The sequence below is a fragment of the Bacillus sp. V26 genome (assembly GCF_034296245.1).
Lineage (GTDB): Bacteria > Bacillota > Bacilli > Bacillales > Bacillaceae > Bacillus > Bacillus halotolerans.
In genome coordinates this window covers 1-56,394 of sequence record NZ_JAXKQF010000001.1, presented here as the reverse complement: position 1 = coordinate 56,394, position 56,394 = coordinate 1, and the positions used below count along the sequence as shown (strand labels likewise).

At 44.6% G+C, this 56,394-nt stretch carries 55 protein-coding genes, 21 tRNA genes, 2 rRNA genes and 1 riboswitch (1 of these 79 only partly in view); of the genes, 14 read left to right on the top strand and 64 right to left on the bottom strand.

The window, feature by feature from the left end; all coding sequences use genetic code 11:
* The 12 genes from UJ203_RS00390 to UJ203_RS00335 all read right to left on the bottom strand — a co-directional run.
* Positions 1-1,877, bottom strand: partial view of an FtsX-like permease family protein gene (locus UJ203_RS00390; RefSeq protein WP_322008365.1) — the 5' portion only. It extends 64 nt beyond the left edge of the window; the window shows 1,877 of its 1,941 coding nt (coding positions 1-1,877); the start codon lies at positions 1,875-1,877; its stop codon lies off the left edge, out of view.
* Positions 1,867-2,628, bottom strand: coding sequence for a bacitracin ABC transporter ATP-binding protein BceA (bceA, locus tag UJ203_RS00385; protein WP_024122567.1), 762 nt, complete (start codon positions 2,626-2,628; stop codon positions 1,867-1,869). Before bceA ends, UJ203_RS00390 begins: the two co-directional genes overlap by 11 nt.
* Before the next feature lie 101 nt (positions 2,629-2,729).
* Complete coding sequence (locus tag UJ203_RS00380) at positions 2,730-3,734, bottom strand: sensor histidine kinase (protein ID WP_322008364.1); 1,005 nt, start codon at positions 3,732-3,734, stop codon at positions 2,730-2,732.
* Positions 3,727-4,422, bottom strand: a complete 696-nt coding sequence (locus UJ203_RS00375; RefSeq protein WP_322009430.1) for a response regulator transcription factor — start codon at positions 4,420-4,422, stop codon at positions 3,727-3,729. The genes UJ203_RS00380 and UJ203_RS00375 overlap by 8 nt, the downstream gene beginning before the upstream one ends.
* Positions 4,423-4,521: 99 nt before the next feature.
* A complete protein-coding gene (gene ytrF, locus UJ203_RS00370; RefSeq protein WP_322008363.1) occupies positions 4,522-5,832 on the bottom strand; it encodes an ABC transporter permease YtrF in 1,311 nt (436 codons plus the stop codon).
* Positions 5,822-6,517, bottom strand: a complete 696-nt coding sequence (gene ytrE / locus UJ203_RS00365) for an ABC transporter ATP-binding protein YtrE (protein WP_322008362.1) — start codon at positions 6,515-6,517, stop codon at positions 5,822-5,824. Before ytrE ends, ytrF begins: the two co-directional genes overlap by 11 nt.
* Positions 6,518-6,531: 14 nt before the next feature.
* Positions 6,532-7,509 carry an ABC transporter permease gene (locus UJ203_RS00360; RefSeq protein ID WP_322008361.1) on the bottom strand — a complete coding sequence of 326 codons (978 nt, stop codon included), beginning with the start codon at positions 7,507-7,509 and terminating at the stop codon, positions 6,532-6,534.
* A 30-nt stretch (positions 7,510-7,539) separates the two neighbouring features.
* Positions 7,540-8,523 carry an ABC transporter permease YtrC gene (gene ytrC / locus UJ203_RS00355; protein WP_322008360.1) on the bottom strand — a complete coding sequence of 328 codons (984 nt, stop codon included), beginning with the start codon at positions 8,521-8,523 and terminating at the stop codon, positions 7,540-7,542.
* Entirely contained in the window at positions 8,517-9,395 is an 879-nt protein-coding gene (gene ytrB / locus UJ203_RS00350) for an ABC transporter ATP-binding protein YtrB (RefSeq protein WP_044153718.1), read from the bottom strand. The genes ytrC and ytrB overlap by 7 nt, the downstream gene beginning before the upstream one ends.
* Positions 9,388-9,780 (bottom strand): GntR family transcriptional regulator YtrA, encoded by a 393-nt coding sequence (gene ytrA, locus UJ203_RS00345; RefSeq protein ID WP_105953342.1) that lies wholly within the window; start codon positions 9,778-9,780, stop codon positions 9,388-9,390. Before ytrA ends, ytrB begins: the two co-directional genes overlap by 8 nt.
* A 33-nt stretch (positions 9,781-9,813) precedes the next feature.
* The gene (locus tag UJ203_RS00340) at positions 9,814-9,951 is read right to left on the bottom strand and encodes a hypothetical protein (protein ID WP_141243802.1); all 138 of its coding nucleotides are present in this window, start codon (positions 9,949-9,951) and stop codon (positions 9,814-9,816) included.
* A 156-nt stretch (positions 9,952-10,107) separates the two neighbouring features.
* Positions 10,108-10,380, bottom strand: coding sequence for a YtzC family protein (locus UJ203_RS00335; RefSeq protein WP_322008359.1), 273 nt, complete (start codon positions 10,378-10,380; stop codon positions 10,108-10,110).
* Between the two features lie 161 nt (positions 10,381-10,541).
* On the opposite strand from UJ203_RS00335, the gene UJ203_RS00330 reads away from it, so the two are divergent.
* Both UJ203_RS00330 and UJ203_RS00325 read left to right on the top strand, forming a co-directional pair.
* Entirely contained in the window at positions 10,542-11,510 is a 969-nt protein-coding gene (locus UJ203_RS00330; protein WP_322008358.1) for a TIGR01212 family radical SAM protein, read from the top strand.
* Positions 11,507-12,091 carry a class I SAM-dependent methyltransferase gene (locus tag UJ203_RS00325; RefSeq protein ID WP_322008357.1) on the top strand — a complete coding sequence of 195 codons (585 nt, stop codon included), beginning with the start codon at positions 11,507-11,509 and terminating at the stop codon, positions 12,089-12,091. Before UJ203_RS00330 ends, UJ203_RS00325 begins: the two co-directional genes overlap by 4 nt.
* Here UJ203_RS00325 and tbcS read toward each other — a convergent pair.
* On the bottom strand, positions 12,081-13,184 hold the full coding sequence (gene tbcS / locus UJ203_RS00320; protein ID WP_322009428.1) for a tetraprenyl-beta-curcumene synthase: 1,104 nt from the start codon (positions 13,182-13,184) through the stop codon (positions 12,081-12,083). The two genes, UJ203_RS00325 and tbcS, sit on opposite strands and share 11 nt — an antisense overlap.
* Before the next feature lie 18 nt (positions 13,185-13,202).
* Entirely contained in the window at positions 13,203-13,982 is a 780-nt protein-coding gene (locus tag UJ203_RS00315) for an alpha/beta hydrolase (protein WP_322008356.1), read from the bottom strand.
* A gap of 50 nt (positions 13,983-14,032) precedes the next feature.
* Between UJ203_RS00315 and UJ203_RS00310 the strand changes: the two genes are divergently transcribed.
* Positions 14,033-14,548, top strand: coding sequence for a gamma carbonic anhydrase family protein (locus UJ203_RS00310; RefSeq protein ID WP_322008355.1), 516 nt, complete (start codon positions 14,033-14,035; stop codon positions 14,546-14,548).
* Positions 14,549-14,803: 255 nt separating this feature from the next.
* Here the strand turns inward: UJ203_RS00310 and alaP are convergent, their stop codons facing one another.
* From alaP to metK, 3 genes are all read right to left on the bottom strand, one after another.
* Positions 14,804-16,195, bottom strand: coding sequence for an alanine permease AlaP (gene alaP, locus UJ203_RS00305; protein ID WP_024122582.1), 1,392 nt, complete (start codon positions 16,193-16,195; stop codon positions 14,804-14,806).
* 136 nt (positions 16,196-16,331) lie between these two features.
* On the bottom strand, positions 16,332-18,230 hold the full coding sequence (gene asnB / locus UJ203_RS00300) for an asparagine synthase (glutamine-hydrolyzing) (RefSeq protein ID WP_322008354.1): 1,899 nt from the start codon (positions 18,228-18,230) through the stop codon (positions 16,332-16,334).
* A 149-nt stretch (positions 18,231-18,379) separates the two neighbouring features.
* Positions 18,380-19,582, bottom strand: coding sequence for a methionine adenosyltransferase (metK, locus tag UJ203_RS00295; RefSeq protein ID WP_010331578.1), 1,203 nt, complete (start codon positions 19,580-19,582; stop codon positions 18,380-18,382).
* A gap of 168 nt (positions 19,583-19,750) precedes the next feature.
* A riboswitch (SAM riboswitch) is annotated at positions 19,751-19,890 on the bottom strand.
* A gap of 199 nt (positions 19,891-20,089) precedes the next feature.
* Here metK and pckA point away from each other — a divergent pair.
* Positions 20,090-21,673, top strand: a complete 1,584-nt coding sequence (pckA, locus tag UJ203_RS00290; RefSeq protein WP_322008353.1) for a phosphoenolpyruvate carboxykinase (ATP) — start codon at positions 20,090-20,092, stop codon at positions 21,671-21,673.
* A 39-nt stretch (positions 21,674-21,712) separates the two neighbouring features.
* Here pckA and UJ203_RS00285 read toward each other — a convergent pair whose 3' ends face one another.
* Both UJ203_RS00285 and UJ203_RS00280 read right to left on the bottom strand, forming a co-directional pair.
* Complete coding sequence (locus UJ203_RS00285; protein ID WP_024122585.1) at positions 21,713-21,955, bottom strand: DUF2584 domain-containing protein; 243 nt, start codon at positions 21,953-21,955, stop codon at positions 21,713-21,715.
* Between the two features lie 51 nt (positions 21,956-22,006).
* Positions 22,007-22,780, bottom strand: a complete 774-nt coding sequence (locus UJ203_RS00280; protein WP_322008352.1) for an alpha/beta hydrolase family protein — start codon at positions 22,778-22,780, stop codon at positions 22,007-22,009.
* Between the two features lie 149 nt (positions 22,781-22,929).
* On the opposite strand from UJ203_RS00280, the gene UJ203_RS00275 reads away from it, so the two are divergent.
* The 3 genes from UJ203_RS00275 to UJ203_RS00265 are packed head-to-tail and all read left to right on the top strand — an operon-like array spanning position 22,930 to position 25,516.
* Positions 22,930-23,934, top strand: coding sequence for an ABC transporter substrate-binding protein (locus UJ203_RS00275; protein WP_105990163.1), 1,005 nt, complete (start codon positions 22,930-22,932; stop codon positions 23,932-23,934).
* Positions 23,935-23,946: 12 nt separating this feature from the next.
* Complete coding sequence (locus UJ203_RS00270; RefSeq protein ID WP_024122588.1) at positions 23,947-24,729, top strand: ABC transporter ATP-binding protein; 783 nt, start codon at positions 23,947-23,949, stop codon at positions 24,727-24,729.
* A complete protein-coding gene (locus UJ203_RS00265; RefSeq protein WP_198097398.1) occupies positions 24,704-25,516 on the top strand; it encodes an ABC transporter permease in 813 nt (270 codons plus the stop codon). The genes UJ203_RS00270 and UJ203_RS00265 overlap by 26 nt, the downstream gene beginning before the upstream one ends.
* A 23-nt stretch (positions 25,517-25,539) precedes the next feature.
* Here UJ203_RS00265 and ytkD read toward each other — a convergent pair whose 3' ends face one another.
* From ytkD to UJ203_RS00250, 3 genes are all read right to left on the bottom strand, one after another.
* On the bottom strand, positions 25,540-26,016 hold the full coding sequence (gene ytkD / locus UJ203_RS00260) for an RNA deprotection pyrophosphohydrolase (protein WP_105990161.1): 477 nt from the start codon (positions 26,014-26,016) through the stop codon (positions 25,540-25,542).
* Positions 26,017-26,228: 212 nt separating this feature from the next.
* Positions 26,229-26,633 (bottom strand): holin family protein, encoded by a 405-nt coding sequence (locus UJ203_RS00255; protein WP_024122591.1) that lies wholly within the window; start codon positions 26,631-26,633, stop codon positions 26,229-26,231.
* A 158-nt stretch (positions 26,634-26,791) separates the two neighbouring features.
* Entirely contained in the window at positions 26,792-27,229 is a 438-nt protein-coding gene (locus UJ203_RS00250) for a Dps family protein (protein ID WP_010331587.1), read from the bottom strand.
* Positions 27,230-27,352: 123 nt separating this feature from the next.
* Here UJ203_RS00250 and ytzI point away from each other — a divergent pair, with 123 nt between their 5' ends.
* Positions 27,353-27,502, top strand: coding sequence for a YtzI protein (gene ytzI, locus UJ203_RS00245; protein WP_044153683.1), 150 nt, complete (start codon positions 27,353-27,355; stop codon positions 27,500-27,502).
* Here the strand turns inward: ytzI and UJ203_RS00240 are convergent.
* The gene (locus tag UJ203_RS00240) at positions 27,496-27,939 is read right to left on the bottom strand and encodes a FixH family protein (RefSeq protein ID WP_105953334.1); all 444 of its coding nucleotides are present in this window, start codon (positions 27,937-27,939) and stop codon (positions 27,496-27,498) included. The genes ytzI and UJ203_RS00240 overlap by 7 nt on opposite strands.
* A gap of 121 nt (positions 27,940-28,060) precedes the next feature.
* Positions 28,061-28,534, bottom strand: coding sequence for an S-ribosylhomocysteine lyase (locus UJ203_RS00235; protein ID WP_322008351.1), 474 nt, complete (start codon positions 28,532-28,534; stop codon positions 28,061-28,063).
* 127 nt (positions 28,535-28,661) lie between these two features.
* Between UJ203_RS00235 and yidD the strand changes: the two genes are divergently transcribed.
* Complete coding sequence (yidD, locus tag UJ203_RS00230; protein WP_010331591.1) at positions 28,662-28,889, top strand: membrane protein insertion efficiency factor YidD; 228 nt, start codon at positions 28,662-28,664, stop codon at positions 28,887-28,889.
* On the opposite strand, the gene UJ203_RS00225 is transcribed toward yidD, so the two are convergent.
* Together UJ203_RS00225 and UJ203_RS00220 are read right to left on the bottom strand one after the other, a co-directional pair.
* Complete coding sequence (locus tag UJ203_RS00225) at positions 28,886-29,449, bottom strand: beta-class carbonic anhydrase (protein ID WP_024122594.1); 564 nt, start codon at positions 29,447-29,449, stop codon at positions 28,886-28,888. The two genes, yidD and UJ203_RS00225, sit on opposite strands and share 4 nt — an antisense overlap.
* A gap of 110 nt (positions 29,450-29,559) precedes the next feature.
* Positions 29,560-29,808 (bottom strand): type B 50S ribosomal protein L31, encoded by a 249-nt coding sequence (locus tag UJ203_RS00220; RefSeq protein WP_010331593.1) that lies wholly within the window; start codon positions 29,806-29,808, stop codon positions 29,560-29,562.
* Positions 29,809-30,009: 201 nt separating this feature from the next.
* Here UJ203_RS00220 and UJ203_RS00215 point away from each other — a divergent pair, with 201 nt between their 5' ends.
* From UJ203_RS00215 to UJ203_RS00205, 3 genes are read left to right on the top strand one after another with little or no spacing between them, the layout of a single operon-like run.
* Positions 30,010-31,341, top strand: coding sequence for a cytochrome ubiquinol oxidase subunit I (locus tag UJ203_RS00215; RefSeq protein WP_044153676.1), 1,332 nt, complete (start codon positions 30,010-30,012; stop codon positions 31,339-31,341).
* A gap of 42 nt (positions 31,342-31,383) precedes the next feature.
* Complete coding sequence (locus UJ203_RS00210; RefSeq protein WP_024122596.1) at positions 31,384-32,427, top strand: cytochrome d ubiquinol oxidase subunit II; 1,044 nt, start codon at positions 31,384-31,386, stop codon at positions 32,425-32,427.
* 53 nt (positions 32,428-32,480) lie between these two features.
* Positions 32,481-32,639 carry a DUF1540 domain-containing protein gene (locus UJ203_RS00205; protein WP_010331596.1) on the top strand — a complete coding sequence of 53 codons (159 nt, stop codon included), beginning with the start codon at positions 32,481-32,483 and terminating at the stop codon, positions 32,637-32,639.
* A gap of 22 nt (positions 32,640-32,661) precedes the next feature.
* Here the strand turns inward: UJ203_RS00205 and UJ203_RS00200 are convergent, their stop codons facing one another.
* The 10 genes from UJ203_RS00200 to UJ203_RS00155 all read right to left on the bottom strand — a co-directional run bounded on the left by UJ203_RS00200 (position 32,662) and on the right by UJ203_RS00155 (position 44,306).
* Positions 32,662-33,549: a metal ABC transporter permease gene (locus UJ203_RS00200; protein WP_105953333.1), complete on the bottom strand. Its 888-nt coding sequence runs from the start codon at positions 33,547-33,549 to the stop codon at positions 32,662-32,664.
* Complete coding sequence (locus tag UJ203_RS00195; RefSeq protein WP_322008350.1) at positions 33,539-34,846, bottom strand: metal ABC transporter permease; 1,308 nt, start codon at positions 34,844-34,846, stop codon at positions 33,539-33,541. Before UJ203_RS00195 ends, UJ203_RS00200 begins: the two co-directional genes overlap by 11 nt.
* Positions 34,847-34,851: 5 nt before the next feature.
* On the bottom strand, positions 34,852-35,604 hold the full coding sequence (locus UJ203_RS00190) for a metal ABC transporter ATP-binding protein (RefSeq protein ID WP_322009426.1): 753 nt from the start codon (positions 35,602-35,604) through the stop codon (positions 34,852-34,854).
* Between the two features lie 18 nt (positions 35,605-35,622).
* The gene (locus UJ203_RS00185) at positions 35,623-36,546 is read right to left on the bottom strand and encodes a metal ABC transporter solute-binding protein, Zn/Mn family (RefSeq protein WP_322008349.1); all 924 of its coding nucleotides are present in this window, start codon (positions 36,544-36,546) and stop codon (positions 35,623-35,625) included.
* 276 nt (positions 36,547-36,822) lie between these two features.
* Positions 36,823-37,938, bottom strand: coding sequence for an o-succinylbenzoate synthase (gene menC / locus UJ203_RS00180; protein ID WP_322008348.1), 1,116 nt, complete (start codon positions 37,936-37,938; stop codon positions 36,823-36,825).
* The gene (locus tag UJ203_RS00175) at positions 37,935-39,395 is read right to left on the bottom strand and encodes an o-succinylbenzoate--CoA ligase (RefSeq protein WP_105953329.1); all 1,461 of its coding nucleotides are present in this window, start codon (positions 39,393-39,395) and stop codon (positions 37,935-37,937) included. The genes menC and UJ203_RS00175 overlap by 4 nt, the downstream gene beginning before the upstream one ends.
* Positions 39,396-39,486: 91 nt before the next feature.
* Entirely contained in the window at positions 39,487-40,305 is an 819-nt protein-coding gene (gene menB / locus UJ203_RS00170; protein ID WP_010331603.1) for a 1,4-dihydroxy-2-naphthoyl-CoA synthase, read from the bottom strand.
* Positions 40,306-40,339: 34 nt separating this feature from the next.
* Complete coding sequence (menH, locus tag UJ203_RS00165) at positions 40,340-41,164, bottom strand: 2-succinyl-6-hydroxy-2,4-cyclohexadiene-1-carboxylate synthase (protein ID WP_322008347.1); 825 nt, start codon at positions 41,162-41,164, stop codon at positions 40,340-40,342.
* Positions 41,152-42,894 carry a 2-succinyl-5-enolpyruvyl-6-hydroxy-3-cyclohexene-1-carboxylic-acid synthase gene (gene menD, locus UJ203_RS00160; RefSeq protein WP_227598100.1) on the bottom strand — a complete coding sequence of 581 codons (1,743 nt, stop codon included), beginning with the start codon at positions 42,892-42,894 and terminating at the stop codon, positions 41,152-41,154. The genes menH and menD overlap by 13 nt, the downstream gene beginning before the upstream one ends.
* Positions 42,891-44,306, bottom strand: coding sequence for an isochorismate synthase MenF (locus UJ203_RS00155; RefSeq protein ID WP_322008346.1), 1,416 nt, complete (start codon positions 44,304-44,306; stop codon positions 42,891-42,893). The genes menD and UJ203_RS00155 overlap by 4 nt, the downstream gene beginning before the upstream one ends.
* A gap of 291 nt (positions 44,307-44,597) precedes the next feature.
* Between UJ203_RS00155 and UJ203_RS00150 the strand changes: the two genes are divergently transcribed.
* Both UJ203_RS00150 and UJ203_RS00145 read left to right on the top strand, forming a co-directional pair.
* Positions 44,598-45,317: a yteA family sporulation protein gene (locus tag UJ203_RS00150; RefSeq protein WP_024122606.1), complete on the top strand. Its 720-nt coding sequence runs from the start codon at positions 44,598-44,600 to the stop codon at positions 45,315-45,317.
* Positions 45,318-45,470: 153 nt separating this feature from the next.
* The gene (locus tag UJ203_RS00145; protein WP_105953325.1) at positions 45,471-45,938 is read left to right on the top strand and encodes a TspO/MBR family protein; all 468 of its coding nucleotides are present in this window, start codon (positions 45,471-45,473) and stop codon (positions 45,936-45,938) included.
* A 28-nt stretch (positions 45,939-45,966) separates the two neighbouring features.
* On the opposite strand, the gene glgP is transcribed toward UJ203_RS00145, so the two are convergent.
* The 28 genes from glgP to UJ203_RS00005 form a co-directional block, all read right to left on the bottom strand.
* Positions 45,967-48,363 (bottom strand): glycogen phosphorylase GlgP, encoded by a 2,397-nt coding sequence (glgP, locus tag UJ203_RS00140; protein ID WP_322008345.1) that lies wholly within the window; start codon positions 48,361-48,363, stop codon positions 45,967-45,969.
* Positions 48,350-49,804: a glycogen synthase GlgA gene (gene glgA / locus UJ203_RS00135; protein WP_322008344.1), complete on the bottom strand. Its 1,455-nt coding sequence runs from the start codon at positions 49,802-49,804 to the stop codon at positions 48,350-48,352. The genes glgP and glgA overlap by 14 nt, the downstream gene beginning before the upstream one ends.
* Positions 49,801-50,832 carry a glucose-1-phosphate adenylyltransferase subunit GlgD gene (gene glgD, locus UJ203_RS00130; protein WP_322008343.1) on the bottom strand — a complete coding sequence of 344 codons (1,032 nt, stop codon included), beginning with the start codon at positions 50,830-50,832 and terminating at the stop codon, positions 49,801-49,803. The genes glgA and glgD overlap by 4 nt, the downstream gene beginning before the upstream one ends.
* Before the next feature lie 24 nt (positions 50,833-50,856).
* Positions 50,857-51,999, bottom strand: coding sequence for a glucose-1-phosphate adenylyltransferase (locus UJ203_RS00125; protein WP_322008342.1), 1,143 nt, complete (start codon positions 51,997-51,999; stop codon positions 50,857-50,859).
* Positions 51,996-53,879: a 1,4-alpha-glucan branching enzyme gene (gene glgB, locus UJ203_RS00120; protein ID WP_322008341.1), complete on the bottom strand. Its 1,884-nt coding sequence runs from the start codon at positions 53,877-53,879 to the stop codon at positions 51,996-51,998. The genes UJ203_RS00125 and glgB overlap by 4 nt, the downstream gene beginning before the upstream one ends.
* Before the next feature lie 237 nt (positions 53,880-54,116).
* A tRNA-Glu gene (locus tag UJ203_RS00115) sits at positions 54,117-54,188 on the bottom strand.
* Between the two features lie 4 nt (positions 54,189-54,192).
* Positions 54,193-54,283, bottom strand: a tRNA-Ser gene (locus tag UJ203_RS00110).
* Between the two features lie 3 nt (positions 54,284-54,286).
* Positions 54,287-54,361: transfer RNA gene (locus tag UJ203_RS00105), tRNA-Asn, on the bottom strand.
* A 17-nt stretch (positions 54,362-54,378) separates the two neighbouring features.
* Positions 54,379-54,455: transfer RNA gene (locus UJ203_RS00100), tRNA-Ile, on the bottom strand.
* A gap of 15 nt (positions 54,456-54,470) precedes the next feature.
* Positions 54,471-54,544, bottom strand: a tRNA-Gly gene (locus tag UJ203_RS00095).
* A 9-nt stretch (positions 54,545-54,553) separates the two neighbouring features.
* A tRNA-His gene (locus UJ203_RS00090) sits at positions 54,554-54,629 on the bottom strand.
* Positions 54,630-54,650: 21 nt separating this feature from the next.
* Positions 54,651-54,726: transfer RNA gene (locus UJ203_RS00085), tRNA-Phe, on the bottom strand.
* Between the two features lie 12 nt (positions 54,727-54,738).
* Positions 54,739-54,815 (bottom strand) — tRNA-Asp (locus tag UJ203_RS00080).
* Between the two features lie 54 nt (positions 54,816-54,869).
* A tRNA-Met gene (locus UJ203_RS00075) sits at positions 54,870-54,946 on the bottom strand.
* A gap of 23 nt (positions 54,947-54,969) precedes the next feature.
* A tRNA-Ser gene (locus UJ203_RS00070) sits at positions 54,970-55,062 on the bottom strand.
* A gap of 6 nt (positions 55,063-55,068) precedes the next feature.
* Positions 55,069-55,145 (bottom strand) — tRNA-Ile (locus UJ203_RS00065).
* A gap of 2 nt (positions 55,146-55,147) precedes the next feature.
* Positions 55,148-55,224: transfer RNA gene (locus UJ203_RS00060), tRNA-Met, on the bottom strand.
* Between the two features lie 21 nt (positions 55,225-55,245).
* Positions 55,246-55,318: transfer RNA gene (locus UJ203_RS00055), tRNA-Ala, on the bottom strand.
* 5 nt (positions 55,319-55,323) lie between these two features.
* A tRNA-Pro gene (locus tag UJ203_RS00050) sits at positions 55,324-55,400 on the bottom strand.
* Between the two features lie 15 nt (positions 55,401-55,415).
* Positions 55,416-55,492: transfer RNA gene (locus tag UJ203_RS00045), tRNA-Arg, on the bottom strand.
* A gap of 9 nt (positions 55,493-55,501) precedes the next feature.
* Positions 55,502-55,587 (bottom strand) — tRNA-Leu (locus UJ203_RS00040).
* Positions 55,588-55,601: 14 nt separating this feature from the next.
* Positions 55,602-55,676: transfer RNA gene (locus tag UJ203_RS00035), tRNA-Gly, on the bottom strand.
* A gap of 5 nt (positions 55,677-55,681) precedes the next feature.
* Positions 55,682-55,768: transfer RNA gene (locus tag UJ203_RS00030), tRNA-Leu, on the bottom strand.
* Between the two features lie 10 nt (positions 55,769-55,778).
* Positions 55,779-55,854 (bottom strand) — tRNA-Lys (locus UJ203_RS00025).
* A 37-nt stretch (positions 55,855-55,891) separates the two neighbouring features.
* Positions 55,892-55,967 (bottom strand) — tRNA-Thr (locus UJ203_RS00020).
* 31 nt (positions 55,968-55,998) lie between these two features.
* A tRNA-Val gene (locus tag UJ203_RS00015) sits at positions 55,999-56,074 on the bottom strand.
* A 22-nt stretch (positions 56,075-56,096) separates the two neighbouring features.
* A 5S ribosomal RNA gene (gene rrf, locus UJ203_RS00010) occupies positions 56,097-56,212 on the bottom strand.
* A gap of 53 nt (positions 56,213-56,265) precedes the next feature.
* A 23S ribosomal RNA gene (locus UJ203_RS00005) occupies positions 56,266-56,394 on the bottom strand; the annotation flags it as partial.

Sequence of the window (56,394 nt, the reverse complement as noted above, 5' to 3'; positions counted from 1 at the left end):
AGTGCAGTATATAACACCATCACCATAATCATCGGCGACCATACCTCTGATCCGAATAAGAACCAGCCGGATTGAACGGCAAAATAACTGTGAAAGAGGCCGATCACCAATGGAATGCCGAAGTTATACATTTGTTTGATGCGTATCCCCTTCAGCAGGTCTCCCTGTGTAAAACCGAGTTTTCTTAGAATGGTATAATTCGGTTTTTCTTCTTCACTTTCACCCATTTGTTTAAAGTAAAGAATACACCCCGAGGTGATGAGAAATGTTAATCCTAAGAAACCAACGATGAACATGACCATACCAAAAAGAGATTTTTGCGCAATACTTGTATCCAGCCTTGATAAATGTAGATCTTTCTTGTTCACCTTTTGAAAAAGCTCATTTGCTTTTTCAAGCTGATCTCCATGTTTCATATAAATGCCGATAAATTCAGATTGCGCCAGCTGAATGCGAGGGTCTTTATCTTTATTCAGCTGTTTAAACAGGTTGTCATCCACTATGACTGCGGGCATTCCCCCGCTTGTAAACGTGTAGGATACAAGAAACTCTTCTCTTAATCCTTTATAGTGTAATGATTGTGTCTCATTCTTGCTTTTGACTTTAATGCTGCCGGAGTCTTTTAAAACCATTATCTTTTGCAGCAAGTCAGTATATCCTGAGAAAACCGCTTCCCCAGCCGCCACATCGACTCCTTTTACATCTTTATCGCTAACAACAGCGAGCTGTGTGTTTGCGGGATCGCTCTGCATCTCTTTCGGGGTTCCATCCATGATATTTGTGATATCAAAAGACGATTGCAGGACAGGCATTTCTTTTTTGACGTATGAAATGTCATTTTCATTCAAACTGCTTTCAAACCGTTTGGCATCTTTCTCATTCATGAATGAAAAATCCGCCGCTACATTTTGTTCAGCAGTCTTTTCTGCCGAGTAATACGAAATATAAGCAAGGGATAACAGCCCGATGGCGAGCGCTGAAACGGTTGTGATAATTGTCAGCAGCAAAGCGTTCGATTTCATTCTGAACATAATCGATGACAGTGACAGAACCTCTGAGATATTCAAGTACCCGCCCTTGCTTTTCCGAATGATGTTCGAGATAAACGTAACCGATCCTTTATAAAAAAGAAACGTCCCGATAATGACGGACCCTAAGATCAAACTCATTGCGAAAAACAGTTCATTTATGGTCTTGAATTTTCCGCTAAACAGCTCGGAAGACACGTAGTATCCCGTTAAAATCAACACGATGCCCAGCGCCCCGATCAGCATCTGGAAAAAAGAGATTCTCTTCACTTTATCCTCAGTGGAAGATGTTACTTTAAACAAAGATAAAATGCTTTGTTTTTTGATAAACGTATAATTCATGATCATAATCAAAAGGTAAATGCCGCAGAACACAATGATTGTTTGAACCAAGGCTTGCTCAGAAAAATGCAGTTTCGCATCAGCTTTGACATCGACGATTTTGAACAGGATCATGAGCACAAGCTTTGAGATTGAAAATCCGGCAAAAACCCCGATGGCTAACGAGCCGAAATACAGCATGATATTTTCCGCACTTAAGATACGAAAGATTTTGTGCTTTGTCATTCCGATTAATTGAAACAGCCCGATCTCTTTACTCCGCCTTTTAATAAAAATGGTATTGGCGTATAAAATAAAGATTGATACAACAGCCACAAGCAAAATTGAAGCGGTTTTAATAGCCGCGGCGCCTTTTATGGAAGCTTTTACTTCATTAATGGCCGGGTCATATTGGAGTGTGACAAATGCGAAATAAAGCGCCACACTAAAGATTAAAGCAAACACATAGAGGTAATAATTCCTGATATTCTTTTTCAGATTTCGCAGAATGAGCTGATTAATGTTCATGCTGCACCCCGCCTAACACGCCTTGTGTTTTCATGATATCCTGGAAAAACGTCTGCCTGTCTTGGCCCCCTTTATTCAGCTGCGTATACATCAGGCCATCCTTAATAAAAATGACTCTGCCGCAGTAGCTCGCTGCAACGGGATCATGGGTAACCATAATAATGGTGGCGCTGCGTTTTTGATTGAGCTGGCTCAGCTTGTTTAATAGGTCAGAGGCCGATTTCGAATCAAGCGCGCCGGTCGGTTCATCAGCGAAAATAATGCTCGGGTCATGAATAAACGCTCTCCCGGCGGATGTTCTCTGCTTCTGGCCGCCGGAAATTTCATTCGGGTACTTATCCCGCAATTCATAAATACCCAATTCCTTCGCCACTTCCTCAAACTTGCGGTTTGCTTCCTTTTTTGATATTTTCGTGATCGATAACGGCAGAAGGATATTTTCTTTCACTGTTAATGTGTCTAACAAATTGTAATCTTGAAAGATAAAGCCTAAGTGCTGTTTTCTAAATTCAGCCAGCTGCTTTTCCTTCAAGGACGTCATTTCGTTTCCGTTAATATTGATCGTTCCGTGGCTGACCTTATCAATCGAGGACAGAACGTTAAGCAAAGTCGTTTTGCCCGAACCGGAAGCACCCATAATACTGACGAATTCGCCCTTTTCAATGTGAATATCGATGCCCTTCAGCACTTCCTGTTTATTTAGCTTGTTACCATAGCTTTTTCGAATTTTATTCGCTTCTAAAATCATCATTTCCGTAGTCTCCTTTATATTGGATACTGTTATTATAAAAAGGATTGACGGGCTTTTCCTTCGATTAGGCGAACAAAAAAGAAAAGCATGTGACATTTTCGTCACACGCTAATGACACGTTCGAATTGATTTCGTTTCGGAAAGGTTAAAGTAAAGGTTGTTCCATCCCCAAGCTCTGAATGCACATCGATATCGATCAGCAACGGTCCTGCGGCTCTCTTCGCCAGATACAGCCCCATGCCCGTAGAAGACTGATTATGATGATCGGTTGTGGATGTAAACCCTTTATCAAAAATTCGTGAGACATCTTTCCTGTCAATGCCCCGTCCAAAATCTTTCACCTCAAGAACCTTCCGTTCGTCTTTTTCATAGCTGTTGATCACAATATCAGCGGCTTCACTGTATTTTACGGCGTTGGTCAGCAGCTGCCTGATGATAAAGGCCAGCCATTTCGCATCGCTCAAGACTTCCTCTGCCTCCAGCTGAATGTCAAACCCGATTCCTTTCTGTATACACCACGATTGCAAGTCTCTGATCTCTTTGATAATCAAGGGCTTAAGCTTGATCATCTCTAAAGACAGATCATTTTCGATAAAGGACATGCGCTTTTGATGAAGCTGCTGATCAAGAAGCAGATGGATGCGCAGCCACTCATACGATAGCTGGGATTTTAATGATGGGTCTGCCATCCGATCGATGATTAAATGCAGCGCTGTTAATGGCGTTTTGACCTCATGTATCCACGCCATCAGTTCATCTTTTTCATTTTCTAATGCCAAGCGATTCTGCAATGCAGATTGCTTCAATTGTTCCGTTTGTCCGGTGATGCTTTTTTCAATCATCTCTTCAAACGGCGTCTCCGGTTCACTTATGGCTGTGACATCAAGATTATTTTCCCATTCTTCGAGGCTTTTATAGAATGCGGTTTCTTTCCGAAAACGGATGATAACAAACACACCAAAGATCAGAACACACAAATAAACAATATAAAGAACATTTTTAAATGGAATAGACGGATCGACAAAGGCAATCAGCAAAATCAGAATTTGCTGCAGCAAAAATGCGGCAATCCAGCTTCGTCTTTCGATGAGGAATGCTTTAATCATAGAAATGATCCTCTTCCTTCGCCATGTAGCCTTGGCCGACCTTCGTCTCGATATATGTTCCAAGCTGCAGTTCGTCCAGTTTTTTCCGCAGGCGGTTGACATTGACGGTCAGTGTATTATCGCTGACAAAACGCTCATCATTCCACAATCTTCTGATCAGCTCCTCACGGCTGACAATCTTGTTTTTTTGTTCTATTAGCTGTTTTAGAATGAACATTTCATTTTTAGTCAGTTCAACAGAGCCTTCGTCATTGCTGACGAGGTTCTGCTCTGCGTCTATGGCAGCCCCGCACCATGTTTTGATCGTGCTCGGCTCCGTATTATAATGATGCACGCGCCGGAAAATCGCTTGGATTTTCGCAATCAGCACATCAAAATGAAACGGCTTTTGAATAAAGTCATCTGCTCCCAGCTGCATCGACATAACCATATCAGCAGGGTGGTCACGAGAGGATAAAAAGAGAATCGGAACATTTGACCGGGAACGGATCAGCCGGCACCAATGAAACCCGTCAAATTTAGGGAGCTGAACATCAATAATGACGCAATCAGGTTTGATTGACGCAAATTCCTGCATTACTTGGCTGAAATCCTGTATACCGTATACATCATAGGACCATCCCGTTAAACGCTCCTTGATTTCATGAAACAGCGATTTATCATCTTCTATCAGCAAAAGTTTAAACAATGGACTCACCGCACTTTTTCCTTTTTTATGTCAAGTGTATAGCAAATCTTGTTGATGCGCTATACAGAAAAGCCGGCTGGTTCAGCCGGCTTTTTCTGATTACAACTCTCTTCTTAATGCTGTCAGCACGTTGGTTTTTGTTGCCTTTCGAGCCGGGTTCATACCCGAGATCACAGCGACACCGCCGCAAATCACAACCGCAATGATGACAAGGCTGAGCGGAATATAAGAAAACGTATAATTCAGATCGCCCGCTTCGCCTCCGCTTGTCGCCGCGAGAATCATCGGAACGGCAAGGTTGACAAGGTAGCTCACGCCGTAAGAAATGATAATCCCAATCACACAGCCTAAAATTCCGATATACGCGCTTTCCATCAAGAACATTCGGCGAATGATTGACGGACTCGCCCCAATCGCTTTCATAATGCCGATCTCCTGCGTTCTTTCTGTCACCGCCATCGTCATCGTGTTAAATATCCCAATGGCTGAAATGATAACCGCGATACACCCGACAAAGATCAGGCCGATTTTGAAGACCATGAAGAAGGTGTTGGCTCCTTCAAGCTCGGTAGTAACTGATGTGACATAGTATCCGTCATCTGTTAGATCATTTGTCAGCTGTTCCACATTCTCAAATTTATCAGCAAAAACGCCAACATTTTTTTCAACATTCCCGCCCTTGAAGTCCAAAAATTCCGAAAAGTCCTTCTTGAATTGATCACTAATGAAGATGTTTGAATCCTCCATCCAATCTTGAGATGGTTTTTTTGTAATACCGACAATTTTAAAGTCATATGTTTTTGTTTTCGTAACATCCCCTGTTTTAGGATCTGTTTTTGATACACTTAATTCAATCGTTTTGTTCAGGATGTCTTTCGTATAACCCTTTGGTTCTTCTATATCCTCGGGGTTTCCATTTGCTTCCTCGATTTTTTTGTTATATGCTTCAGATTCTTTTTTCGTCAATAATCTCTTTGCAAAGTCGTATCCTACTACGATTTCATTTTCCGACTTTGCGACTCTTCCTTTTTCTAATTCCATATTGGCTTTTAATTCATCACCCATATTGGTAAAGATAAGATTAGAGCTTTCATTTGTGCGATTGCCTAAAGTTGCTTTGTTTGGCTCATACACTTGCGTTCTTTCTACAACTGACCTTACATGATCATACTTCTCTAAATCAGCTTTTTTAATAGGCTTATCCCCTTCCTTGCCCATTACACTGACTTTAGTCACAATTTGCTGGCTCATCGTCATATCTGTGATTGTCTTTTGAATCCCGAATCCAACCGACGACAGCACAACCAAAAACGCACACGCCATTGTTGTCGCAAGAATTGTCATAAAGACACGGAGCCTGTTTTTCTTCATATTTCTTCTGATAAAATGAACCTGATCCTTAAATCTCAACGGTAATACCTCCTTTTAACACACCGTCATGCAGCTGGAATTTTGAGTGTCCGATTGAAGCTACTTCATCATCATGGGTAATAATCACAAATGTAATGCCCCGCTCACGGTTCAGCTGCTGAATCAATTCAAGCACTTCCTGTTCCGTTTCTGAATCAAGGCTTCCCGTCGGCTCATCCGCTAAAATAATCGACGGATTTAAAATCAGCGCTCTCGCAATGCTGACACGCTGCTGCTGCCCGCCTGACAATTCATTAGGATAGTGTGCAGCATGGTTTTCAAGACCGACGCGTTTCAGCATATCCTGTACCTTTTGCTTGCGCTCTGACGGCTTGATCCCTTTTAACGCCAGCGGCATTTCCACATTTTCATACGTCGTTAAGCCCGGGATGAGCTGAAAGCTTTGAAAAATAAACCCAAAGTGTTCAAGGCGGAACTGAGCCCATTCCTTCTCATTAAAGCCCGTGACATCAGTTCCGTTAATCACAATACGCCCTTTTGTCGGTGAGATGTAGCCTGAAATCAAATTCAGAAGCGTTGACTTCCCCGACCCGCTTCGTCCGATGATACAGGCGATTTCTCCTTTCGCAACAGTCAACGAGACATCTTTTAAGACAGGCACTTCATTCTCACGGCCCTTTTTTCCGATCGTGAAGGAATGGTTAATATGCTGAACATCAATCATCTTTTCTCTCTCCCTTATAAATGTTTTGTTTTTTTATAAATCGCAAAATAGCTGATAAGAAAACCAATCACGGCGCCAGCAGCCATACCGAATATGTAGCCGACGAAGCTCTCCGTTGCGGCAAATCCAAAATACCCGAAGCCCATGATCCCAATGATAATGACAATGACCTGTACCGGGCGGTCTAGCGGTTTCCACAAAAAGAAATATCCGTTCCGTTCATTAGACAGTTTGACAAAACCGATGTGGCCGATGATGTAAAAGATGATCGTCATGATGGCCGGAATCACTAAATAATACGGAGAATCCTCAACCCAGTTCGGCACAACGTAAGTAACCGGGAATAGATACTGCACCCATTCGGGCACAGGACCATGTATAAACTCTACTGTTCCGCCAAGAAGGATTTCCAAGTTGATAGCAGGAAGAGTCATGAGCAAAAAAGGCAAAATCGTAACAGTAGCTGAAACCAAAAGCTGGGCAAAAGTATGGCCTGTCAAAGCTCCCCCCGCCATGACCAGAGAATAAGCCAGCAAACTGACGATGATCATTCCAAGGCTGTAGTGATGAAAATAAACGGCTTGCTCGGGTTTCAAAAGCACTAGGAGCAAAACAGATAATACATATCCAAAGATTTGCGGTGCCACAATCACAATCCCGCCGAGCACAAACTTTGCGTTAAATATCTGCCCGCGTGTATATGGAAGGCTTAAAGTAAAATCAAACAAGCCCTTGCTTCGTTCAATCCCCAGCTGGCTGACCGCCAAAACGACTCCCCACATCCAAAACAGTGAGATAAATGTGCCGTTTAAATAGTTAATCGTAAATACGCAGGTTCCGACCCACTCGTTCTGATTAGCCACGCAGCCTTGGTATGAGATGTACGTATTTAATACGGTAAAAGGATTGCTAAGCATAAATACCAAAAAAATCATGGTTAACAGAGCTTTATTTTGCTTCCACTCTTTATAAAACAGCCCGGAATCCGGCACATCACTTCCCTCCCAACTGAAAGCACTTCTTTAATGTTTTGTTTTCTTATAAATTGCAAAGTAGCTTACAAAAAAGCCGACAACCGCACCAATGATCATTCCAAAAATATAACCAATCATGGAATGTCCGGCAGAATATCCAAACAAACCAAATCCGAGAATGCCAAAAGCCATAACCAAAATTTGTACCGGACGATCTAAGCTGTTCCAAAGGAAAAAGTATCCGTTTCGTTCACTTGGATGCTTTTTAAAGCTTATATAGCCAATCAAGTAAAACAGAATGCTCATGACAGCCGGAATGAGTAGAATATATTTACTGTCGGTTAGCCAGTCATTTGCAACATATCCCATAGGCACAAGATAGTATAACTTACGAACCAATGCAAAATAATCCTCAACAGAAGGAAAATAATCCCATATATTTACATCAAAAATAAATTCTATGTTTAGAATCGGCAAAGCAACAATTAAATACGGCAGTACCGTAGCAGCAAATGCCGTTAATAGCTGGGCAAAAGCATTTCCAGTTAACGCTCCGGCGGCCATCACCAGTGAGTAAGCCATAAAGCTAATCACGATTACTCCAACACTGCTGTGCTCAAAATAGTAGACATGCTCAGGTTGATAAACAAGAATCAGCAGCCATGCAAGTAAAAAGCCAATCAGTTGCGACAGTACAATCACAAAACCGCCTAACCAAAATTTCGTCTGGAAAATTTGGCTTCTGTTATATGGGAGGCTTAATATAAAATCCATCGTGCCTTTCGAACGTTCCATTCCCAGGAAGCAGACCGCCAAAATGACACCCGGCACCCAGTTGATATCTATCAAGTTGCTCGTGTAATTCACGATAAAATCACAATATTGCGGGTCTTGGCGATCAAGACATCCTTGATAAGACAAATACGTATTCACAATAGAGAGGGGATTTGCCAGCACCAAAAACACAATACTTAACAAAATCACCACTTGATTCTGCTTCCACTCTCGATAGAGGAGACCTCGGTCTACCATCTCCGCTTCCCTCCAAACTTCGCAATGAACACTTCTTCCAGGTTGACAGGAAGCTCATTCCACACTTTTGGCTTCAGCTCTCTCAAAAAGCTCTTGTTCTTCTCATCGCTTTTCGGAATCAGCACCGTGTAAAACACACCGGCCTGATCGAGCATCGGAATGTTTTGCTCTCTGATGGCCAAATTGACATCTGTATCGAAGGCCATTTGAATTTTAATGTATTCTTCTTTTAACTCATCAAGATCCATGACGTTGGTCAGTCTGTTATCTTCGAGAAACCCAATTCGGTTGCACATCCGTTCAATGTCCTCAAGTCTGTGAGAGGTGATCAGAATGCTCGTATCACGCTCCGCCACTTCATCAACCATCAGCTGCAGCACATCATGTCTTGTCACCGCGTCAATGCCGTCCGTCGGTTCATCAAGGAGAATCAGTGCCGGTCTCGCTGCAAACGACAGAACGAGCGACAGCTGTTTTTTCAAACCTGTCGACAGCTCGCGGTATTTTTTCGTTTCTGGAATTTCATATCTGTTCATCAGCTCATTCGCGTACGTGACATCAAATTTCGGATAAATTCTTCTTAGGATATCGACTAGCTGCTTGTATGTATACTTGTCGTAAAAAGGATTTTGAACGGGCATGTAGATGATATTCTGTTTGACCTTCGGATGCTTTTTGATTTCTACGCCATCAAACAAAATCGTCCCGCTGTCGGCGAAAATGATTTGCTGGATTAAGCGGAGCATTGTCGTTTTGCCTGACCCATTGCGGCCGAGCAGCCCGAAGATTTCTCCTTTTTCAATTGTTAATGAAACATCTTTTAATACTTGATTTCCGTCAATCGTTTTTGACAGCTGTCTTAATTCAATCATCGCTCTTGCCCCCTTTCACATCAGCGCTGATTTCCTTTATCCATTCTTGCAGTTTATCCAGCTCAACCCCCGCATAATGTGCATCGATGATGAGCTGTTTGAGTTGCTCTTTAATCATCGTCATCTTCCCTTCAATCAGTGTCGTTTTTGCATTTTCCGATATATAGGTCCCTCTGCCACGCAGCGTTTCAATAATACCCTCTCGCTCAAGCTCTTTGTACGCTTTGCTGACAGTATTCGGATTCGCAATAATGATCGTCGCCAATTCTCTGACAGAAGGAAGCTTATCACCAGGCTTCATGATCCCTTTCAAACAAAGCTCTTTCATTTGCTGAATAATTTGTTCGTAAATGGGCGTTGAGCTTCTTGGATCGATTTGAATCATTTACTTCCCTACTTTCTATACGATCTGAACCTTTCATAAATAAAACGGATCAATTATACTTTTTTGCCATTCAAAACCGATCATCACGAGTACAAGAAAAAAAGAACAAGCGATCACAGATGCCGCGATCAGCATTGGCACGTTACGTTTGTTTTGTTTTTTATGTTTCATAACTGCCTCCCTTAATTTCAATATATAAATGACTTTTTCATTAGTGTCTATAGTGTATTACTTTAATTAGTACACTTAATACAATAAATACTTTACTGTGCAAAGTCAATCCTTTTTTTACAAAAAAAATGGACCCTTATCAAAAGGGTCCGTTTCTTACACATCAAGAGGGTGCTGCAAGATCATATTATTTTGCAAAGCTTGAAGCTGAAGTCTCATTCTGTACAGCTGTTCTCTCTGCTGATCATTTGATGACAGCCATAGTTTATTCAAGGCATTTACCGCATTTTCAATCTGCATTTGCGCATCACTGTATTCTTGGTCGTTATAATGCTCTTGTTTAGAAGCGATTTTCAGCTGTTCTTCAGCATAATCACACGCCTGCATACATTGTTGGAGATGTTCATCTACTGATTGTCTTGTTGCCACAGTAACCCCTCCTCTTGGTAATGGAAACAATCCATCATCCATAGTGTAGCCTCATCAGACACGATTCAATAAAGAAATTTATGGTCGATATTCATTTGTTCTCATATGAAATGCGTGCTACAATTTTAGGATGCAATTGTACGCAAGGAGGCACATTAATCGTGATTCAGAATAATCCTTTTCCTTATTCAAATACGGAAAAACGCTATCATACATTAAATTATCATCTCAGAGATCATTTCGGGCATAAGGTATTTAAAGTAGCGCTTGACGGCGGCTTCGACTGCCCGAACCGGGACGGCACTGTCGCACACGGCGGCTGTACCTTTTGCAGCGCTGCGGGCTCCGGTGACTTTGCAGGAAACCGGGCCGATGATTTAATGACACAATTCCACGACATTAAAAACCGCATGCACGAAAAATGGAAGGACGGGAAATATATCGCTTATTTCCAAGCGTTCACCAATACGCATGCTCCGGTTGACGTGCTGCGAGAGAAATTCGAGTCTGTTCTCGCGCTCGACGATGTGGTCGGTCTTTCAATCGCCACACGTCCGGACTGCCTGCCGGATGAAGTTGTTGAGTATTTGGCAGAACTGAATGAACGCACGTATCTTTGGGTGGAGCTTGGGCTTCAGACAGTTCACGAACGCACAGCTCTTCTGATCAACCGGGCACATGACTTTGACTGCTACGTTGAAGGTGTGAATAAGCTAAGAAAACACGGCATACGCGTCTGCTCGCATATAATCAACGGACTTCCTCTGGAAGACCGCGATATGATGATGGAAACGGCAAAAGCAGTGGCAGATTTGGACGTCCAGGGTATTAAAATCCATTTGCTTCACCTGCTAAAGGGCACGCCGATGGTGAAACAATACGAAAAAGGAAAGCTAGAATTTCTCTCTCAAGACGATTATGTGCAGCTCGTCTGTGACCAGCTTGAAATCATCCCGCCAGAAATGATCGTACACCGTATCACAGGTGACGGGCCGATTGAATTGATGATTGGGCCGATGTGGAGTGTGAACAAATGGGAAGTGCTTGGCGCTATCAATAAAGAACTTGAAAACCGCGGCAGCTACCAAGGTAAGTTCTTTCAGCGTCTTCAGGAGGAATCGGCCTTATGATTCTGAAAAAAATTCTTCCCTACAGTAAAGAGCTGCTGAAAATGGCCGCAGGGGATGGAGACATCGTTGTTGACGCCACAATGGGGAACGGGCACGACACCCTGTTTTTAGCTGAGCTTGTCGGTGAAAACGGCCATGTATACGCATTTGATATACAAGAATCAGCAGTGGCCAATACGAAGGAGCGGCTCGGTGACACCTATCAAAACCGGACAACTTTATTTCATAAAAGCCATGGCAAAATTGCTGAATCACTTCCGCAGGAAACACACGGCAAAGTGGCGGCCGCTGTGTTTAACCTCGGCTATCTGCCAGGCGGGGACAAATCGATTACGACAAACGGCAATTCAACGATCCAAGCAATTGAACAGCTTCTCAGCATCATGAAAGATGAAGGCCTGATTGTTTTGGTCGTCTATCACGGCCACCCGGAAGGCAAAGCTGAAAAAAACGACGTGGTCGACTTTTGCCGGGACTTGGATCAGCAAACAGCCCGTGTCTTAACATACGGATTTATCAATCAGCAAAATGACCCGCCGTTTATTATTGCTATCGAAAAAAAAGCTCAAATCAGCAAATGATTTGAGCTTTTTTCTTTGAGTTTTTCATCCAGGCCATTTTTTGAAACTTTCTGTAGGCTCTGCCGTTGATATAAAAGAAAAAGGAGGTTTTTCCGCTTGCTTTGATCAGCTTTTTCGCGAGCCGGCCCATTTCCTTTTGGCCCGCCACTTTGTCATCAGACAAATAGACACCCAGCAAGCCGCGGTTGATTAAGCGGTGGAAGTTTTCGTGCGGAATGCCGTGCAGATGTTCATCGGCTTTCTGAATAAAGTGCTGCAGCCGATTCATCATTTCTTCATGCGACTGATAATACGAGCAGAAATTCAAGTCCCCTTCAAGCAAGTCCTCCTCCTGGTCAATCAAATAATCAAGCAGAATATGAAGACCTTGTATGTAAGGAAAATAACTGTTGCGGATTTTTTTTGCGGTGCTTTCAGTAAAATCGGGCTGAAACGAATATGCGACAAGACAGAAAATGCCTAGCGTGGAGCCTGCACAAGCTGAGAATTCATACCATTCCATCTCGGGAAGCTCTGATTCATATTGGGTAAACCACTTTTCAAGGCGCGGGACACGCTCATGCTCAACAACGTGCTTATGCACCTGCAAATCGCAATAATAGCCGCACAACTCAAGCAGATAAGGTTTAATCATTTCGTAGTGTTCAATAGATCCGAGGACACGCTGGCACGTTTTCACCAATTCCTGCAAATATCCGCTGTCATCCTGCTCGTCCCTGAATTGATAATAATGTTGCGGATCAGCTCCCACTGTCAATGCGTCCTGCATAGAGGTGTGAAGCATTCGAAAATCTTCCGGGTCAAGTGATGTGCTGCGGTCACACAAATTGTCCAGGTAATCGCTGATCGTTTGGTATGCGATGATGAACTCAACACATTTCTGCTTATGATTTCCTGACAATAAGGCCAATATGCCGCCGCCTTCGCAATGAAACGTTTTATCTCGAATACTTGCGGTTGCCTGTGCTTTTAATTCACTGTTTTTAATTGCTTCTGATTTTTGCTTCCATATGTTCAGCTCTTGATGAACGAGCGGAAAAATATCACGATATACTTTTGCCATCAGTCCAAAAGGATGTTCCGGTACTGTCAACACATGCACCCCCCTAGTTCAAATATATTGATCAGTAAATGCTCTTGCGGCTTTAAAAACGTCTTCTCTTTCCGGTTCATTAAATATTTCATGATAAAGCCCTTCCCATTCCCTATATGACTTATTGTGGGAAGCAACCCCTGAAAACCACTTGATGACCTTCGTTTTATCGACCAGCTTGTCATCTCCGGCCTGCATGACCAAAAGCGGCACCCTCAGAAAAGCCTCTGTCGGCACCATGGCAGACTCGAGAGTTTTTAACAGCTCTCTGTACCATCTGACAGAAACCTTCTTCACAAAGAGGGGATCGTTCTGGCCTGCTTCGATGACATCTTTATTGCGTGTCGCCATATCAATCGATAATCCCGAATCAACTTTAAGCGACGGAGCAATGACATTCAGCCCCTTTGATGCAAGATCAAGCACTTTATTGACTTTAATTTGCAGCCCGAGACACGGTGATGATAAAATAATTCCCGTAATGCGGGGGTTTCTCTGCTGTTTAAACCATTCAATCGCAATCAGGCCGCCCATACTGTGGCCGAGAAGAAAAACAGGCAGCTCAAAGGTTCGCGCTTTATCTATCCAAGTATCTACTTCATCAATGTATTCTTGAAATGAGCGAATATGACCTCTGGCCCGGGTGGTTGTCCCTTGTCCCGGCAGATCACCCATTACAACGTGATAACCCGAAGATCTCCACATTTCACTCAGCCATTTATATCGTCCATGATGTTCACTTGCCCCGTGGATCATAACAATCACTGCCACAGGTCTGTCTGCTTTCCAGGTCCACATGCGGTTCACCTCATACAAAAATTAAATAGAGAAAGAAGGATGAAAGATATATGATTTACCCTTATAAAGAATACACGCCAGAAATCCACCCAACTGCTTTTGTAGCCGATAATGCAACAATTACCGGTGATGTGGTCATCGGGGAACAATCCAGCATTTGGTTCTCAGTTGTCATAAGAGGAGATGTAGCCCCGACCAGAATTGGTAACAGAGTCAATATCCAGGATTTAAGCTGCCTCCATCAAAGCCCGAACCGGACGCTTCTCATTGAAGATGACGCCACGATAGGCCACCAGGTTACACTCCATAGCGCCGTGATCCGCAAGAACGCCTTAATCGGCATGGGTTCAATCATTTTAGACGGAGCCGAAATCGGAGAAGGCGCATTTATCGGTGCCGGCAGCCTTGTTCCGCCGGGGAAAATCATTCCGCCAGGCCATCTAGCCTTCGGCCGCCCGGCAAAAGTCATCCGTCCTTTGACGGATGAAGACCGAAAAGACATGCAGAGAATACAGTCTGAATATGTAGCAAAGGGTCAATATTATAAATCACTTCAGCAAATGTAAGACCAGCTTCGTTTTACTTTACCATTTTTCAAAATATTATTTAAGCGATAACCATCGCTGACCCGAACCAAATGCAGTTCGGGTTTTTAATTTTCCATAAAACGTTCACATGTAAAAATAAACATGTGACTTTTATCTTATCATAAAAAACAAGACGCCACTGTAAGCAGTCTCTGCAAAAAACATATTCCTATTCTCTGCTCTCTATGAGCAGCTTTACTTAAACAAAAAAGAGCCCTCCGGGAGCTCTTTTTGTCAGCTGATCTGTTGCTCAGTTGACACAGCTGCGTTTTTCTTATGAAAGCCTTTGCCATAATAAACGGCTATCAAAATCAGAAACCAAATCGGACCGACAATTACGGCGACTCTTGTTTCAGGGCTATATGCCATCAGGATAATGACAAATGCTAAAAAGGCCAAAGATAAATATGACGTGAACGGGTAAAAAGGCATTTTGTATTTTAATTGCTTTTGATCCTTTGGCTGCATGCCTTTACGATATTTGATCTGAGAAAGCAAGATGATCGCCCACGTCCAAATCGCTCCGAACGTCGCAATGCTTGTGACCCAAGTAAATACCTTCGCAGGCACAACATAGTTTAACAGCACGCCGACTAATAACGCACCCGCAGAAGCCAGTACGGCTTTCCCCGGAATGCCGCCTTTGGTCAGCTTACCGTATGCTTTTGGCGCCTCGCTCTGCTCCGCTAAGTTAAAGAGCATACGTCCAGTGCTGAATATGCCGCTGTTGCAAGAAGACAGCGCTGCCGTCAGAACGACAAAGTTAATGATGCCTGCCGCATATGGAATCCCCACTTTTTCAAACGTGAGTACAAAAGGGCTTCCTTGCGATCCGATTTCCTGCCACGGATAAATGGACATGATAACAAATAAAGCACCGACGTAAAAAATCAGGATACGCCAAAATACCGTATCAATCGCTTTCGCTAATGATTTTTGCGGATTTTTGACTTCGCCGGCCGTCACCCCTATCATCTCAATGCCTAAATACGCGAACATCACCATTTGAAGTGACAATAAAACCCCTTTTATTCCATGAGGAAAAAATCCGCCGTTGCTCCACAAGTTGCTGATGCCAGTTGCAATGCCTCCATTGCCGACTCCTGCAATGATCATTAATAAACCGACAGCAATCATAGAAAGGATCGCGACAATTTTAATCAATGCGAACCAAAACTCCAGCTCTCCATACGCCTTTACGGCCAGGAAATTGACACCAGTCATAATCACCAGCGCCGACAATGCCCAAATCCAATTGGGCACATCCGGAAACCAGTATCCCATATAAATTCCGACAGCGGTGATTTCCGCCATACAGGTTACAACCCATAAGAACCAGTAATTCCACCCGGTTAAGTAGCCTGCGAGCGGACCTAAGTAGTCACGCGCATACCTGCTGAAGGAGCCCGCGACCGGCTTTTGAATCGCCATTTCCCCAAGCGCCCTCATAATAAAAAACATAACCAGACCGCTGCAGGCATATGCCACCAAAATACCCGGTCCTGCTAATTGAATAGCTGATGCAGAGCCAAGGAAAAGTCCCACTCCTATGGCAGCCCCTAAAGACATCAAAGAAATATGCCTTTCTTCCAGACCGCGATGCAATTCTTGTTTTTGTTTTTGCATGTTCCCTTCTCCCCTAGAAAAAAATATCATTACATCATTTTTCTGAATATTTCACACGAATGTGCAGGGTAATCAATGATGATGGAGAAATACTGGTATAATAACAAGGCTTTCGACGAATCGAAAGCCTTATCTGTTAGACAAAGATGACTTCTTTAGGCTGATGGCTCAGCTCTTCAGGCATATACCGTTTTTCAATATTGATGCTGTGCCAGATCATAAAGATGAGCACTGTCCAAATTTTACGGCTATTATCAGCCTTATCGGCACAATGGTCTTCAAGAAGCTGAAGAACGTAATCCTTATGGATATAAGCGTCCGTTTGGCTTTCCTGAATAATGCTGCGCACCCATTCGTTCATTTCGTTTTTCAGCCAATGACGGATCGGTACAGGGAAACCGAGCTTTTTGCGGTTCAATACATGATCCGGCACAATGCCTTCAGCAGCTTTGCGAAGGAGATACTTTGTCGTACCGTTCTTTGTTTTCAATTCATCAGGAATTTTACAAGCAACGTCAAATACGACTTTATCAAGGAACGGCACACGCAATTCCAAAGAATTCGCCATCGTCATTTTATCCGCTTTTAGCAAAATGTCGCCTCGCATCCAAGTGTGGATATCGACATACTGCATTTTGTTAATATCGCTGTATGAGCTGCTTTCTGTAAAGTAAGGCTTCGTCACATCGCGATACGAAAGGCTCGGATCATAGTGCTTCAGCAGCTGTTTCTTCACGGATTCTTCAAAGATCTTCGCGTTGCCGATATAACGCTCCGGAAGCGGAGTGCAGCCGCGCTCAAGCAGGCTCTTTCCTCTCATTCCCTCAGGCATAACGGCCGCTACGTGCAGAAGCATCTTTTTCAAGCCGGACGGAATGCGTTCAAACGGTTTAAGAGAAAGCGGTTCACGGTAGATGTTGTATCCGCCGAACAGCTCGTCCGCACCTTCGCCAGATAACGCAACCGTTACGTGTTTTTTCGCTTCTTTCGCCACGAAATACAATGGAATCGCAGCCGGGTCTGCAAGCGGATCATCAAAGTGCCATACGATTTTAGGAAGCTCGTTCATGTATTCTTCAGGTGAAATGACTTTGCTGATATTTTCAATGCCCAGTGCAGCGGCAGTTTCTTTCGCTACATCAACTTCACTGAAGCCCTGCTGTTCAAATCCGACAGAAAATGTTTTCAGGTTTGGATGAAATTCTTTCGCAACGGATACAATAAACGAAGAATCGATTCCGCCTGATAGGAATGAACCGACAGGCACATCACTTCTCATATGAACGTTTACAGAGTCATAGATAGCGTCTCTGACTTCTTTGACAAGTTTATCTTCTTCCGTCTGAACAGGCTGGAAGCGCGCCTTGAAATACGTTTTGAATGTGATATCACCGTCAGGGCGGATTGTAAACTGAGAACCCGGCTCTACTTTTTTCACATCAATATCAAGCGTACTTGGCTCAGGAACGAATTGGAAAGACATATACTGCTGTAATGCTTCTTTATCTATTTCAATATCATTTTGGGCTGCCATTAAACTTTTTCTCTCTGAGGCAAAATAAACCTGATCATTGATCGTTGTGTAATACAACGGCTTAATGCCGAATGGATCTCTTGCTCCATAAAGAACATGATCGTTTTTATTCCAAATCAGAAAGGCAAACATGCCGCGCAGCTTGGAAGCCGCTTCTTCTTTATAGTGACGGTAAGTCGCAAGAAGAACCTCTGTGTCAGAATCTGTGTTGAAAGTATATCCCTTTGCTTCAAGCTCTTCTCTCAGTTCGATATAGTTATAGATTTCCCCGTTAAAAATAATCCAATATTTTTCATCTTCATATGATAAAGGCTGTCCGCCATTCTCCACATCAATAATGCTGAGCCGTCTGAATCCGAATCCAACGTGCTCATCATGGTAATATCCATCACTGTCAGGACCGCGGTGAACGATCATTTGGTTCATTTGTTTGATTAGTTCTTCTTGATCAGCGGTTTGAGTTAACGGATGCTTGTTAAAAACCCCGACAAATCCACACATAGTATTGCCTCCATATTTAAAATTGTCATCATTGAACCCCTATTTATAGACGCTGTGAACAGTGTTTGGTTTCACAGTTATGTAAAAAAATAAACATGGATACATCGATAAAAAAGGGAAAGCCGCTTAACCAGTAAGCGGCTATAAAATTATTCTCCTAACGCTTCTTTACGCAGCTGTTCCGCTTTGTCTGTACGCTCCCACGGAAGGTCAACATCGTGGCGTCCAAAGTGGCCGTACGCGGCAGTCTGTTTGTAGATCGGACGGCGTAAATCAAGCATTTTGATAATTCCGGCAGGTCGTAAATCAAAGTTATTGCGCACAACTTCAATCAGTTTTTCCTCCGAAGCTTTTCCGGAACCGAATGTGTTGATTGAGATAGACACAGGCTGTGCAACACCGATCGCGTAAGCAAGCTGCACTTCGCAAGAATCTGCAAGCTCAGCCGCAACGATGTTTTTCGCAACGTATCTTGCAGCATAAGCAGCTGAACGGTCTACTTTCGTCGCATCTTTACCAGAGAACGCTCCGCCGCCGTGACGTGCGTAGCCGCCGTACGTATCAACGATGATTTTACGTCCTGTGAGCCCCGCATCCCCTTGAGGTCCTCCGATGACGAAACGGCCTGTAGGGTTAATGAAGTATTTTGTTTCTTCATCAATTAATTCTTCAGGAACAACCGGATTGATGACATGTTCTTTAATGTTGCGCTGAATTTGCTCAAGCGTAATTTCAGGGTGGTGCTGAGTTGAAATAACAATCGCGTCAATGCGGACAGGTTTGTTATTTTCATCATACTCAACCGTTACCTGTGTTTTGCCGTCAGGGCGAAGGTAAGGAAGAACATCTTCTTTACGCACTTCACTCAAGCGGCGGGCTAATTTATGAGCAAGTGAAATCGGAAGAGGCATGAGCTCTTTCGTTTCGTTGCACGCATAACCGAACATTAAACCTTGGTCACCCGCTCCGATTGCTTCAATTTCTTCGTCGCTCATTGTGCCTTCACGGGCTTCAAGCGCTTGGTCTACACCCATCGCAATATCAGCAGACTGCTCGTCAATTGATGTTAAAACTGCACAAGTTTCCGCATCAAATCCGTATTTTGCACGTGTGTATCCGATTTCTTTAATCGTTTCACGAACCGTTTTTGGAATGTCAACATACGTAGAAGTTGTGATTTCTCCGCTGACAAGAACCAAACCAGTTGTCACAGACGTTTCACAAGCAACACGCGCGTTAGGGTCTTTCTTTAAAATTTCATCTAAAATGCTGTCAGAAATCTGGTCACAGATTTTATCCGGATGCCCCTCCGTAACAGATTCTGATGTAAATAAACGACGATTTTTACTCATGATTTGCTTCCTCCTGCACAAGGCCTCCCGAAAGACCTTATATATATGATACGGAACTCGCTCCCTCTTATACAATGTTACGTTTATATTAGAGATGTTAATTGGCATATTTATGAAATAAAAAAACCTTTTCCGTTCGAGGAAAGGGTTTGGTCTTTGTGCCTTTCACTCTTATCGCTCAAGGAATCATTCAACCTTGCATCAGGTTAGCACCTTGGTTGTCTCACACAATTTGAACATAATGAATAATAGAGAAACCGGTTGCTGGGCTTCATAGGGCCTGTCCCTCCGCCAGCTCGGGATAAGAGTATCCGCTCAATGAAATATCTTATCGTAAAAGGGTTTGCAATGTCAATATGAATCAGGAGAAATAGACGCCTTTATTGCGGAAAACAATGGAAGTGCACACACAAAAAACGATAAATAGTATAGACTATTTGAAAATATATGTTATACTAATTCACACAATTAGCAAAACACAAATAAAATGATAAAGGAAGGTTTCTTATGAACTCAGTTGATTTAACCGCTGATTTGCAAGCCTTATTAACAAGTCCTAATGTGCAGCATAATTTATCTGCAGCTCAGCTTACAGAAAAAGTACTTTCCCGCAGCGAAGGCATTTTGACATCCACGGGTGCCGTCCGGGCGACCACAGGCGCTTACACGGGACGTTCGCCGAAGGATAAATTCATTGTAGAAGAAGCAAGCACAAAGAGTAAGATTGATTGGGGTCCGGTGAATCAGCCTATTTCCGAGGAAGCGTTTGACCGGCTGTACACGAAGGTTGTCAGCTATATGAAACAACGAGATGAGCTGTTTGTTTTCGAAGGATTTGCCGGTGCCGATGAAAAATACAGACTTCCGATCACCGTCGTTAATGAATTTGCATGGCACAATTTATTTGCCAGACAGCTGTTTATCCGTCCTGAAGACAATGATAAAAAAACAGTCGAACAGCCGTTTACCATTCTTTCCGCTCCGCATTTCAAAGCGGACCCAAAAACAGACGGCACACATTCAGAAACCTTTATTATTGTTTCTTTCGAAAAGCGCACGATTTTAATCGGCGGAACGGAGTATGCCGGAGAAATGAAAAAATCGATTTTCTCCATCATGAATTTCCTGCTGCCTGAGCGAGATATTTTATCCATGCATTGCTCCGCTAATGTCGGTGAAAAAGGCGATGTCGCGCTTTTCTTCGGCCTGTCGGGAACAGGAAAGACCACCCTTTCGGCGGATGCTGACCGGAAACTGATCGGTGATGATGAACACGGCTGGTCGGATACCGGTGTCTTCAATATCGAAGGCGGGTGCTATGCCAAGTGCATTCATTTAAGCGAAGAAAAGGAACCGCAGATTTTTAAAGCGATTCGGTTTGGATCCGTTCTCGAAAATGTTGTTGTAGATGAAGATACGCGTGAAGCCAATTACGATGATTCCTTCTATACAGAAAACACACGTGCCGCTTACCCGATTCATATGATCGACAACATTGTCTCTCCGAGCATTGCGGGCCACCCGTCAGCGATTGTATTTTTGACGGCTGATGCATTCGGCGTTCTGCCGCCAATCAGCAAGCTGACGAAGGAGCAGGCTATGTACCACTTCTTAAGCGGTTATACGAGTAAACTAGCCGGAACCGAACGCGGCGTCACGTCTCCTGAGACGACATTCTCCACATGCTTCGGTTCACCGTTCCTTCCGCTCCCGGCCCATGTATATGCGGAAATGCTCGGCAAGAAAATCGACGAACACGGTGCAGACGTTTACTTGGTCAATACCGGCTGGACCGGCGGCGGCTACGGCACAGGCGAACGCATGAAGCTTTCATACACACGGGCGATGGTAAAAGCAGCGATTGAAGGCAAATTAGAAAATGTGCAAATGACCACTGACGATATTTTCGGCCTGCACATCCCGGTTCATGTTCCGGGTGTTCCCGATCATATCCTACAGCCGGAAAACACGTGGAATAACAAAGAGGAATACAGAGAAAAGGCTGTGTATCTGGCAAACGAGTTCAAAGAAAACTTCAAAAAGTTCACAAATACAGATGCCATCGCGCAAGCGGGCGGGCCTCTCGTATAAAAAAGCAAAAGCCAAGAGCAATTAAGCTCTTGGCTTGTTTTAATTGACTGTATGCAAGGAAGTCAGCTTGTACGTAATGATTGTCCGCCCGTCTGTCCATTCAAGCTTCTGCACTTCGGCTGTGCCTGACTTTTCACCAAACTTTGTTTTGCTGACATCCATCGGAATCTCCATTGGATAAATGCGATACCCGTCTTTCTCTAATCTGAATATATTTTCATCTATGCGAACTTCTTTTCCTTTTGTCACAATCAATGTATTAAATTCAACAGGCATTCCCAAATTGAAATCCCCTTTCGTTCTCTTTTTTCTATATCATAACATATTTCACCGTCAGCGGTTTTTCATCCACTGCGTGAGCTGCCGCACAATACGCCGGTTTTCCTTCGGCGGAAAATAATGGGTGAATGTACTGTAATACCACGTCTCTACAGGCTTGTGCAGCTGTTTTAATTTCTCCTCAAATAAATACGAATGCTGAATGGAAACGTTTTGGTCTTTTTCTCCGTGAATTAATAAAACGGGTGCCTCAATTTTGTTCACTTGGTCAAAAGGCGTTCGCCATTTGTATTCGTCAGGCACCTTTTTCGGCGTTCCCCCAATCACTCTTTTCATCATTCTTCGTAAATCCTGCCGCTCTTCATATGTAAGAATCATATCACTGACGCCTCCCCACGAAACGAATGAAGCCGCATGCCGGCCCATTTCAATCGCAGTAAGCATTCCCATTATGCCGCCTCTGGAGAAACCGAAAATATGAATTCTGTTCTTTTTCACTTGCGGATGCTGCTGAAGCAGGCGAAAAGCGGAAAAAGCATCCTCTCTGTCTTCTCCTGCAAAATCCTCGTTGCCCTCCCCTCCCTGGTTCCCTCTGTAAAAGGGGGCAAATACAACAAATCCTTGGGACGCAAACTGGATAATTCGGCCCGGTCTGACCATTCCAACACTTTTAATACCGCCGCGCAAATATAAAAATCCGTCATATTGCCCAGGTGCCGCCGGCTCCGCCAGCAGCCCTTTCACTTTTAAGCCATTTGAAAGGTAGCAGATGGTAAACAAGCGCACATACCGGCTCGGCGACGGAAATCTTCTTTTCTCAACAATCAATGCTCCCGCCTCCTTTTTTCTTTATTCTTTCCTGCCTTTAAAAATAAATCCTGTAACCCGGATTAGGCATTCACACATTTTTATACCCATCATACGATATGTAAAGCAAAAAAGGATATTAACTTGATGCTAAATAAGGAGGTTGTCATGTGAACAAATGGTTAAGGCTGGGCTGTTTCTGCGTTTGCAGTGTGTTTCTCATCATTGCCCTGAGCGCTTGCAAGCAGGAAGAAACACTCACGAAAGTAAAAGTAGCCGAAGTGACCCATTCCATTTTTTATGCACCTTTATATGTTGCAGAATCTAAAGGCTTTTTCAAGGATGAAGGCCTTGATGTCGACGTCAATACGACCTGGGGCGGCGATAAAACGATGACTTCGCTTCTTTCAAACGGCTCGGACATTGCTCTTGTCGGTTCAGAAACATCCATTTATGTCGAATCGCAAGGGGCTAAAGACCCTGTCATTAACTTCGCACAGCTGACTCAGACAGACGGAACGTTCCTTGTCGCAAGAGAAGATGCCGAAAATTTCAGCTGGGATCAGCTGAAAGGAAAGACTTTTCTCGGCCAGAGAAAAGGCGGTATGCCGCAAATGGTCGGAGAGTATGTGCTGAACCAACATCACATTGATCCGCATAAGGATATTGAACTCATCCAAAACATAGACTTCGCCAATATATCCAATGCCTTTGCTTCTGGAACCGGTGAGTATGTCCAGCTTTTTGAACCGACTGCTTCACTCTTTGAGAAAGAAGGCATCGGCCACATCGTTGCTTCGTTCGGAGAAGAATCAGGCCAGGTTCCTTATACAACTTTTATGGCAAAACAAAGCTATTTAAAGAAAAACGAAGATACAGCCGTCAAATTCACGAGAGCTATTTATAAAGCGCAGCAGTGGGTGGTAAACCACTCAGCGAAGGACATCACAGAAGCGATAAAAAATGAATTTGACGATACAGATCCAGATGTCATCGAAACGTCCATTGAACGCTACAAAAAACAAAATTCGTATTCTCCAGACCCGCTCCTCAACGAAAAAGAATGGGAACTGCTCCAAACGATTATGGATCAGTCAGGTGAACTGCCAAAGCATATACCATACAGTCAGCTTGTGAACAAACACATCGCCGAAAAAGTCACCTCGGAAAAATAGGAGGCGCCATCTATGTCTTTTTTACATGTCGACCATGTAACTCATACTTATTTTTCTATTAAAGAAAAAACAACCGCCGTACAGGACATTCATTTCGATGCCGAAAAAGGCGATTTCATCTCATTTCTCGGTCCGAGCGGCTGCGGAAAAACAACACTGCTTTCCATAATTGCAGGCTTAATTGAACCTTCGGAAGGCAGAGTTCTGATTGAAGGCCGCGAGCCGAATCAAAAAGAACATAACATTGGCTACATGCTTCAGCAGGATTACTTATTTCCCTGGAAATCCATTGAGGAAAATGTGCTCCTCGGTTTAAAAATTGCTGATACGCTTACTGAAGAAAACAAAGCCGCAGCACTTGGTCTTTTGCCGGATCTGGGTCTCGTTGATGTTGAAAAGAAATATCCTAAGGAGCTGTCAGGCGGGATGAGGCAGCGGGCCGCGCTTGCAAGAACTCTTGCCCCAAATCCAAGTCTGCTTTTGCTGGATGAGCCATTTTCCGCGCTTGATTTTCAAACGAAGCTGTCCTTGGAAAACCTCGTTTTCCGCACATTAAAGGAGTATCAAAAAACAGCGGTGCTTGTCACTCATGATATAGGGGAAGCGATTGCGATGAGTGATACCATCTTTTTATTTTCTAATCAGCCGGGCACCATTCATCAAATTTTCACAATCCCTAGAGAATTGGCTGCGATGATGCCTTTTGACGCCCGTCAGGAGCCATCCTTCCAGACGCTGTTTCAAACGATATGGAAGGAGCTGAATTCTCTTGAGAAACAGCAAAGAAACAATTGATCTGCTTCATGAGCAATATCAATTTAAACAGAAAAAAGAGAAATGGAATGTGCATTCTTTTCAGCTTGCGATATTTATCCTCTTTTTCTCCGGATGGGAAATCGCAAGCAGACAGGGCTGGATTGATCCTCTCATCTTCAGCTCGCCATCAGCCGTATGGCGTTTACTGATTGAAAAGGTTGCTGACGGCTCATTGCTGTCGCACATCGGCGTTACTTTATTTGAGACCGTGCTTGGCTTTTTGCTGGGGACTTTCCTGGGCACGTGTCTTGCCGCGTTGTTATGGTGGTCCAATCGGCTTGCCAGGATATTAGATCCATATCTGGTCATTTTAAATGCAATGCCGAAAGTGGCGCTCGGACCTATTCTGATTGTTGCGCTCGGTCCCGGCTTTGTCAGCATCATCGCGATGGGAGCGGTCATCAGTGTCATCATCACAACCATCGTCGTTTATACTGCCTTTCAAGAGGTGGATGAAAACTATATTAAAGTAATGAAAACATTCGGCGCAAACAAGTGGGTTATTTTTAAAGAAGCGATTCTTCCCGCATCTTCGCCCGCTATTATTTCAACACTGAAGGTAAACGTCGGTTTATCGTGGGTCGGTGTTATCGTAGGCGAATTTCTTGTTTCAAAGGTCGGATTAGGATACATGATTATTTACGGATTCCAAGTCTTCAATTTTACACTCGTCTTCTTAAGCCTGTTGATCATTGCTGTATTTGCCACCCTGATGTATCAGGGCGTAGAACTGTTAGAAAAGAAATGGACGAAGGGCAGAACATAAAAACCCGGCTATCCGCCGGGTTTTTACTTGATCCATCCCGCTTCTTTCAGTTTTTTCAAACTGATGGGAAGCACAGAATCCTTCATAATAAAACTGAATTTTTTATTGCGGGGCAGGTTTTCCGGAAGTTCATGAAACAGAACCGGCCCTTTCGTTTCAAAGTAATCGCTTTGCTTTTCAAGTCTCTCTATATCTGCAAAATATATATTTTTCACAATAACCTTTTCTTTTCCGAGAACTTTATACTGTCCGAGATACTTGAGGCTTTTCACTCTCGCCCCTGTTTCTTCCTTTACTTCTCGAAGCGCCGCCTCTTCCGCGCACTCCATCGGTTCCACTTTCCCGCCCGGAAACTCAAAGCCTCTGTCCTCATGTTCTGTCAAAAGCCATTTGTCACCAAAACGGCAGATGACCCAGACATGCTTCGGGCTGTCCGAAAAGGGCTGATTGTCAAAGGAGAGCTGAACAGTATTCTGATAATAATCTTTAAACTCGTACATGTTTATCCCTCAAATCCGTTCCTAGCTATCTTCCATACATCATACCACAGTTACGTTTCTTCGGAAGCTTTTTATCAAAAAATAAGGGAAACCCAGCACGCCATCCGGATCTGAAACGATAGACCAGCTCGTACAGCTTTTGGCCGCAGCTCTTGTCAAAATGTAAATGACTGACGCTCTGGGCTTTATTATGACCCGCGAACAGATAAAAGTTACGGTTTGCGCCTGAATTTATTTTTTAACGTTTCTAATAGATCCACAAGCATTTCCGGAACAGGTATACCGAGAGAGCTGGCTGTCACGACAATTTGCACAGATTCATAAAGAATATAAAACATAATGGCCAAGTCACGTATCGATCCCTGTGTATTCAGCAGCTGGTCAAAAAAGTGGCAGACAGAGATCAGAGCCAACGTAACTAATTTTTTGACGAAACGGGCAAAAACCTTCTTGAACGCCAGTTTGTGAATAATCGTTTCCTTCAAGGTCGTACTGATAAATTCAATTGCCATAAGAGACAGCAGAATGAGGAGTGAGTACTGAAAACCTCCGAAGAAAAACCCCGCTGCTGAAACGCTGACTGCAAAAAACGAAAAGATGCCAAAGTCTCTATCCATTTATCCCAACATCCTTTCACAGAAACGGCCTTACCATATTCTATGGAAAGCATGCCGAACGGATTGGATTTTTCAGAAAAATGGACTAGTTGTCGCCTATTTTTGCGAGGCAAAACAAAAACCGGACACCTTCAAAGATATCCGGCCTTTCGTTTCTATTATCCAAGGTAAGCTTTCAGCATCCAGTTATGTTTTTCAATATTTTGGTGAATGGCAAGAAGCATGTCCCCTGTTGTTTCGTCTCCGACCTCATCGGCTAAGTCCATGCCGCTTTTCAGTTCTTCCGCGATGACTGTAAAATCATCATACACACTCTGAACCATTTGTTCTGCTGTCTCGTTTCCGTTCGCTTCTTTTACAGAAGCTGTTTCCAAAGATTCTTTCATTGTCGCGATCGGTTTTCCGTTCAAAGCTAAAAGACGCTCTGCCAAATCATCAATATAAGTTGCTGTCTCGTTATAAAGCTCTTCAAATTTTTCATGCAGTGTAAAGAAATCTTTCCCTTTTACATACCAGTGATAATTATGTAGTTTCACATACATGACTGTCCAGTTGGCTACTTGTTTGTTCACGGCTTGAATCAATTGTTCTGACATATTATCTTCCTCCTTGTTTATATTAGGTGTATACCCTTAATATCGTACGCTAAAACCTTTATTTTACCCGTCTGTCACAATGTCTTCCACTATGTTACAATTATTGAAAACGGAGGTGGAATCATGACGCTTCTCATCACGATAAGTATTTTGATTGTGCTGGCTGTTTTGCTCGTAAGTGTTTGGACGACTGTAAAAGCCTATAATGTAAAACACACGATTGACCCTCCTCAAGAAGGAAATGCTCCCGGTTCAGACCCAAAAGGTCAATGATGGTGTGATTGATCTTCTTCAGGTTGCTTGGTGGCAGCATCGGCGTCTCCGACTTGGACTTTTAAGGTCGGCATGCTGTGCTGTTTTTTTGCAGTGACATGAGATTGCACAGTGTATACGCCATCTTCCTTAAACTCTGTCTCAAATCGATATACGCCATCTTCCTGTTTGGCTTTAAACATCTTGCTGTCGTTTTTTTCCCCGTCTTTCCATACCTCAAACTCCACTTCATCAGCATCTGTCACCGCTTCATCTCCGTAAGAAACCGCCGCTTCATAAGCAGCATTCTCTCCCGGCTTCACTTTTTCCGGTCCGGTGAGTTTTACATCTAATACCTCAGGCGTCTCAGCTGCTGTATGTGCTTTATTCTCCTCAGATCCGCACCCGTTCAGTAAAAAAACAGCAGAAAAAAGTACTGCAGCGACCATCTTTTTCATTCCATCACCCTTTTCGTCGTTTACCTCAATAGTAGCAAACGCTTACAGCAAATGGTATACAAAATCTGTAACGTCACAAAAAAGACCTTTTTGCTTTCGGGCAAAAAGGTCTTTTTTCTATTTAGCCAAATACTTTTAGCAATTCTTCTTTATCCTGTGACAGCCAGAAACGCATCAAACGTTTTGCGCCTTCCAGGTCATGAAGCTTCGCCTGGCCGCACTGCTTTTCATTGGCAGCCGGAATTTCGGTAATTTCTACAGCTTCCTTCATTGTGTCTTCAAGCAAGTCAACGATTTCCGCAGGAGTGGGCTCTCCGCTGACAACAAGATAGTAGCCGGTTTGGCAGCCCATTGGCGAAATATCAATAATATCAAAATGAACATATTTCTCAGCATGAGTGCGAATCGTAAATGCGAGCAAATGCTCAAGTGTATGGATCGTATCAGGCTTCATCGCCTGTTTATTCGGCTGGCAAAAACGAATATCAAATTTATTTACAACACCGTCTGTTCCTACTTTATGCACACCGCAATGTCTTACGTATGGGGCAACAACCGCATTATGGTCAAGTTCAAAACTTTCTACTGAAGGCATAATGGCACTCTCCCTTTTTTAAAAATGTATTTTTATTATAACATACCTTTCCGATAAGAATTATCGAATAACTTTTCAAACCGCGTTATTTTTTTTATACTTGCATCAGAAAGGTTGCTGAAGACACATGAAAACCATATTTATTGCTCTGATCAGAGGGTACCAAAAATTCATCTCGCCGCTGACGCCGCCAACATGCCGCTTTTATCCGACTTGTTCACAATATGGAATCGAAGCCATTAAAACGCACGGCGCCCTTAAAGGCGGATGGCTGACTCTCATACGGATTTTGAAATGCCATCCATTTCATCCTGGCGGTGTCGACCCCGTCCCTGAAAAAAAGCGCAAAGATTAAGCGTTATAGCCGTTTACGACAACATCCAGTTTCCCTGTCTCAGGATCAATGACTAAACCGTGGACAGGCACAGTTTCCGGGAACAGCGGATGATGTTTAATGACGTCCACGCTGTCTTTTACGCTCGCTTCCACTGAATCGAAGCTTTTAAACCATTGGTCAAAGTCAACTCCGGAGTACTTCAATGTTTCGATGCGTTCTTCCGGAATTCCTCTTTCCTTTATTCTATTAAGCATGCTTTCGCTGCTGATTTTGCTCATACCGCAATCGTGGTGTCCGATTACACAGACTTCATCTGCGTTCAGCTCGTACACTGCAACCAGTAAACTTCTCATAATGCTTCCGAACGGGTGTGTAACAAGCGCACCGGCACTCTTTATAATTTTGATGTCACCGTTTCGCATATTCATCGCATGCGGCAGCAATTCAACCAAACGAGTGTCCATGCAAGAAAGAATCGCCATTTTTTTATCCGGGAATTTTGATGTCTGATACTTTTCATAATCTTTTTGTTCAATAAAAGTTTTATTAAAGTCAAGAATATCATTTAGAAGACTCATAGCGGTATTCCTTTCCGGTCTTTTTTCTTCAATATATCACAGCCTCTGCCTTTCGTCATCCTATCGGCAAGATGTTGAGGCCAGAAAAAAAGGCAAGCCCTGCGGCTGCCTCATTTTCCCATGTTATATCTTTTGTTGAACTGCTCGACTCTTCCGCCTTTTTCATTGAATTTCTGGCGGCCTGTATAAAACGGATGAGTATCTGAGCTTACCTCTACTTTAATAACCGGATATGTGTTTCCATCTTCCCACTCCGCTGTTTCTTCCGATGTTTTGGTAGACCTGCTCAAAAAGCGGTATCCGCTGTTTACATCCTGAAATATTACTTTGTGATTCTTCGGATGAATTCCTTCCTTCATGTCTATCTCTCCTTATTAAATCGTAATAATTACGTTTTATTTTATATCCTAACAAACATTTTGTCAATCTCCTTACAGGTTTCCCGATCTTTCGCTTCATAAACCTCATGCTTTTAAGAACAGGAAGAATAATCTAACCGAGGAAGCAAATAATAAACCCATATTACATACAGATCGTTTTGAGAAAGGTGGTTTATGATTGTGGATGATTTAGTTTTGGCTAGGAGTCTTTTTGGTACGACAATGGGCTTTCATATCATTTTCGCAACCTTGGGAGTCGGTCTGCCGCTCATGATTTTAATAGCTGAATTGATCTATCAAAAAACGAAGGATGACCATTATGCCATCATGGCGAAGAGATGGACAAAAGCACAGGCTGTTTTGCTGGGGGTCGCCATTCCGACCGGAACCATTGCCGGTACTCAGCTCGCGCTTTTATGGCCGGGTTTTATGGAAGTCATCGGCCGGGTCATGTCCCTGCCATTCCAAATTGAAATCTACGCTTTTTTTATCGAAGCCCTGTTTATGTCGATTTATGTATATGCCGCAGACCGCTTATCGCCGGTCATGAGGATTATCGCTGTTGTCTTTGTGCTGATCGGGGCCGCGGCGTCTGCCATTCTGATCACGAATGTCCATGCCTTTGAAGGAACCCCGGCCGGATTTAAAATTATAAACGGAAAGATAACTGATGTTGATCCGTGGGCTGCGTTTTTTAACCCAAGCTTTTTTGTAACCGCCGGCCATGTCGTTCTGTCTGCGTTCATGACCGGAGCCTTTATCGTTGCTTCTGTTGCCGCATACAAAATGATCCGGTCGAGAAAAAAAGAAAACGTCTATCGCTTTCACCGGAAAGCCCTGCTGCTCGCGCTGACGATCGGCGGTATCTTTTCATTGATAACAGCCTTAAACGGCCACGAATCAGCACAGATGCTGCATGAATATCAGCCGGAAAAACTCGCCGGAGCAGAGGGCCTGTTTGAAACAAGATCCCATGCCCCGCTTGCAATCGGCGGATTTACCGATCCGGAAGAGGAAAAAGTGAAATGGGCAATCGAGATTCCGTGGGCATTAAGCTTTTTGGCAGCCAACAGTTTTGACACTGTTGTAAAAGGATTAAATGCGTTTCCGAGAGACGAATGGCCGCCACTTTTTATCCACACGTTATTTAATGCGATGGTCGGTGTCGGAATGCTGCTTATTCTTTATTCCATTATCGGTGTCGTCTGGAGAAAAGTATTAAAGAAAGATCGTTTTCCAACCTGGCTGCTGTTGATTTTCATGACGGCCGGTCCTCTCAGCATTATCGGAATTGAATTCGGATGGATTTTCGCTTGTACGGGGAGACAGCCGTGGGTCATCTATCATCTGCTGAAAACATCAGATGTCGTCACGACGACAGGCTCGATCGGTGTGCTCTTTCTGTTTTTCACATTTGTTTACGCCGTGTTGGGCGCAGCTGTCGTTTATGTGCTGCTTTACTATTTCAAAAAGCACCCTGTGGATGAGGATTTAAATACGGCGGAGTCTTAATAGCTTCGCAAGCAGGAAACTAAATGGAAGGAAGATCGACAAATGGACATTTCAACTGACGCTCTGATCGCCATCTCAATTATTTGGGGTTTTGTGTTTATTTACGCCGTCATGGCCACAATGGATTTCGGAGCGGGATTTTGGTCTATGATCTATTTAAACAAAGAGCATATGAAGGCGACTGATATCGCAAACCGCTTTCTGTCGCCGACTTGGGAGGTCACTAACGTCTTTATCGTGGCCATCGTCGTTGCACTTTTCAGCTTTTTTCCAGGTGCGACGTTTGTGCTCGGAACTGTTTTATTAATTCCCGGCAGCATTATTTTATTGCTTTTAGCAATCCGAAGCGGATTTCTCGTTTTTTCAAACACAGCGAAGGAAAGGAAATTGCTCAGATATATTTCCGGCATCTCCGGTTTTATTATTCCCGCTGTTCTGATTTTGGTTCTCCCGGTGACACACGGTGGATTTATCGAAAACACAGACGGCGTATACAGCTTGAATATGTCTACCATTTTGACAAGCCCAAACGCCTATTCATTTATAGGGTTTGCGATTTTAAGCACTTTATTTTTATCCTCCCTGCTGCTGGCGGATGTTTCGAATGTGGCTGAGGAACAGGACGCCTACACGGCGTACAGAAAAAGCGCCTTAATCACCGGCCCGATTTCGCTCCTATTTGCCGTATGCATTATGCTGACGATGCGGAATGAAGCAAACTGGCTTTATACTGGAATGATGAATGATTTTTCCTGGATTATTGCGTCGTTTATTACATTCATCATCGCAGGCATAGCTCTTTTTCTGCCTAACAAAAGCTTCGGCAAAAAGATTGGGAAACCCAGACTGGCGCTTGTCGCGATTGCGATACAGTATTTCCTGGCAAGCTACGCGTACGGCCGCGCCCACCTCCCTTATATGATTTATCCTGACGTGACGATCATGTCCGGTTTCACCGAGCCCGCCACGTTCAGAGCGCTGTTTATGACATATATCGTTGCATTCATTATCCTGTTCCCAGGCTTCTACTTCTTCTGGAAGCTGTTTATGAAGGATAAACGGTATATCCGCCAGCAGGAAGAATAGGGCCCAAGCCCTCCGGCTATACTAAGCTTGAACCTTTATAAGGAGGGGATGGCATGGACCAGAAAATCCTATGCGAGGTCAACAACTGTTCTTATTGGGACAAAGGCAACAGATGCACAGCCGATGCCATTTATGTTGTCAGCCATACTGGCGAGACTGCCGAAAACAGCCGGGAAACAGACTGCAAAACGTTTAAACCGCAAGATTTGTAAAAATCAAAAGAAAGAGCTGGCATCAGACAGCTCTTTCTTTTTCTGTTTTGAGCATTCTTATCTTTTTCGTCATGACTCCGTTTGACGGCGAAAATAAAAAGGCACCTGCATAAAAAACTCCTGTCATTGCCGCCATCGCCCCGGAGATGGAAACATTGAGCCATGTTGCGCAGATATAGCCCAATAGAGCTGACAGCCCTCCGATCACCGCGCTGATAATCAGCATATAAAGCAGCCGGTCCGTTAATAGATGGGCGGCAGCAGGCGGAACAATCAGCATCGCCACAACCAATATGGCGCCGACCGAATCAAAGGAGGCAACGGTCGTAAGCGACAGCATCCCCATCTGGAGGTAATGAATCAGCATGACCGGTATTCCGATGGCCAAAGCCATTTGCGGATCAAACGAAGAAATTTTGAACTCCTTATAACACACACTGACCATCGTTATATTGAAAAGCAGCACAACAACCAGCATCCAAAACGCTTTTGGCCCGATGTCCACTCCGAATACCGTGATCGTATTCCATGGCACAAAAGCGATTTCTCCCATTAATGAATGTTCAATATCGAGATGGACATTCGCTCCATATACTGATAACAAAATGACACCAACTGCAAATAAGGAGGTAAAAACAACGCCTATGGCGGCATCTGATTGAACCCCTTTGCTGTGAAGAAGCTGTACCAAAAATGCCGTTAACAGTCCCGACACGGCTGCACCGATGAACATAGGAATCCCGTCAAGGCTTTTTGTCACAAGAAAAGCACCAACAATTCCAAGCAAAACAGTATGGCTGATGGCATCGGCCAGCATTGCCATTCTCCTTAATACAAGAAATGTTCCGATCAACGCACAGCTGACACCGACTAGTATGCCCGTCACTATAATCCACGCTTCAAAGCTCATTGGCAATCTTCCCCTTCTCGATTTCAGGGTATGGCTGACGGAGCTCAGGCATCCTGCCATGCAGCTTCAAAAGTGAAAGAAGCCTATCTCTTGTAGCCTCCGGCAATCGGTCCGGCACAAAATCATCCTGATCCGCACCTGCTTTTTCTATATCCATTTCATGCATGAGGTACATTTCATACATCCGATATTTTAAAGCCGTCAGATAACCTTTTTCTATCCCAGACTGTGTTACTTTCCAAACCCCGTTTTCAATCCGTACAACGCACCTCTCTTTTTCCAAATCATTCAAAACTTTATGACATAATGAAGGTGAAAGCCGCCTTTTCTTTTGTACACTTTCCTCCGTTACATATATTTCCTTATGTTCATACTGCTCAAAAATCGTCAGAAGCACCTGCTCCCGGTTTGTTTTTCTACGCAGCCTTATTAATCTTATCCCTTTAGCAGCCAGTCCCCGCTTAGGTGCACAAATCATCGAAAAAAGAAAAATGATCGTTGCCGATAAAATCATCAAAGGCCCCGTCGCCATGCCCTCCATTGTTGTACTCAGCAATGTTCCGGACACGCCGCTGATCCCGCCTGTCATCCCGGCAATCACGATCATGCCCGTTAAACGCTCGGTCCAATATCTTGCGGCAATCGCGGGTGTAATGAGCATAGCTGCCATTAAGATGACACCTACAGTTTGAAGCCCTATCACAACAGCGCAGACAATAAGACAGGCCAAAAGCGCGTTTAAAAAACGTACCGGCAATCCCAATCCCTTTGCAAATGCGATATCAAAGGTGATGATTTTAAATTCCTTAAAAAAGACAGTACAAAGCAGCAATAAAACGGCAGATACTCCCGCAATAAGAATGATATCCTGTCTGACTAATGAAGCAGCCTGGCCGAACAGAAAGGAATCAAGTCCGCTTTGGCTTCCCGACCCCAGCTGCTGAATATATGTCAGGAGTATAATACCGACGCCAAAGAACACAGAGAGAACGATCCCGATTGCCGAGTCCTCTTTTGTTTTTGAAAGCCGCGGTATCAGCTGAATCATCCACGTTCCGAGAAGCCCTGCAAGCGCCGCGCCGAGCAAAAAGAAAGGGAGCGATTTTTCTCCGGTGAACAGAAAAGCGAGACACACACCCGGCAGGGCAGAATGGGCCATCGCATCTCCGATTAAACTTTGTTTTCTAAGCAGCACAAAGCTCCCCAACACGCCGCTTGCTGCGCCGAGCAAAAGCGTCCCGGCCAACACCCACTGTGTATTCGGATGCTGGAGCTGCTGCCACAAACTTTCTATCAATGCGCTCACCCCTTATTACCTTCTGCCAGTACTTTATCTTTTAGAAATGTCAGCCTTCCTCCATACGTTTTTTGAAGGTTTTCAATCGTAAACACTTCCTCCGCCGGTCCGAAGGCGATTTTCCTTAAATGAAGCAGCAATATCCAATCGAAATAGTCTTCGGCGGTTTGCAGGTCATGGTGGACGACAAGTACGGTTTTGCCCTTCTCCTTAAGCTCCGCCAAAAGAGTCATGATTGCCCGCTCCGTCGCTGCATCCACGCCGGCAAACGGTTCATCCATAAAGTAAATGTCGGCGTCCTGACAGAGTGCCCGGGCAAGGAATACCCGCTGCTGCTGGCCCCCTGACAGCTGGCTGATCTGCCTGTTCGCATAATCGAGCATGCCGACTTTTTCCAAAGCCGCTTCAGCCATTTCCGCGTCTGCCTTTTTCGGTCTTTTCAGCAAGCCGATTCGGCCGTACCTTCCCATCAGCACGACATCGAGAGCGCTGGTAGGAAAATCCCAATCAACCGAACCTCGCTGCGGCACATATCCGATTCTTGTCCGCTGTTGTTTATAAGTTTTGCCATAAATGGAGATGTCTCCTGAGGCACGGGGCACAAGACCGAGAATCGTTTTGATCAAAGTGGACTTTCCAGCGCCGTTCGGGCCGATAATACCGATTAATTTCCCCTTCGGCACCTGCAGCGAAATCTCTTGCAGAACGGGCTTTTTATCATAAGCGACTGTTACATTTTCCAGCTCAACAGGAAACATTTCTTTCACCTCTATTCCTTATTTAAGCGCTTCGGTAATCGTGTTGATATTATGGCGGAACATGCCTTCGTATGTACCTTCTTTTGTCCCCTTTTCACCCATTGCATCCGAATAGAGCTGACCGCCGATTGACACCGAATGGCCTTTTTCTTTAGCCCCTTCCACCACGGCATTAATTGATTTTTCAGACACGCTGCTTTCTACAAAAACAGCCTTAATTTGTTTTTCTGCCAAAAGCTCAACCAGGTCCTGTACATCCTTTAAACCATAATCTGAATCTGTGCTGAGCCCCTGCAGGCCTTCTACTTTAAATCCATACTCTTTCCCAAAATACGCAAACGCATCATGAGCGGTTACAAGCACACGGCTTTTCTCCGGAATGTTCGCAACCTCCTGACGAGCCCATTTATCTAAATATTGCAAATTATCTTTGTACTCTTTTGCGTTTTTCTTAAAGTCATCCGCATGCTCAGGCATCGCTTTGCTGAATTGCTCTTCGATTTCATCAATTGCGTAAATCCATAATGGGATGCTGAACCAGACGTGAGGATCATACATCTTCCCTTTTCCCGCAGAAATAAGCTTGCTTTTCGGAATCGCTTCGGCAACCGCCGCCGCTTGTTTTTGTTCACTGATTTTACGGAGAATGTCTTCCATCTTCCCTTCGAGATGCAAGCCGCTGTATAGCACAACGTCTGCTGATGTCAATTTTCTCGTATCACCTTGTGACGCTTTGTAAAGGTGCGGGTCTACTCCCGGTCCCATTAAAGAAGTGACCTTTACATGCTTTCCGCCGATTTTTTCAGCCGCGTCTGCAATTTGGGAAGTCGTTGCCGTCACTTGCAGCCGCTGATCAGAGCTTTTACCGGAAGACTCTGATCCACAGCCCGTTAAAGCAAGGCATGCAAGGATCAATGCCCCTATCAGTCCTCGTTTTTTCATTTGTTCCCTCCTCTTTGTCATCGATGTCCTGTTGTTTTATCTTATGTTGTGTTTTCTTAGACATGTGACATTTAATTAGACAAAAGCATGTTTTGTTTATATAGGACAAAAAGTTTCCTTAGTGCAAAATTATCGCGTTTGTCCATTTCTGTCAAGATATTTTTCGCATAAAAAAACCGGCTGGTTCAGCAGCCGGTCAAACGAGAAGGGATGTATTCAACGCTTTTACTCTAACAGCACACTCACATTCTCTCAAATTGATAAAATGCCTTTTTCTCATCCATGCTGTGTGAAAACATCCATTTTGGTCACATATTTTCGCATTATTTCCTGATTTACTTCAACCCCTAAACCAGGCTGTTTCGCCACAGAAATAAATCCGTTATCGATACAGATATCAGGGGTCACGATATCCTCATCCCAATACCTTGAAGATGACGAAATATCGCCCGGTATCGTAAATTGGGGCAATGAAGCCAGCGCCACGTTTTGCGCTCTTGAAATGCCAGTCTCCAGCATTCCTCCGCACCAAACCGGCATATTGTGCTCCTTGCACAGATCATGGATTTTCAGAGCTTCCGTCAATCCGCCGACACGAGAAGGCTTGATATTAATTACTTTGCAGCTTCCCAGCTCAATCGCCCGTCTCGCGTCATCAGCTGAGCAAATGCTTTCATCAAGGCAAATCGCCGTTTTCATATGCTTCTGCAAGTGGCGGTGATCAACAATATCATCAGCTTGGAGCGGCTGTTCAATCATCATTAAATGATATTCGTCAAGCTCCTTTAAGCGGCTGATATCCTTGAGTTCATAAGAGGAATTCGCATCAGCCATAAGCGGGATGCCAGGGAATCGGCTGCGGATGGCTTTTACCAGTTCCACATCTTGTCCTGGCTGAATTTTAATTTTTATTCTTTGATAGCCTTCTTTTTGATAAGCCTCAATTTCTTTCAGCATATCCTCAAGAGGCGCTAAGCTGACAACGACTCCGGCAGGGACTTTGTCTCTTGTCCCTCCTAATGCCTCCGCAAGAGAAATCCCCTTCTTTTTTGCATAAATATCCCAAACAGCTGATTCAAGCCCCGCTTTTGCCATCCTGTTACCTTTATAGCGCGCCAAGCTGTCCGGCACTTCAGAGGGGTGGCTGAATTCACGTCCGACGACATTAGGAATAAAAAAATCCTTCAGCATATGCAGACAAGTGCCAATCGTTTCCTCGGTGTACCATGGTGAGGAGAATGCAGACACTTCTCCCCATCCTGTAACTCCGGATATATCGATGGCTTCTACAATCAAAAATTTGCGCTCCTGAAGCGTCTCAATACTGTTTTTGAACGGTTTTTTTAGATTCATGCTCAAATGATAAAGCGTAATTTTTTCTATTTCGATCATAACAGTTCTCCTTTACGCGCATCCTTCAGCTGATTTCGCAATAGCTTATTCGACGCATTGCGCGGCAGGCGGTCTAATACAAAGAATTTTGCCGGAACTTTATATTTCGCCAATCGTTCTTTGCAAAAAACGGTCAGTTCTTCAGCGCTGACAGGCTGATGGAGCACAAGATAAGCATGAGGCACTTTTCCCCATTTTATGTCCTCCGCGCCTGAAACGCCGGCTTCTGCAACAGCCGGATGAGAAAGCAGCACAGACTCCACTTCAGCGGGATAAATATTTTCTCCGCCTGAAATGATAAGATCTGATCGCCTGTCTAATACATATAAAAACCCTTCACTGTCCAAATAACCGAGATCGCCTGTTTTCAGCCAGCCATTTTGAAAGGATGCTTTATTTGCGCTTTCCCGGTTGAAATAGCTTTTCATCACATTCGGGCCTTTCACCATAATTTCACCATGTTCAAACGGCTCACACGCTTTTCCGTCCCGCTCAATTTTGATTTCGCATGAAAACAGCGGTTTTCCTGCTGATCCGAGCTTTTCCATACTGAATTCCGGCGAGAGAGTAACGATTTGTGAGCACGTCTCCGTCATTCCGTATGATTGAAAGACGGGGAAGCCTTTCTCTCGGCATTCTTCTAACAAAGGAAGCGGCGCCGGACCTCCGCCGAGCAGGATGCATCTGAGGGATGACGGGCAGCAGCTTGTTTCTGCCAAAAGACTTGCCAGCATTGTCTGCACCGCAGAAATAATCGTAACTTGATGCCTGTCGATAGAATCCAATACATCACTTACGGAAAAACGCTGGTGAAGCACGACCGTCATTCCGTAAATCACAGATTTAAATAATGCGGACAGTCCGCTGATATGAAAGAGCGGCAGCGTGATAAGCCAGCGGTCTTGTTCTGTTATACCCAAATTAAGAGCAGAAGACACCGCACTGAAATAATGATTTCCAAATGTTTGCTGAACTCCCTTGGGCTTGCCGGTTGTCCCGGAGGTATACATGAGAGTCGCCGTTGCGTCCATTTGTATGTATGGCTCAATGTCAATATCCTGTGCATCTTCTTTTACCAGTTCATCCACATTAACGGTTTCAACCATATGTTCATAATCCTGCATGTCAAAACTTTCATCCGTCAGTAAAAAGCGGGCGCCGGAATCCTCCAGTTGGAACAGCCTTTCATGTTTAGACAGCTTTGTATTCAGCAGCACCGCTTTTACGCCGAGCAAAAAGCACGCGTGAACGGCATATACCATCTCCGCCCGGTTTCCGAGCAGAAGAGCCGCGGTGTCCCCTTTTCGAAAAGAATGAGCGGAAAGCTGGGACGCCATTCGTTTGGATGCGGCAAATAATTCAGCAAATGTCACGGTTTGATCTCCATAAATGAGAGCGATTCTCTCAGGTGTTAGCTGTGCCCGTTGCAGGAGCCAGTTGGGCTGTTCTGTCAGCATGTCATCATCTCCGAGGTAAAATTACTTTATTGAAAAGAAAACAGCTTGGACCGCAATGGCTCAAGCTGTTCGTTTCATACGTATCTGCTGATCACGGAAAACGCGGGAATTGACCGAAATCCGGTTTGCGTTTTTCCTTAAAGGAATCACGGCCTTCTTTTGCTTCATCAGTTGTGTAGTAAAGAAGGGTTGCATCCCCTGCAAACTGCTGAATTCCAGCAAGTCCGTCTGTGTCCGCGTTAAACGCAGCTTTAAGAAAACGAAGTGCGGTCGGGCTTTTCTCAAGCATTTCTTCACACCATTTAATCGTTTCTTCTTCAAGCTGTTCCAAAGGAACAACTGTGTTGACAAGTCCCATATCCAGCGCTTCCTGCGCGTTGTACTGACGGCACAGGTACCAGATTTCACGGGCTTTTTTATGTCCTACGATTCGAGCCAGGTAGCCTGAACCGTAACCTGCGTCAAAGCTTCCCACTTTAGGGCCGGTTTGTCCGAAAATCGCATTGTCAGCAGCGATTGTCAAGTCACATACGATGTGAAGCACGTGTCCTCCGCCGATCGCATATCCGGATACCATCGCAACAACAGGTTTCGGGATGACGCGGATTAAACGCTGAAGATCCAATACGTTTAAACGCGGAATTTGGTCGTCGCCTACATAACCGCCGTGTCCGCGCACTTTTTGGTCTCCGCCAGAACAAAACGCTTTGTCTCCGGCACCGGCAAGCACGATAACGCCGATGTTTTGATCATCTCTCGCGCGAGCAAATGCATCAATCATTTCAGCAACCGTCTTAGGGGTAAACGCATTATGTACCTCAGGGCGGTTGATAGTTATTTTTGCAATACCATTATACGTTTCATACAGGATTTCATCGTATGTACGTTCAGTTTTCCATTCTACAGCCATGATATGACCTCCTCTATTTTTCCATATGAACGAGTTATAAGTTTGTTAAATACTCACTCACTATTTTACCAAAAAAACGCGGCTGTTCCACATGCACTGTATGGCCTGCTTCAGGAACAATCTCTATTCTACTAGATGGAAGCTTCTTATGCACCTCTTGATTAATGGCGCAAAACTTCTCGTCCCATTCTCCGCAGATGAGAAGCACAGGCGCCGCAATATCTTTTAACCGGCTCCACCAGGAAGGCTGTGAACCGGTGCCCATACCGATTAAACTGTTGGCCAGCCCAATGTTATTGTTTCTCAGACGGCCCGACCGTATCCTCTGCCGAACGTCTTCAGCAAGCCGCTGCTGCGTCGAAAACAAAGGGATGCCTTCCCAATAGTCCACAAAGGCTTTGATCCCGTCACGCAAAATAAAATCGGCAAGCTTCCGATCCCGCAAGATTCGTTCTTTCCGTTCCCCGAGGGTTTTAAGGCCGGGTGTCGTGCTTTCGAGCACAAGCGCTGATATCCGTTCGGGGTATGTCATGGCAAAGGAATATGCAAGCCTTCCCCCCATAGAATAACCAATAAGTTTCACTTTGTGAAGTTTTAAATGATCAAATATTTCGGCAAGGTCTGAAACCTGCCGGCTCGTACTATATCTTTTTCCATTCAGCGGGGCATCACTTTCTCCGTGCCCTAAGCAATCAATTTTGATGACACGGGAATCAGGCAGCGACTGGTCCAGAAAGGCCCAGGATTGTTTACTGCCGGTAAACCCGTGCAGACAGACTATGGCATCAGAAGCATTCGGCCGATCATCTGTCACAGCATAGCGGACGCCGTCTGCAACAGTTATGCTTACAGTTCCCATTGTTTTTTCACTTCCCGCACAGCCTCATTCAGCATATCACGATGAAGCTGAACTCTTGATTGGCGATCAGTTTTGATTTCTATAATGTGAAGGCCGGGCTTGTCAGCCTGCGGTGCGTATGATGCTTTAAACTCATCCCACGAAGCCGGGCATGAATACGTGCCCCCGTAAAGCTCAGCCGCATGCTTGAAATCGAGCCCCGTCGGCGTGCCGAACAAATCTTCAAAGTGTGTCTTTTCAGATGCCTGCGGCAAAAATGAAAAAATCCCTCCGCCGTCATTGTTCACGAGGATCACAGTAAGCGGAATACCCAGTTTTTTAGCCGCCAGCAGCCCGTTTAAATCATGATAAAAAGACAAATCCCCGATCACGAGTGTCACAGGTGCTTTTGTTCCTTCACAAACACCCATGGCAGAAGAGACAACACCATCAATCCCATTTGCGCCGCGGTTTGAATAGATACGGAAATTGCGGTCCTGATTTTCGAAAAACGTATCGACATCCCTGATTGGCATGCTGTTTCCGACAAATAGCGAGCTATTTTCAGGCACAAGATGCTGGAGGATTCGATAGAGGTTGCCCTCAAATGAAACCTCTTCATCGCTGACCGTTTGCAGATATTCACGGAAACGCTGATTCACGATCTGCCATTTTTCCAGCCATTCCGATGTTCGATCCATTCCAGTATATTCAGCCATGATCGCATCGGCAAAACTAGACGGGCTGCAGTGAATCATATGTGCGCTTGCCTGTGTCGGGTCTCTCCAGCCGCCATCCTCATCAATCACAATCTGCTGAATGGCCGGGTCATCCTTCAGCCACAAAAAAACCGGCTTTGAAACAGGCATCGGTCCGAAACGGATCACGACATCAGGCCGCAGTGCTGACTTCAGCTCATCATCTTTCAAAAATGAGTCATACGCATCTATAACGGTGCTTTTATCATGGACGCCGTTCCGCAGGTTAGACAGCGGGTCAGCTAAAATTGGATAATGCAACGCTTTTGACAGCTCCACAATTTTTTGCTGATCAGCATCACTGTGGAGTTCCCCGCAGACGATCATGCCTTTTTCGGCCTCTTTCAACATCATAGCCACGTCAGACAGAGAGTCTCGGTCCACGGATTGCGTACCCGTTTTCACTGACACGTGACGCCCAGTTCTCATTCTTTCAAACGGCTGATCAGAAAGGTCAGGCATCAGCGGCTCACGAAGAGGTACATTCACGTGCACAGGCCCCATTGGACGCTTTTGCGCTTCCCCGGCGGCACGGCCTGCCAGCGTTCGGATATATCTCAGCATATGCGGCGACTCTTCGGGAAGAGCAGAGTCTGTGAAAAACTTAACAAAGTTACCGAATAAGAAGTGCTGATTAATGGCCTGCGGTGCGCCTACTTCACGCAGCTCGTGGGGCCGATCAGCAGTTAACACTATAATCGGTACTCTTGAATAATGGGCTTCAATCACAGCCGGATAAAAGTTGGCCGCGGCTGTTCCTGATGTACAAATCAGAAGCACGGGACGCTGCTGTGCTTTTGCCAGCCCTAATGCAAAAAATCCGGCAGATCTTTCATCAATTTGGATATGGACATTGATATCCGGATGCGCGGCAGCAAGAATTGCCAGCGGTGTAGATCTTGAGCCCGGACAAACGACAGCGTCCGTAATTCCGGAAAGGGCGAATTCATCAATAAAGCTTCCGATGTAATGAGTAATCGGGTTCACTGTCAACGTCTCTCACCTCCCAGTGCAGAGATCATCGGCTTTAATTTAATCTGTGTTTCTTCGTATTCCGATTGCGGTTCAGAGTCTTCCACAATGCCGCACCCGGCAAACAGGCGTGCTGTGCTGCCTTCAATCAGCCCTGAACGAATGGCAACAGCAAATTCTCCGTTATCCTGACTGTCAATCCAGCCGACAGGAGCCGCATACCAGCCGCGGGACATCGGTTCGATCTCTCTGATCACTTCTACAGCTTTTTTCTGAGGTGCTCCCCCAAGCGCCGGTGTGGGATGCAGTTTCTCAATTAAGTCAAAAAGCGAAGCAGACGCGTGAAGCTGGCCGACAATCGGCGTAAATAAGTGCTGGACGCTTTTCGTTTTGTACAATACAGGTTCGTCAGGCTTTTCAACGTCAGAACAGCTTGATACAAAAGCATTATGAATCATGCCTACAACAATATCATGCTCCAGCAGATTTTTCTCATCGTTTAATAATGCTAGGCCGATGCGGCGGTCTTCTTCTTCATCAGAGCCGCGCTTTATGGAACCTGCCAGACAAGTAGACATGACAGTGTTGCCGTCTCTTTTGATCAGTCTTTCCGGGGATGCGCCGACAAAGGTTTTGCCTTCTTGTTCGATTGCAAAAACATAGCTTGTCTGCTGATCGGTCAAAAGCGTTTTAAGCACCGGTTCCATTTTGACCGGACCGTCAAACGTGAGCAGCAGCTCTCTGGCAAGAACCACTTTATCATATTGATTCTCTTTAATTTGGCTTGTTGCCGTTTCGATTGCTTTCAGCCAATCAGACTTATCCAGCTCCTGAGATGCTGTCATCACAGCCTGATCTTTTTGATTTAAATCGGGGACCACAAATTCCGCTGCAAAAGCTTTTAAGCCTTCCAAAACAGCTTCTGCATCATCTTCTCCGCTGACCCATCTGTTGACTGTTAAAAACGAACCGTCAGCAGACATCGTCAGCATAAGCGAAGGCACAAAGAAATCCCCTTCCGAGAAATGGTCCCATTGAGTACCTCTTTCTTCGTAAGGGTCAAAGGAAAAGCCTCCGAATAAGACAGGTCCCACTGCAGAATGCTGCAGCTTTTCTTCTTCATAAATATGAAAAGCCGTCTTTTTAAAGCGCTCCCATTGTTCAAAAACCTCGCGATACCGCTCGTCGTTTTTTTGATTCGTCTGGAAAACAGCTTCTTTGCCAAGACCGACTATTGTCAATTCACTTTCAGGTTCTGACCAAAAAAATCGATTGCCTGTATATTTTTTTGCTCCGTAATTGAAAAATGATAGAGGGTCAAGAGACTCAATTTGTCTCGAATAGCTTATTAAGACAGCATGGTTGACTTCTTTGGCTTTATGTAATGCATGTAGAACTTCCTTTCGGAACGTACGCTGCACCGTTGTCACCATGAGACATTCCTCCATAATTCTTAAAATGCTTTTAATACCATACACCTGTGTCTACATTGTGTCAAATACACAGATCATGCAGTCCAAATGGCCTGCCTTACCTATTATAAACCTAATTGCAGAAATGAAAAAGAAACAAACCTTAAATTTCTTTCTCCACTGATAGCAAAGCTTGTATCCGCTTACCATATAAGGAAATTCTCCTATATTCCTCCACAAGGGATTTATGAAAGTTCTCAGGCGATCTGTCCATACTAAAGGTATGCATTACAGAGAAACGAGGCGATCATATTGCTAACAAACGAACAGCTTCAGCATTTAAAAAAGGAACTTGAACAAACGAAAGAAGATATATTGAACCGCTTCAAAGACAATGACCATTTTCAGCTCAATTCCGCTTTTCCATATGATTCGTGGGGTGAGCTTTCTGCTTATGACAATCACCCAGGCGATCAGGCGACAGAGCTTTATGAGCGCGAAAAAGACATTGCTCTTGATTTGCATGAACGGGAGCATCTCCGGGACATTGAGCATTCATTGAAGGCGATAGAAAACGGCACGTACGGGATTTGTGAGGTCAGCGGAAAGGAAATTCCTTATGAACGCCTAGAAGCGCTTCCGACTGCTACAACGCTCGCGGAATATTCATCACAGGATGTCGTTTCCAAAGACCGTCCGATCGAAGAAGAAACACCTTTCGGGCAATTTGAATTTGACGATGATGAAGAAATCAGAGCCCCTTACGACAGTGAAGATTCCTACCAGGACGTTGAAAAATACGGAAACTCAGAAACACCGCAGGACATGGAAAATCCGCCGCTCAGCTATGATGATATGACGATGAATGCCGAAGAAAATATCGGCAATACAGAATCATATGAGAATTTCATTGCCACAGATATTACAGGCAAAGAAATTACAGTGTATCCAAGCAGGGCGCATGAACGTTATGAGGAAGAGCTGGATGAAGAAGGCATCATGACGACGTTTGGCGATCTCCATGCAGATTGAACCCCCAGGCAAAGGGGGTTCTCTTTTGTGTTTTCATAAATGACCGCATTTCAGCAGCTCTCTACATCATCTCCCCCGCATATCAGGAGTTTGATCTATCCAAGATAAAGGGTAAACCTACATGTAAAATACATACATACCGGAGGGAAATATATGAAAAAGATGTTCGGCGCAATCGCAGTTTTTATCATTACATACGCACTGTTTTCAGCCGCAGACTTTCTATTTCCGATCGACCAAAGTTGGTATCATTCACTGAAAAAGCCAGACTGGACGCCAAGCGGGTCAACGATCGGCATTATCTGGTCCGTCCTGTTTGCACTGATTTCTCTTTCAGCTGCCATTGTTTTTGCCAAATGTTCATTTAAAAAAGCCAAAAGCTTTTGGCTGGCGTTTTTGATCAATTATGTGCTTAATCAAGCATTCAGTTATTTTCAGTTTACGCAAAAGAATCTCCTTGCCGCATCCATTGACTGCCTGCTTGTCGCCATAACAGCGCTGGTTGTAATCATCATTGCAAAAGTATACAGCAGGGCCGCAAGCTGGCTTCTTGTGCCTTATTTTTTGTGGAGTGCCTTTGCAACTGTCTTATCCTTTACGATCTATTCAATGAATCTTTGAACAAAAAAGCCGCTCTAACAGCGGCTTTTTACATCATCGGCTTAATTCTCCAAATGTGTTTCGCATATTCGTGAATCGTCCGGTCGCTTGAAAAATAACCTGAATGGGCAATGTTTAAAATCGAACGCTCTGACCACTTTCGCCGATCTTGATAATCGGCTTGAATACGCTCCTGGGCATCCGCGTATGAACTGAAATCCTTCAATACAAAATACTCGTCATTATGCGGCAGCAGCGAATCATAGATGGATTCAAATTCATCGGCTTCACCTTCAAAAAAACCGTTGATCAGCTGATCCGCTACCTGCCTGATTCTGCGGTCATGCTGATAATACTCCCTTGATCTGTAGCCTCCGTTTTCCTGGTAGGAAAGAACGTCATCCGCTTTCAAACCAAAAGTGTAAACACAATCAGTTCCGACCCGTTGCAGAATTTCAATATTCGCCCCGTCATGCGTGCCGATTGTCAGCGCGCCATTCATCATAAACTTCATATTTCCTGTACCGGACGCTTCCTTGCTTGCAGTCGAAATTTGTTCACTTACATCTGATGCCGGAAAAATCTGCTCCGCCATAGAGACCCTGTAATTTTCTAAAAAAACGACCTTGAGCAGCTGCCTCACCGCCGGGTCATAATTTACTTTCTCCGCAACGGAATGAATCAGTTTAATGATTTTCTTCGCGTAATGATAGCTTGGTGAAGCCTTTGCTCCGAAAATAAAGGTTTGCGGATAAATAGAAAATCCTGAATCCTCCTTCAGCCGGTTATACAAATACATAATATGAAGAACATTCAGCAGCTGCCGTTTATACGCATGAAGCCGTTTCACCTGTACATCAAATATGCTGTCCGGATTTACAGCCACTCCGGCCGTGCAAAAAATCAGATCAGCAAGCTCTTGCTTTTTTCTGCTTTTGTTGTTTTGGAACTGCTCAATAAAAGCGGGATCAGCAGCGTACGGTTCCAGCCGAATCAAGGATTCCGGCTGTTTTATCCATTCATCGCCTATCGCATCCGTTATCATCGCGGACAAGCCGGGATTGGCTTTTAACAGCCAGCGCCTATGGGCGATTCCATTTGTTTTATTGTTAAACCGATTCGGAAACATCAAATGAAAATGACGCATCTCCCGTTCCTTTAAAATGTCGGAGTGAATTTTGGCAACTCCGTTTACACTGTAGCTTCCCACTATTGCGAGATGAGCCATTTTGACAACACCGTGCGCCGTAATCGCCATATCCTCTATCCTTTTCCAGTCACCGGGATACTTCTCCCAAACCGCTCTGCAAAACCTCTCATTAATCTCTTCAATAATCATATACATTCGCGGGAGCAACGGCTTAAATAAATGAATCGGCCATTTTTCAAGCGCTTCTGACAGTGTCGTATGATTCGTGTAAGAAATCGTATGTACCGTGATATGCCAGGCATCTTCCCAGCTCATGTTTTCTTCATCAAGCAAAATCCGCATCAGTTCAGGCACAGCAAGTGCAGGATGGGTGTCATTAATATGAATGCTTACTTTTTTATGCAGGCCATATAATGATTGATTCGTTTTGCGGTAATTGTTCACAATGCTTTTTAAACTTGCACATACTAAAAAATACTGCTGCTTCAGCCGTAATATCTTACCCTCGTCATGCGTGTCGTCAGGGTATAAAAATTCAGATACAGCTTCTGTTTCCCGTTTATAAGACAAAATATTGCCGCCGTGATAATGCGCATAAGGCTCGGCGTTCCAAAGTCTTAACGTGTTGACTGTGCCCGTATCGTATCCGATGATCGGGATATCATAAGGAACAGCGGTAATGATTGTTGCTTGCTCATGACGAAAATGCAGACGGCCGTTTTTTTCAGTCATATGCACCTCGCCCCAAAACGGCACGTCAACCGCTTGATCAGCATTTCTTACTTCCCACACATTTCCGTTTTTCAGCCATTGCTCAGGCAGCTCAACCTGATGCCCGTCAACAATTTTTTGTTCAAATAACCCATGCTTATAGCGAATTCCCATCCCATGCCCAGGCAAGTTTAACGAAGCCAGAGAATCTAAGAAACAAGCGGCCAATCGCCCCAGACCGCCATTCCCAAGCCCTGCATCACTCTCCATATAAAGGATCTCGTCTAAACTGATGCCGTTCTCTTTCAGACCCGCTTCCACTACATCCCGAATACCGAGATTCATTAAATTCTGTTCAAGGAGCTGTCCCAGAAGAAATTCAATCGACAAATAATATGTCTGCTTTCCGGAATTGGACCTGCTTCTTTCATTTGTCTGGATCCAATCAGCGCTGATGTACTCTCTGATCATATTGCCTAAGGTTTTATATTGATCAAGCCTGGAAGAGTCCTTAAAGCTTTTCCCGCACGTCATTTCCAGACGCTTTAAAAATAAGGCTGCAAAGCGTTCTTTACTCGAGAACATCCCGTCCACTCCTTGTCACATGCTCGAAAATGCGCTGATACTGTTTGGCTGATTGTTTCCAGCTGTAATCTGCATTCATTGCGGTCTTCATGATGCTCTTCCATACATCCTTTTGGCGATAAAACGCCAGCGCCCTCTCGATCGTAAATTTCAGATCGTGAGCATTAAAGGCTGAGAACGTAAAACCGTTGCCTGTGCCCTCTTCCTCCCGGTAGGAACGGACAGTGTCATAGAGCCCGCCTGTTTCTCTGACAATCGGAATAGCGCCATATTGAAGCGCGATCATCTGCCCCAGACCGCACGGCTCAAATTTCGACGGCATCAGAAACAAATCCGAGCCCGCATAAATCTGATGGGCAAACGGCTCATCAAACCCAATATACGCCCTGCATTTATCGTGAAATGCAAATTCAATGTACCGGAAGTAGTCCTCAAATTCCTGCTCCCCCGTACCGAGCACAATCAGCTGTATGTCTCTCTCCTCCAGCAGCTCGTGCATCATTCTCTTAACAAGATCAAGCCCCTTCTGTTTGGTCAGCCTTGTTACCATACTGATCAGCGGAATATCTTTTCGTTCCGGAAGGCCCATCCGCCGCTGGAGCTTCGTTTTATTTTCTTCCTTTAAATCAAGACGTTCAGGATCGTAATGCATCTCAATATACGGATCGCTCTCTGTCTGATAGAAAGAGTCATCAATACCGTTTAAGATCCCTGTTAAATCTTTTTCCCTATGCTGCAAAACTGGCTCAAGCTGCTCGCCGTAATACGGCGTTAAGATTTCATTTCTATAAGTCGGGCTCACCGTTGTTACATGATCAGCAGCGAGAATCCCTGCTTTCATAAAATTAACAAATCCATTGCATTCTAATCTCTCAAAATGAAAATGACTCATGTCGAGACCGAGCAAGTCATGTGTCACCTCAGGCGGGAATATACCTTGAAACTGCAAGTTATGGATCGTGAGCACACTTTTCATCTGCTCATAAAAAGGGCGCTTGCTGTATTCCTCTTTCAACAAATAATTGACCATCGCTGTATGCCAGTCATGAGTATGAATGATATCGGCTTGAAAATTCACTGCTTCTGCCGCTTCCAGCACAGCTCTTGAAAAATAAGCAAACCGCTCCCCATCGTCAAAATGCCCGTACAGGGAATCCCTTGAGAAATAATATTTATTGTCGATAAAATAATAATCCACACCATCTTCAGCCAAATGCTCAATCCCGCAATATTGCTGACGCCAGCCAACAGCAACCGTACACTCAGCTGTTTTCTTCATACGCTTTTTCCAGGGATCAGGAATTTGACTGTATTTCGGCATGATTACCGCTACGTCGTTCCCAAGACGAGAAAGCACTTTGGGCAGCGCGCCGGCCACATCGGCCAGGCCTCCTGATTTTACAAACGGGGTACATTCTGAGACAGCAAATAACACCTTCAAGAATTCATCAGCTCTCCTTGCACCAAACCTTTTTTTAATACGAGCGGCTGCTCCTCCGTTCCCGCAGTTTCAGTTGTATTGCCGATTTTGACATCTTTATCAGCAATCACCTGCTCCAGCAAACAATCCTCACCAATCTGCGTTTTTTGCATAATAATGCAGTTTTTCAGCTTCGTGCCTTTCCCGACATGCACCGCCCTGAATAAGATGCAGTTTTCGACCTCCCCCTCAAGCACACAGCCGTTTGCCACTAAAGAATTTCTGACAGTGCTGTTCTTCCCGTATTTCGTTGGGGGCTCATCCTTCACTTTTGTATAAATCGGCTGCTGAGGCAAAAACACCTGCTGCCAAAAACGCGGCTGAATAAGCTCCATACTGTGGGTATAATACTTTTCTACAGAATCAATAACAGCTGCATACCCCGAATATTCATATGGGCAAATGGTCAATGCGGAGGCTTCCTTTTCAACAACCTCCTGAATGGTTCTGTATCCTTTTTCAATATGTCCGTAGATCAGATCCTTCAAGAGTTTAGAAGACATGATATAGATTTGCAGCGACTGACCGTCCTGAAAGACCTCGGTAATGTCACAGCCCGCCTCCTGATGTCTTTTCAGCACGTATTGAAATTGAATGTTGCATACAGTATGGCTGTTGGTGATGACGGCATATTGCTGTGTGCTTCTATGAAAGTAATCAAGATGATCAGAAAACTGGCGAAATGAACCGAATTCATTATATTCATCATGCAAATGCGGTGACGGAAAAAAAAAGAGGCCGTCCTTTTTTCGGTGTAAATCCCATTCCTTCCCTGCTCCAAGATGATCCATAAGAGACCGGTAGCGATATTTCGGAAAAATCGCCACACTCCTAATGTCCGCATTCACCATATTGGACAGCATAAAATCTATCAAACGGTACCTGCCAGCAAAAGGAATCGCACCAAGCGACCGCTGTGCGGTTAAATCCTGAAGAGAATGCTTATATGTGGTTTCATCTATAACACCTAACATTTGATTATTGATCAACTGATTCTGCCTCCTCTTCAGTCATTAAATCAATTCTTTCTCTACAAATTCCTCCGAAACAAGCAGCACCTCCTGAATGTCTTTTTCAGATTTAATCACTGCGCCATCCGGAAGCACTAAGCCCTTGGGCACGATAGCATTCTCAATCACGACATGCTCACCGATTGTCACATCCGGCATAATCACTGAACGCTTGACCGTTGCGTGCTTACCGACGGTGACACCTTGAAATAGAACGGAGTGAGACACATTCCCATAAACAATACACCCCTCATTCACAAGTGAGTCATGAACCTGCGCCTCAGGCGAAATAAATTGCGGAGGCTGATTCGGATTGACAGAGTAAATCTTCCAATTGCGTTCAAACAGCCTTAGCTCAGACTGGTCTTTCAGCAAATCCATATTGGCTTCCCATAAGCTCTGCACCGTGCCGACATCCTTCCAATATCCTTTAAACGGATAAGCGGAAAGCTTCTTTTTCTCCTCCAAAAGCAAAGGAATAATGTCTTTGCCGAAATCATGGCTTGAATACGGATTCCGGTCATCCATCTCAAGGTATTGCTTCAAGAGCGGCCAATTGAAAATATAAATACCCATGGATGCCAAATTGCTCTTTGGAAATTTAGGCTTTTCATCAAAATGTGTGATGATCCCGTCTTCATTTGTCTTCATGATGCCGAATCGGCTCGCTTCTTCCCATCCCACTTCAATCACGGAGATGGTCACATCCGCTTTCTTTTCAATATGAAAATCAAGCATTTTGCCGTAGTCCATTTTATAAATGTGATCGCCTGATAAGATCAGCACATACTCAGGATCATACTGGTTCAGGTAATTGAGATTTTCATAAATTGCGCTTGCCGTCCCTTTATACCATTTCACTTCGGATGACTCGGCATAAGGAGGCAATACCGTAACACCGCCATTGTGCCTGTCAAGATCCCATGCACTGCCAATGCCAATATAGGAATTCAGCTCCAGCGGCTGATATTGTGTTAAGATGCCTACTGTGTCTATGCCTGAATTCGAGCAGTTGCTGAGCGTAAAATCAATAATCCTGTATTTTCCCCCAAAAGATACGGCCGGTTTTGCCATATTTTTTGTTAATCCGCTGAGACGGCTGCCCTTCCCGCCGGCAAGGAGCATAGCTACACATTGTTTTTTCATTCATTTATCTCTCCTCTTTTTTTCACCGCCCGCATAATCGAAATGCCATAAGGGGGGATTGTCATTGTGATATAGCACGGTTTGTGATGAACAGCTCCAGCTTTGGCTGCCAACGGCTTTTTATTCAATTGACCTGAGCCCCCATATTTTTCATTGTCACTGTTCAACACTTCGATATATTGGGTAAGAAAGGGAACGCCAACATCGTATTGATGATAGACCGAGGGTGTAAAATTACATAAGATGATAAGCGCCTCACCGTGCCGTCTGCCATACCGAATAAAAGAAAAGATTGATTGCTCCTCATTGTGGACATCAATCCATTCAAATGACTGAGCACGATGGTCATTTTCATAAAGGATTTTGCTTTTTTGATAAAAGCGGAGAAGATCTTGAGTAAAAACACTTGCTTTTTGATGCATGGGGAAGGAGTTCAAAAACCAATCAAGCTGTTCTGTATCTTTCCATTCATCGAATTGGGCAAATTCCGATCCCATAAAAATGAGTTTTTTTCCGGGATGAGCCGTCATATAACCGAGTAAAAGCCGATATTGGGCAAACTTCTGCCAATAGTCGCCAGGCATTTTGTGAAGAAGTGATTTTTTTCCATACACGACTTCATCATGAGAAAATGGCAATACAAAATGTTCACTAAACGCATAAAGCAAGGAAAAAGACACAAGCTGATGGCAGTGCCGCCTTTGTTCAGCAGGCGTCTCCATATATTTCAGCACATCATTCATCCAGCCCATATTCCATTTAAAATGAAAGCCGAGTCCCCCTTCCTCAACAGGACCTGTTACTTGAGGCCATTCGGTGGAATCTTCCGCTATCATCATGACATGCGGATATGCCTCCCGCATTGTTTGATTCAGCTTCTTTAAAAATGCAACTGCATATGGATTCATATGGCGTTCAGCCTGATTTGGCCAATACAGCATATTGGCCACGGCATCGACCCTAAAACCATCTATATGATAGAATTCCGCCCAGTACAACGCATTAGAAATTAAAAAACTTTGAACTTCCGGTTTTCCTAAATCAAAGTTAGCGGTGCCCCACAGCCAGTTCTCCCGGTCACGCTCTTCTTGATATTCGTAAAGAGGCGCTCCATCAAACATATAAAGCCCATGAGAATCTTTACAAAAATGTCCGGGGACCCAATCAAGTATGACGCCGATGTTTGCCTGATGGCATTCATCCACAAACCTCATCAAATCATGAGGCGTGCCAAATCGGCTTGTCGGGCTGTAATACCCCGTTGCTTGATAACCCCAAGAGCGATCATAAGGATGTTCATAAACGGGCAGCAGTTCGATATGGGTAAACCCCTGCTCTTTGATATAAGGAATAAGAGACTGGCCTAATTCTCCATAGGAGTAAAGCGTGCCATCGGGATGCTTCTTCCATGAACCAAGATGAAGCTCATAAATAAAAACCGGCTTTTCATATATTGTTTTAGCTTTCTTCTTCTTCTGCCACTTTTGATCATGCCAGCTGTACCCTGCAAGATCGTAAGTAAGAGACGCCGTATTCGGTCTTACTTCTGAATAAAAAGCATACGGGTCTGCCTTCAGCATGGTCTCTCCGCTATTTGTCACGATTTCATACTTATATCGTTCCTTTTCTTTCAAACCTGGAACAAATAACGTCCAAATGCCATGATCATTAACTTTCTGCATAACATGAAGCTCACCTGACCAACTGTTAAAATCTCCAGCCACTCGAACTTCTGACGCATGAGGCGCCCACACACAAAATTCATACCCGCTTTGGCCATTCAGCTCGCGATAATGCGAGCCAAACAGCTGATAGCTTTTAAACAGACTGCCTTCGTGAAAAAGATAAACATCATGTGCTGTTGGGCTGGCAGCGGCCATGTAATCATCCTTTCTGACATCATAGTTTTCATTTATATTATTTATTCGTAGAAATAAAAAAAAGCCCTTTCTAGAAAGCGCTTATATTTATTGACATAAAACTTCATTTTCTGAAGAAAAACAAAAGATATGGAGTTTTTTGTTGTAAATTTGATATAGAATAAAAAACAAAATCAGATGCATATCATATAGTTTTAGAAAACAAAAAAACCTTGCAGGATATGCAAGGTTTCAGGATGACCCGTACGGGATTCGAACCCGTGTTACCGCCGTGAAAGGGCGGTGTCTTAACCGCTTGACCAACGGGCCGTCATGGCGGAGAAGGAGGGATTTGAACCCTCGCGCCGCTTACACGACCTACACCCTTAGCAGGGGCGCCTCTTCAGCCACTTGAGTACTTCTCCATATGGCTCCACAGGCAGGATTCGAACCTGCGACCGATCGGTTAACAGCCGATAGCTCTACCACTGAGCTACTGTGGAACGTAAAAGTCATGGTATGGTGGGCCTGAATGGACTCGAACCATCGACCTCACGCTTATCAGGCGTGCGCTCTAACCAGCTGAGCTACAGGCCCATGACGATATAGAAATGGAGCGGGTGATGGGAATCGAACCCACGACATCAGCTTGGAAGGCTGAGGTTTTACCACTAAACTACACCCGCAATTTTATTTGGGGCGATTGATGGGAATCGAACCCACGAATGCCAGAGCCACAATCTGGTGCGTTAACCACTTCGCCACAACCGCCAAAATATATATATTTGTAAATGGTGGCTCGGGACGGAATCGAACCGCCGACACACGGATTTTCAGTCCGTTGCTCTACCAACTGAGCTACCGAGCCTTATTATTTAAATGGCGGTCCGGACGGGACTCGAACCCGCGACCTCCTGCGTGACAGGCAGGCATTCTAACCAACTGAACTACCGGACCATTTTAATTAGTTGCACCCATCGGGCGCTCCTTATTTAAAAGGATATATTTGTTTGGTTGCGGGGGCAGGATTTGAACCTGCGACCTTCGGGTTATGAGCCCGACGAGCTACCGAACTGCTCCACCCCGCGATGATAAAATGTAAGAATATATATGGCGGAGGAAGAGGGATTCGAACCCCCGCGGGCTTTGACACCCCTGTCGGTTTTCAAGACCGATCCCTTCAGCCAGACTTGGGTATTCCTCCGTATTGTGGTGGACCTTGTAGGACTCGAACCTACGACCGGACGGTTATGAGCCGTCTGCTCTAACCAACTGAGCTAAAGGTCCTTTGGTAGCGGCGGAGGGGATCGAACCCCCGACCTCACGGGTATGAACCGTACGCTCTAGCCAGCTGAGCTACACCGCCAAATCATATATTGAAATCAAGTGGAGCCTAGCGGGATCGAACCGCTGACCTCCTGCGTGCAAAGCAGGCGCTCTCCCAGCTGAGCTAAGGCCCCAAGAATGGTCGGGAAGACAGGATTCGAACCTGCGACCCCATGGTCCCAAACCATGTGCTCTACCAAGCTGAGCTACTTCCCGATTTCATGTAGATCATGGCGCGCCCGAGAGGAGTCGAACCCCTAACCTTTTGATCCGTAGTCAAACGCTCTATCCAATTGAGCTACGGGCGCAAATTATAATGCCGAGGGCCGGACTTGAACCGGCACGGTAGTCACCTACCGCAGGATTTTAAGTCCTGTGTGTCTGCCAATTCCACCACCCCGGCGTGGATGGTATAGTTGGAGCGGAAGACGGGATTCGAACCCGCGACCCCCACCTTGGCAAGGTGGTGTTCTACCACTGAACTACTTCCGCAGAAATGGTGCGGATGAAGGGACTTGAACCCCCACGTCTGTAAAGACACTAGAGCCTGATTCTAGCGCGTCTGCCAATTCCGCCACATCCGCAACATATAAATGGTGAGCCATGAAGGACTCGAACCTTCGACCCTCTGATTAAAAGTCAGATGCTCTACCAACTGAGCTAATGGCTCTTCTTACAAGAGACTTGAATATTATATCATATAAAAGTGGTGCCGGCAAGAGGACTTGAACCCCCAACCTACTGATTACAAGTCAGTTGCTCTACCAATTGAGCTACACCGGCTCATATGTAAACATATTATGTATAGTTAGAATGGTGGAGGATGACGGGCTCGAACCGCCGACCCTCTGCTTGTAAGGCAGATGCTCTCCCAGCTGAGCTAATCCTCCATAATTGCACTAACGTGCAATTGCTTGGCGGCGTCCTACTCTCACAGGGGGAAACCCCCGACTACCATCGGCGCTGAAGAGCTTAACTTCCGTGTTCGGCATGGGAACGGGTGTGACCTCTTCGCTATCGCCACCAAACAATTGAGAGTGTTCTCTCAAAACTAGATAACAGGTGTGACATCATTAGACATTAGGTTAAGTCCTCGATCGATTAGTATCTGTCAGCTCCATGTGTCGCCACACTTCCACCTCAGACCTATCAACCTGATCATCTTTCAGGGATCTTACTTCCTTGCGGAATGGGAAATCTCATCTTGAGG

What these genes read in the sequence shown, in the direction of transcription:
- glgB (WP_322008341.1), bottom strand. Translation starts at nt 53,879, where the DNA reads ATGGCCGCTGCCAGCCCAACAGCACATGATGTTTATCTTTTTCACGAA.
- alaP (WP_024122582.1), bottom strand. Translation starts at nt 16,195, where the DNA reads ATGCAAAAACAAAAACAAGAATTGCATCGCGGTCTGGAAGAAAGGCAT.
- UJ203_RS00380 (WP_322008364.1), bottom strand. Translation starts at nt 3,734, where the DNA reads ATGATTAAAGCATTCCTCATCGAAAGACGAAGCTGGATTGCCGCATTT.
- ytzI (WP_044153683.1), top strand. Translation starts at nt 27,353, where the DNA reads ATGACGCTTCTCATCACGATAAGTATTTTGATTGTGCTGGCTGTTTTG.
- ytkD (WP_105990161.1), bottom strand. Translation starts at nt 26,016, where the DNA reads ATGTACGAGTTTAAAGATTATTATCAGAATACTGTTCAGCTCTCCTTT.
- yidD (WP_010331591.1), top strand. Translation starts at nt 28,662, where the DNA reads ATGAAAACCATATTTATTGCTCTGATCAGAGGGTACCAAAAATTCATC.
- menB (WP_010331603.1), bottom strand. Translation starts at nt 40,305, where the DNA reads ATGGCTGTAGAATGGAAAACTGAACGTACATACGATGAAATCCTGTAT.
- metK (WP_010331578.1), bottom strand. Translation starts at nt 19,582, where the DNA reads ATGAGTAAAAATCGTCGTTTATTTACATCAGAATCTGTTACGGAGGGG.
- UJ203_RS00190 (WP_322009426.1), bottom strand. Translation starts at nt 35,604, where the DNA reads ATGTTTCCTGTTGAGCTGGAAAATGTAACAGTCGCTTATGATAAAAAG.
- UJ203_RS00210 (WP_024122596.1), top strand. Translation starts at nt 31,384, where the DNA reads ATGGACATTTCAACTGACGCTCTGATCGCCATCTCAATTATTTGGGGT.
- UJ203_RS00250 (WP_010331587.1), bottom strand. Translation starts at nt 27,229, where the DNA reads ATGTCAGAACAATTGATTCAAGCCGTGAACAAACAAGTAGCCAACTGG.
- UJ203_RS00155 (WP_322008346.1), bottom strand. Translation starts at nt 44,306, where the DNA reads ATGGTGACAACGGTGCAGCGTACGTTCCGAAAGGAAGTTCTACATGCA.
- UJ203_RS00340 (WP_141243802.1), bottom strand. Translation starts at nt 9,951, where the DNA reads ATGAAACATAAAAAACAAAACAAACGTAACGTGCCAATGCTGATCGCG.
- UJ203_RS00325 (WP_322008357.1), top strand. Translation starts at nt 11,507, where the DNA reads ATGATTCTGAAAAAAATTCTTCCCTACAGTAAAGAGCTGCTGAAAATG.
- UJ203_RS00240 (WP_105953334.1), bottom strand. Translation starts at nt 27,939, where the DNA reads ATGAAAAAGATGGTCGCTGCAGTACTTTTTTCTGCTGTTTTTTTACTG.
- ytrA (WP_105953342.1), bottom strand. Translation starts at nt 9,780, where the DNA reads ATGATTCAAATCGATCCAAGAAGCTCAACGCCCATTTACGAACAAATT.
- UJ203_RS00270 (WP_024122588.1), top strand. Translation starts at nt 23,947, where the DNA reads ATGTCTTTTTTACATGTCGACCATGTAACTCATACTTATTTTTCTATT.
- menH (WP_322008347.1), bottom strand. Translation starts at nt 41,164, where the DNA reads ATGGGAACTGTAAGCATAACTGTTGCAGACGGCGTCCGCTATGCTGTG.
- ytrE (WP_322008362.1), bottom strand. Translation starts at nt 6,517, where the DNA reads ATGATTGATGTTCAGCATATTAACCATTCCTTCACGATCGGAAAAAAG.
- UJ203_RS00145 (WP_105953325.1), top strand. Translation starts at nt 45,471, where the DNA reads ATGAAAAAGATGTTCGGCGCAATCGCAGTTTTTATCATTACATACGCA.
- menC (WP_322008348.1), bottom strand. Translation starts at nt 37,938, where the DNA reads ATGATCGAAATAGAAAAAATTACGCTTTATCATTTGAGCATGAATCTA.
- UJ203_RS00310 (WP_322008355.1), top strand. Translation starts at nt 14,033, where the DNA reads ATGATTTACCCTTATAAAGAATACACGCCAGAAATCCACCCAACTGCT.
- UJ203_RS00205 (WP_010331596.1), top strand. Translation starts at nt 32,481, where the DNA reads ATGGACCAGAAAATCCTATGCGAGGTCAACAACTGTTCTTATTGGGAC.
- asnB (WP_322008354.1), bottom strand. Translation starts at nt 18,230, where the DNA reads ATGTGTGGATTTGTCGGGGTTTTTAACAAGCATCCGTTAACTCAAACC.
- UJ203_RS00125 (WP_322008342.1), bottom strand. Translation starts at nt 51,999, where the DNA reads ATGAAAAAACAATGTGTAGCTATGCTCCTTGCCGGCGGGAAGGGCAGC.
- UJ203_RS00235 (WP_322008351.1), bottom strand. Translation starts at nt 28,534, where the DNA reads ATGCCTTCAGTAGAAAGTTTTGAACTTGACCATAATGCGGTTGTTGCC.
- UJ203_RS00185 (WP_322008349.1), bottom strand. Translation starts at nt 36,546, where the DNA reads ATGAAAAAACGAGGACTGATAGGGGCATTGATCCTTGCATGCCTTGCT.
- pckA (WP_322008353.1), top strand. Translation starts at nt 20,090, where the DNA reads ATGAACTCAGTTGATTTAACCGCTGATTTGCAAGCCTTATTAACAAGT.
- UJ203_RS00225 (WP_024122594.1), bottom strand. Translation starts at nt 29,449, where the DNA reads ATGAGTCTTCTAAATGATATTCTTGACTTTAATAAAACTTTTATTGAA.
- glgP (WP_322008345.1), bottom strand. Translation starts at nt 48,363, where the DNA reads ATGTTCTCGAGTAAAGAACGCTTTGCAGCCTTATTTTTAAAGCGTCTG.
- UJ203_RS00220 (WP_010331593.1), bottom strand. Translation starts at nt 29,808, where the DNA reads ATGAAGGAAGGAATTCATCCGAAGAATCACAAAGTAATATTTCAGGAT.
- UJ203_RS00175 (WP_105953329.1), bottom strand. Translation starts at nt 39,395, where the DNA reads ATGCTGACAGAACAGCCCAACTGGCTCCTGCAACGGGCACAGCTAACA.
- ytrB (WP_044153718.1), bottom strand. Translation starts at nt 9,395, where the DNA reads ATGATTGAATTAAGACAGCTGTCAAAAACGATTGACGGAAATCAAGTA.
- UJ203_RS00255 (WP_024122591.1), bottom strand. Translation starts at nt 26,633, where the DNA reads ATGGATAGAGACTTTGGCATCTTTTCGTTTTTTGCAGTCAGCGTTTCA.
- UJ203_RS00200 (WP_105953333.1), bottom strand. Translation starts at nt 33,549, where the DNA reads ATGAGCTTTGAAGCGTGGATTATAGTGACGGGCATACTAGTCGGTGTC.
- ytrC (WP_322008360.1), bottom strand. Translation starts at nt 8,523, where the DNA reads ATGGTAGACCGAGGTCTCCTCTATCGAGAGTGGAAGCAGAATCAAGTG.
- UJ203_RS00315 (WP_322008356.1), bottom strand. Translation starts at nt 13,982, where the DNA reads ATGTGGACCTGGAAAGCAGACAGACCTGTGGCAGTGATTGTTATGATC.
- bceA (WP_024122567.1), bottom strand. Translation starts at nt 2,628, where the DNA reads ATGATGATTTTAGAAGCGAATAAAATTCGAAAAAGCTATGGTAACAAG.